The sequence below is a fragment of the Nocardioides sp. 616 genome, from assembly GCF_002930065.1.
GTDB lineage: Bacteria > Actinomycetota > Actinomycetes > Propionibacteriales > Nocardioidaceae > Nocardioides > Nocardioides houyundeii.
In genome coordinates, this window is record NZ_POAG01000017.1 from 394489 (window position 1) to 438945 (window position 44457).

47 protein-coding genes are annotated in these 44457 nt (G+C 70.4%); 17 read left to right on the forward strand and 30 right to left on the reverse strand.

Annotation, left to right across the window (positions count from 1 at the left end; genetic code table 11):
- Positions 1–146 precede the first annotated feature (146 nt).
- From fabI to C5H89_RS08300, 3 genes are read right to left on the reverse strand one after another with little or no spacing between them, the layout of a single operon-like run.
- Complete coding sequence (gene fabI, locus C5H89_RS08290) at positions 147–917, reverse strand: enoyl-ACP reductase FabI (RefSeq protein ID WP_104106533.1); 771 nt, start codon at positions 915–917, stop codon at positions 147–149.
- A gap of 11 nt (positions 918–928) precedes the next feature.
- On the reverse strand, positions 929–1669 hold the full coding sequence (fabG, locus tag C5H89_RS08295) for a 3-oxoacyl-ACP reductase FabG (RefSeq protein WP_104106534.1): 741 nt from the start codon (positions 1667–1669) through the stop codon (positions 929–931).
- A 50-nt stretch (positions 1670–1719) separates the two neighbouring features.
- A complete protein-coding gene (locus C5H89_RS08300; protein ID WP_101524531.1) occupies positions 1720–1932 on the reverse strand; it encodes a dodecin in 213 nt (70 codons plus the stop codon).
- A gap of 43 nt (positions 1933–1975) precedes the next feature.
- Between C5H89_RS08300 and C5H89_RS08305 the strand changes: the two genes are divergently transcribed.
- On the forward strand, positions 1976–2302 hold the full coding sequence (locus tag C5H89_RS08305) for a DUF3099 domain-containing protein (RefSeq protein WP_101524532.1): 327 nt from the start codon (positions 1976–1978) through the stop codon (positions 2300–2302).
- The gene (locus C5H89_RS08310) at positions 2299–2529 is read left to right on the forward strand and encodes an acetone carboxylase (protein WP_104106535.1); all 231 of its coding nucleotides are present in this window, start codon (positions 2299–2301) and stop codon (positions 2527–2529) included. The genes C5H89_RS08305 and C5H89_RS08310 overlap by 4 nt, the downstream gene beginning before the upstream one ends.
- On the opposite strand, the gene moaA is transcribed toward C5H89_RS08310, so the two are convergent.
- Complete coding sequence (moaA, locus tag C5H89_RS08315) at positions 2512–3504, reverse strand: GTP 3',8-cyclase MoaA (RefSeq protein WP_104106536.1); 993 nt, start codon at positions 3502–3504, stop codon at positions 2512–2514. The two genes, C5H89_RS08310 and moaA, sit on opposite strands and share 18 nt — an antisense overlap.
- A gap of 57 nt (positions 3505–3561) precedes the next feature.
- Here moaA and C5H89_RS08320 point away from each other — a divergent pair, with 57 nt between their 5' ends.
- Positions 3562–4401 carry an SURF1 family protein gene (locus tag C5H89_RS08320; protein WP_104106537.1) on the forward strand — a complete coding sequence of 280 codons (840 nt, stop codon included), beginning with the start codon at positions 3562–3564 and terminating at the stop codon, positions 4399–4401.
- A gap of 44 nt (positions 4402–4445) precedes the next feature.
- Here the strand turns inward: C5H89_RS08320 and C5H89_RS08325 are convergent, their stop codons facing one another.
- From C5H89_RS08325 to C5H89_RS08335, 3 genes are read right to left on the reverse strand one after another with little or no spacing between them, the layout of a single operon-like run.
- On the reverse strand, positions 4446–6332 hold the full coding sequence (locus C5H89_RS08325) for an ABC transporter ATP-binding protein (RefSeq protein WP_104106538.1): 1887 nt from the start codon (positions 6330–6332) through the stop codon (positions 4446–4448).
- 34 nt (positions 6333–6366) lie between these two features.
- Positions 6367–7161, reverse strand: a complete 795-nt coding sequence (locus C5H89_RS08330) for an enoyl-CoA hydratase/isomerase family protein (protein ID WP_104106539.1) — start codon at positions 7159–7161, stop codon at positions 6367–6369.
- A gap of 41 nt (positions 7162–7202) precedes the next feature.
- Positions 7203–8801 carry an ABC-F family ATP-binding cassette domain-containing protein gene (locus C5H89_RS08335; RefSeq protein ID WP_104106540.1) on the reverse strand — a complete coding sequence of 533 codons (1599 nt, stop codon included), beginning with the start codon at positions 8799–8801 and terminating at the stop codon, positions 7203–7205.
- 70 nt (positions 8802–8871) lie between these two features.
- Between C5H89_RS08335 and C5H89_RS08340 the strand changes: the two genes are divergently transcribed.
- Positions 8872–9816 (forward strand): neutral zinc metallopeptidase, encoded by a 945-nt coding sequence (locus tag C5H89_RS08340; protein WP_104106541.1) that lies wholly within the window; start codon positions 8872–8874, stop codon positions 9814–9816.
- Here the strand turns inward: C5H89_RS08340 and C5H89_RS08345 are convergent, their stop codons facing one another.
- From C5H89_RS08345 to C5H89_RS08395, 11 genes are read right to left on the reverse strand one after another with little or no spacing between them, the layout of a single operon-like run.
- A complete protein-coding gene (locus C5H89_RS08345; RefSeq protein WP_104106542.1) occupies positions 9817–10719 on the reverse strand; it encodes a phosphotransferase in 903 nt (300 codons plus the stop codon).
- A gap of 29 nt (positions 10720–10748) precedes the next feature.
- Positions 10749–11351 carry an acVLRF1 family peptidyl-tRNA hydrolase gene (locus C5H89_RS08350; RefSeq protein WP_104106543.1) on the reverse strand — a complete coding sequence of 201 codons (603 nt, stop codon included), beginning with the start codon at positions 11349–11351 and terminating at the stop codon, positions 10749–10751.
- Between the two features lie 11 nt (positions 11352–11362).
- Entirely contained in the window at positions 11363–11749 is a 387-nt protein-coding gene (locus C5H89_RS08355) for a hypothetical protein (RefSeq protein WP_104106544.1), read from the reverse strand.
- A 7-nt stretch (positions 11750–11756) separates the two neighbouring features.
- A complete protein-coding gene (locus C5H89_RS08360) occupies positions 11757–12134 on the reverse strand; it encodes a metal-sulfur cluster assembly factor (RefSeq protein WP_101524542.1) in 378 nt (125 codons plus the stop codon).
- Positions 12131–12595, reverse strand: a complete 465-nt coding sequence (gene sufU, locus C5H89_RS08365) for a Fe-S cluster assembly sulfur transfer protein SufU (protein ID WP_104106545.1) — start codon at positions 12593–12595, stop codon at positions 12131–12133. Before sufU ends, C5H89_RS08360 begins: the two co-directional genes overlap by 4 nt.
- 5 nt (positions 12596–12600) lie before the next feature.
- The gene (locus C5H89_RS08370; protein WP_104106546.1) at positions 12601–13863 is read right to left on the reverse strand and encodes a cysteine desulfurase; all 1263 of its coding nucleotides are present in this window, start codon (positions 13861–13863) and stop codon (positions 12601–12603) included.
- 1 nt (position 13864) lies between these two features.
- Complete coding sequence (sufC, locus tag C5H89_RS08375; protein ID WP_104106547.1) at positions 13865–14623, reverse strand: Fe-S cluster assembly ATPase SufC; 759 nt, start codon at positions 14621–14623, stop codon at positions 13865–13867.
- A gap of 43 nt (positions 14624–14666) precedes the next feature.
- On the reverse strand, positions 14667–15002 hold the full coding sequence (locus C5H89_RS08380) for a non-heme iron oxygenase ferredoxin subunit (protein WP_104106548.1): 336 nt from the start codon (positions 15000–15002) through the stop codon (positions 14667–14669).
- Positions 15002–16195 carry a Fe-S cluster assembly protein SufD gene (gene sufD, locus C5H89_RS08385; RefSeq protein ID WP_240181769.1) on the reverse strand — a complete coding sequence of 398 codons (1194 nt, stop codon included), beginning with the start codon at positions 16193–16195 and terminating at the stop codon, positions 15002–15004. Before sufD ends, C5H89_RS08380 begins: the two co-directional genes overlap by 1 nt.
- Positions 16196–16241: 46 nt before the next feature.
- Positions 16242–17660: a Fe-S cluster assembly protein SufB gene (gene sufB, locus C5H89_RS08390; protein WP_104106549.1), complete on the reverse strand. Its 1419-nt coding sequence runs from the start codon at positions 17658–17660 to the stop codon at positions 16242–16244.
- 2 nt (positions 17661–17662) lie between these two features.
- A complete protein-coding gene (locus C5H89_RS08395; RefSeq protein ID WP_240181770.1) occupies positions 17663–18283 on the reverse strand; it encodes a winged helix-turn-helix transcriptional regulator in 621 nt (206 codons plus the stop codon).
- A 361-nt stretch (positions 18284–18644) separates the two neighbouring features.
- Between C5H89_RS08395 and C5H89_RS08400 the strand changes: the two genes are divergently transcribed.
- From C5H89_RS08400 to C5H89_RS08420, 5 genes are read left to right on the forward strand one after another with little or no spacing between them, the layout of a single operon-like run.
- Positions 18645–19346, forward strand: a complete 702-nt coding sequence (locus C5H89_RS08400; protein WP_240181771.1) for a phosphatase PAP2 family protein — start codon at positions 18645–18647, stop codon at positions 19344–19346.
- Positions 19343–20023 carry a glycerophosphodiester phosphodiesterase gene (locus C5H89_RS08405; protein ID WP_104106552.1) on the forward strand — a complete coding sequence of 227 codons (681 nt, stop codon included), beginning with the start codon at positions 19343–19345 and terminating at the stop codon, positions 20021–20023. Before C5H89_RS08400 ends, C5H89_RS08405 begins: the two co-directional genes overlap by 4 nt.
- Positions 20024–20033: 10 nt before the next feature.
- Positions 20034–20972: an ABC transporter ATP-binding protein gene (locus tag C5H89_RS08410; protein ID WP_240181772.1), complete on the forward strand. Its 939-nt coding sequence runs from the start codon at positions 20034–20036 to the stop codon at positions 20970–20972.
- Complete coding sequence (locus C5H89_RS08415) at positions 20969–21742, forward strand: ABC transporter permease (RefSeq protein WP_104106553.1); 774 nt, start codon at positions 20969–20971, stop codon at positions 21740–21742. The genes C5H89_RS08410 and C5H89_RS08415 overlap by 4 nt, the downstream gene beginning before the upstream one ends.
- A 5-nt stretch (positions 21743–21747) precedes the next feature.
- The gene (locus C5H89_RS08420; RefSeq protein WP_104106554.1) at positions 21748–22680 is read left to right on the forward strand and encodes a COX15/CtaA family protein; all 933 of its coding nucleotides are present in this window, start codon (positions 21748–21750) and stop codon (positions 22678–22680) included.
- Here C5H89_RS08420 and C5H89_RS08425 read toward each other — a convergent pair.
- On the reverse strand, positions 22629–23600 hold the full coding sequence (locus C5H89_RS08425) for a heme o synthase (RefSeq protein WP_104106555.1): 972 nt from the start codon (positions 23598–23600) through the stop codon (positions 22629–22631). The two genes, C5H89_RS08420 and C5H89_RS08425, sit on opposite strands and share 52 nt — an antisense overlap.
- 166 nt (positions 23601–23766) lie before the next feature.
- Between C5H89_RS08425 and tkt the strand changes: the two genes are divergently transcribed.
- From tkt to C5H89_RS08465, 7 genes are all read left to right on the forward strand, one after another.
- Positions 23767–25842 carry a transketolase gene (gene tkt / locus C5H89_RS08430; protein WP_275887111.1) on the forward strand — a complete coding sequence of 692 codons (2076 nt, stop codon included), beginning with the start codon at positions 23767–23769 and terminating at the stop codon, positions 25840–25842.
- Between the two features lie 68 nt (positions 25843–25910).
- Positions 25911–27017: a transaldolase gene (gene tal, locus C5H89_RS08435; RefSeq protein WP_104106557.1), complete on the forward strand. Its 1107-nt coding sequence runs from the start codon at positions 25911–25913 to the stop codon at positions 27015–27017.
- Positions 27014–28648, forward strand: coding sequence for a glucose-6-phosphate isomerase (locus C5H89_RS08440; protein ID WP_104106558.1), 1635 nt, complete (start codon positions 27014–27016; stop codon positions 28646–28648). The genes tal and C5H89_RS08440 overlap by 4 nt, the downstream gene beginning before the upstream one ends.
- On the forward strand, positions 28645–30174 hold the full coding sequence (zwf, locus tag C5H89_RS08445) for a glucose-6-phosphate dehydrogenase (protein ID WP_104106559.1): 1530 nt from the start codon (positions 28645–28647) through the stop codon (positions 30172–30174). Before C5H89_RS08440 ends, zwf begins: the two co-directional genes overlap by 4 nt.
- Positions 30171–31100 carry a glucose-6-phosphate dehydrogenase assembly protein OpcA gene (locus tag C5H89_RS08450; RefSeq protein ID WP_104106560.1) on the forward strand — a complete coding sequence of 310 codons (930 nt, stop codon included), beginning with the start codon at positions 30171–30173 and terminating at the stop codon, positions 31098–31100. The genes zwf and C5H89_RS08450 overlap by 4 nt, the downstream gene beginning before the upstream one ends.
- On the forward strand, positions 31097–31840 hold the full coding sequence (gene pgl / locus C5H89_RS08455; protein ID WP_104106561.1) for a 6-phosphogluconolactonase: 744 nt from the start codon (positions 31097–31099) through the stop codon (positions 31838–31840). The genes C5H89_RS08450 and pgl overlap by 4 nt, the downstream gene beginning before the upstream one ends.
- 252 nt (positions 31841–32092) lie before the next feature.
- The gene (locus C5H89_RS08465; RefSeq protein ID WP_162799286.1) at positions 32093–32887 is read left to right on the forward strand and encodes a hypothetical protein; all 795 of its coding nucleotides are present in this window, start codon (positions 32093–32095) and stop codon (positions 32885–32887) included.
- Positions 32888–33044: 157 nt separating this feature from the next.
- Here C5H89_RS08465 and C5H89_RS08470 read toward each other — a convergent pair whose 3' ends face one another.
- Complete coding sequence (locus tag C5H89_RS08470; RefSeq protein ID WP_162799287.1) at positions 33045–33395, reverse strand: hypothetical protein; 351 nt, start codon at positions 33393–33395, stop codon at positions 33045–33047.
- A 192-nt stretch (positions 33396–33587) separates the two neighbouring features.
- Here C5H89_RS08470 and C5H89_RS08475 point away from each other — a divergent pair, with 192 nt between their 5' ends.
- The gene (locus C5H89_RS08475; protein ID WP_104106564.1) at positions 33588–34874 is read left to right on the forward strand and encodes an HNH endonuclease signature motif containing protein; all 1287 of its coding nucleotides are present in this window, start codon (positions 33588–33590) and stop codon (positions 34872–34874) included.
- 50 nt (positions 34875–34924) lie between these two features.
- Here C5H89_RS08475 and C5H89_RS08480 read toward each other — a convergent pair whose 3' ends face one another.
- From C5H89_RS08480 to uvrC, 10 genes are all read right to left on the reverse strand, one after another.
- Positions 34925–35671 carry an oxygenase MpaB family protein gene (locus tag C5H89_RS08480; protein ID WP_240181773.1) on the reverse strand — a complete coding sequence of 249 codons (747 nt, stop codon included), beginning with the start codon at positions 35669–35671 and terminating at the stop codon, positions 34925–34927.
- Between the two features lie 172 nt (positions 35672–35843).
- Positions 35844–36203 (reverse strand): RNA polymerase-binding protein RbpA, encoded by a 360-nt coding sequence (locus tag C5H89_RS08485; protein WP_104106566.1) that lies wholly within the window; start codon positions 36201–36203, stop codon positions 35844–35846.
- 41 nt (positions 36204–36244) lie between these two features.
- Positions 36245–36475 carry a preprotein translocase subunit SecG gene (gene secG / locus C5H89_RS08490; RefSeq protein WP_104106567.1) on the reverse strand — a complete coding sequence of 77 codons (231 nt, stop codon included), beginning with the start codon at positions 36473–36475 and terminating at the stop codon, positions 36245–36247.
- A 28-nt stretch (positions 36476–36503) separates the two neighbouring features.
- Positions 36504–37298, reverse strand: a complete 795-nt coding sequence (tpiA, locus tag C5H89_RS08495; RefSeq protein WP_104106568.1) for a triose-phosphate isomerase — start codon at positions 37296–37298, stop codon at positions 36504–36506.
- A 24-nt stretch (positions 37299–37322) separates the two neighbouring features.
- A complete protein-coding gene (locus C5H89_RS08500; protein ID WP_104106569.1) occupies positions 37323–38522 on the reverse strand; it encodes a phosphoglycerate kinase in 1200 nt (399 codons plus the stop codon).
- A 1-nt stretch (position 38523) separates the two neighbouring features.
- On the reverse strand, positions 38524–39519 hold the full coding sequence (gap, locus tag C5H89_RS08505; RefSeq protein WP_104106570.1) for a type I glyceraldehyde-3-phosphate dehydrogenase: 996 nt from the start codon (positions 39517–39519) through the stop codon (positions 38524–38526).
- Between the two features lie 100 nt (positions 39520–39619).
- Positions 39620–40606: a DNA-binding protein WhiA gene (whiA, locus tag C5H89_RS08510; RefSeq protein WP_101524566.1), complete on the reverse strand. Its 987-nt coding sequence runs from the start codon at positions 40604–40606 to the stop codon at positions 39620–39622.
- Between the two features lie 21 nt (positions 40607–40627).
- Complete coding sequence (yvcK, locus tag C5H89_RS08515; protein WP_205304929.1) at positions 40628–41581, reverse strand: uridine diphosphate-N-acetylglucosamine-binding protein YvcK; 954 nt, start codon at positions 41579–41581, stop codon at positions 40628–40630.
- 1 nt (position 41582) lies between these two features.
- Positions 41583–42446: an RNase adapter RapZ gene (gene rapZ, locus C5H89_RS08520; protein ID WP_104106571.1), complete on the reverse strand. Its 864-nt coding sequence runs from the start codon at positions 42444–42446 to the stop codon at positions 41583–41585.
- A complete protein-coding gene (gene uvrC, locus C5H89_RS08525; RefSeq protein WP_104106572.1) occupies positions 42446–44413 on the reverse strand; it encodes an excinuclease ABC subunit UvrC in 1968 nt (655 codons plus the stop codon). The genes rapZ and uvrC overlap by 1 nt, the downstream gene beginning before the upstream one ends.
- Between the last annotated feature and the right edge of the window lie 44 nt (positions 44414–44457).

Here is a 44457-nt window from a genome sequence, read left to right on the forward strand (position 1 = left end):
GTCCGAGATGGCACCGACGTCCAGGGTGAGCTTGATCGCGGCACGGGGGAAGTACAGATTGGGTCCTTCCAGGACCCTCAGCTCGACCAGTGAACTCATGGAGCGAACCGTAACCAAGGGCTACGGCGCCGCTCGCGCCGCCCGGGTCAGAGGCCCATCGCGTGGAAGCCGCCGTCCACGTGCACGATCTCCCCCGTGGTCGCGGGAAAGAAGTCCGAGAGCAGCGCCACCACCGCGCGAGCCGTCGGCGTGTGGTCGGTCTCGTCCCAGCCGAGGGGGGCGCGTTCCTTCCAGGCCGACTCCAGGTCCTCGAACCCGGGGATCGCCTTGGCGGCCAAAGTCTTGAGCGGACCGGCCGAGACGAGGTTGCAGCGGATGCCGTCCGGGCCCAGGTCTCGCGCGAGGTAGCGCGAGGTTGACTCCAGGCCGGCCTTCGCCACCCCCATCCAGTCGTACGCCGGCCAGGCGGTCGTGGCGTCGAAGGTGAGCCCGACCAGGGAGCCACCGGCTCCCATCAGCGGGCGCGCCGCCACCGCCAGCGACTTGAGCGAGTAGGCGGAGACCTGGACCGCCTGGGCGACGTCCTCCCAGGGCCCGGAGAGGAACTTGCCGCCGAGCAGGGTCGCCGGGTTGCCGTAGGCGATGGAGTGGACCACGCCGTCGAGGCCGTCGACGTGCTCACGCACCTGCTCGGCGAGCGAGTCCAGGTGAGACTGGTCGGTCACGTCGAGCTCGAGCACCGGCGGCTCGGTGGGCAACCGCTTGGCGATGCGTCGGGTGATGCCCAACGCCCGGCCGAAGTTGGAGATGAGCACCTCGGCGCCCTGCTCCTGGGCCACTCGCGCCGTGGCGAACCCGATCGAGCTCTCCATCGTGACGCCCGCGACGAGGATCCGCTTGCCGTCCAGAATTCCCATGTCCCGCTCCCTCAATGTCCCATGCCGAGGCCGCCGTCGACCGGGATGACTGCCCCGGTGACGTAGGCCGCTCCGTCTGAGGCGAGCCAGGTGACCGCCGAGGCGACCTCGTCCGGCGTCGCGTATCGGCCCAGCGGTACCTGGGCCCTGATCGTCTCCCGCTGCTCGTCCCCGAGCACTGCGGTCATGTCGGTCTCCACGAAGCCCGGGGCGACCACGTTGGTGGTGATCCCCCGGCTGCCGAGCTCCCGGGCCAGGGAGCGCGCCATACCGACGAGGCCCGCCTTGGAAGCGGCGTAGTTGACCTGGCCCGCTGATCCGAGCATCCCGACCACGGAGGAGATCAGGATGATGCGCCCGCGACGCATCCGGAGCATTCCTCTGGCGGCTCTCTTGGCCAGTCGGAACGATCCCGTCAGGTTGGTTTCGATCACCGAGGACCAGTCCTCCTCCGACATCCGCAGCAGCAGGGTGTCGGAGGTGATCCCGGCGTTCGCCACGAGCACCTCCACGGGCCCGTGCTGCTCCTCGATGATCGCGAAGGCGGCATCCACCGCGGCGGGATCGGTGACGTCGCAGCGCAGGTGCAGCGCACCTTCCGGTCCGCCCCCGGAGCGACTGGTGACCGCGACGCGGTCTCCCGCGGCCAGGAAGGCCAGGGCCACTGCGCGGCCTATCCCGCGGTTGCCCCCGGTGACGAGGACGGACCGAGGAGCTCGGACTTCAGGCTGGGCGGATGTCGGCTGGGTCACGCCACCAGACGCTAGTGATTACCCAGGGGTACGCGAAAAAGGCTGCACCGCTACTCGTCCTCGAGCCGGAAGCCGACCTTCATCGACACCTGGAAGTGCTCCACCTGCCCGTCCTTGGCCTGGCCCCGCACCTGTGTCACCTCGAACCAGTCGATGTGGCGCAGCGTCTTCCCGGCTCGCTCGATCCCGTTGCGGATGGCCTGGTCGACCCCCAACGGGGAGGTGCCGACGATCTCGGTGACTCGATAGGTTCGATCTGACATGGCGCCGACTCTAGCGATTCCGGGGCCGACGTAGACTCCACTCATGTCAAGCAGGCGCCCCTCCCCGGACGGCGACCCCGTCCGGATCACCACGGCGGCGACCAACCGCCAGGAGGAGATCTCGCACCGGCAGCGCCGATACGTCATCTCCATGACGATCCGCACCGTGTGCTTCCTGGCCGCCGTCGCCGTCGGGCCGGGCTGGCTGCGCTGGGTGCTGATCGCCGGGGCCGTGCTGCTGCCCTACGTCGCGGTGGTCCTGGCCAACGGCACCGACAACCGGTCCGACGCGTTCGCGCTGCGCGGTGCGCCCGCGGGTCATGAGCTCCCGGGACGCTCCCCGGGCTCGCTGCCGGGGGGTCCGGAGTGAGCGCCTCCGTGTCGCCGGTGGAGCCTGACACCTGCTCGGCGAAGGGCTGCACCTCGCCCGCCGTGTGGGCGCTGCTGTGGAACAACCCCAAGCTGCACACCCCGGAGCGTCGCAAGACCTGGCTGGCCTGCGAGACTCACCGGTCCTCGCTGGCGGACTTCCTGGGCGCGCGAGCCTTCCTCAAGGACGTGGTCGCGCACCCCTCGGAGTCAGCCGCCGATCGCTGACATCGGTCGGTCCGGCTGGAGGAACGACGGATCGTCGATGCCGTGGCCGGCGAGCTTGCCGCGCATGGCCACGATCCACCGGTCAGCGAGCTCCTGGTCGCTCGCTCCGGCGCGCATCGCGGTCCTCAGGTCGGACTCCTGGCGGGCGAACAGGCAGTTGCGCACCTGACCGTCGGCGGTGAGGCGCACCCGGTCGCAGTCGCCGCAGAACGGCCGGGTCACCGACGCGATGACTCCCACAGTCCCGGGACCACCATCGACCAGGAAGAGCTCCGCGGGGTCGCTGCCGCGCGGCTCCACGGCCGGCGTCAGGGTGAACTCGCGGTCCAGGGCGGCGAAGATCTCCTCTGCCGTCACCATCGCCGTACGGTTCCAGGCGTGCTGGGCGTCCAGCGGCATCTGCTCGATGAAGCGGAGCTCGTAGCCACGCTCCAGGCACCAGCGCAGCAGCTCGGGCGCCTGGTCGTCGTTCACGCCCCGGAGCAGCACCGCGTTGACCTTCACCGGTCCCAGGCCGGCAGCCTTGGCCGCAGCGAGGCCGGCGACCACGTCGTGGAACCGGTCCCGGCGGGTGATCTGGGCGAACGTGTCGGGACGAACCGTGTCCAGGCTGACGTTGACCCGGTGCAGACCTGCCTCGCGCAGGGCGACCGCGGTGCGCTGCAGTCCCAGCGCGTTCGTGGTGATCGACGTCTCCACACCGCCCAGGTCATGGGTTCGGCGGACGATCTCGACGAGTCCGCGGCGTACCAGGGGCTCGCCCCCCGTGAACCGCACCTCCCGCACCCCGAGCATCCGGACGCCGATGGTCACCAGACGGACGACTTCGTCGTCGCTGAGCGTTGCCTCGTCCGGCAGCCACTCCAGCCCCTCCGCCGGCATGCAGTAGGAGCACCGGAGGTTGCACCGGTCGGTCAGCGACACGCGCAAGTCGGTCGCGACCCGACCGTAGAGGTCCTCCAGCGGCTGCACCATCTCTCGAGCATAGGTGCTGGCGCCTCATCGCTACAGGGGCAGAGATAACCTCGGGGTGTGCATCGTCTGGGGTTTCTGGTCAGCAAGCGGTGGGCCCTCTTCTTCGTGGCGGTGGTGGTCCTCTCGTATGCCGCCGTGCTGCTCGGACAGTGGCAGTTCCACCGGCTCGAGGACCGGCGCGAACGCAACGAGCTGGTTCAACGCAATGAGAACCTGCCGCCCGCCCCGGTGACCGAGGTCCTCGGCGTGGGACGAACCGTGCAGGCCGGTGACGAGTGGCGTCTGGTGGAGGCCACCGGGACCTACGCCACCGAGGACACCGTGGTGGTCCGCTACCGCACCCGCGACAGCAAGTCCGGCGTCCAGTCCGTGGTTCCACTGGAGCTGGCGAACGGGACCTCCCTGCTGGTGGACCGCGGCTGGTGGCCGACCGCCAACCGTGGCGAGGTGCCTGACGATCTTCCCGCTCCCCCCTCCGGGACCGTCACCGTGACCGGCTGGGTGCGGGCCGACGCGGAGGGCGACAGCACCCAGGTGGTGGACCAGAGCACGCGCGCCATCTCAAGCGAGCGCATCGGCGAGGCGCTGGACCGCGAGGTGCTCGGCGGGTTCGTCGCCGCGCGGAGCGAGTCCCCGGAGCCGGCCACTCCCCTGTCCCCCACGGACTTGCCGGAGCTCGACGAGGGACCGCACTTCTTCTACGGCCTGCAGTGGTGGTTCTTCGGTGCGCTGGCCGTCTTCGGCTTCTTCTACCTGCTCTACGACGAGCTGCGTGACCGGCGCACGCCGACCCAGCAAGGGCACCGCCGCTCGGCCCGGCGAGGCGACGGGAAGAGCTCGGGCGAGCCGGACGACGTCCCGTCCCGCGACGGAGCGCAGGACACCGCTCGAATCTGACCCGCCCAGACCGCGCACCTGCACCCCTACGGCGGCCCGCGCGGTCAGGTCAGCTGAGGCGCGGAGGGCTCGGCGAAGAACTGCTGCCGGTAGAGGTCGGCGTACAGCCCGCCGGAGGCGAGCAGCTGCTCGTGCGTGCCGGACTGCACGACGCGACCGTCCTCGACCACCAGGATCTGGTCGGCCTTGCGAACGGTGGAGAGCCGGTGCGCGATGACCAGCGAGGTCCGGCCCTCCAGAGCGGTCTCGAGCGCTCGTTGCACCGCGGCCTCGGACTCGCTGTCCAGATGCGCGGTGGCCTCGTCGAGGACGACGATCGAGGGCGCCTTGAGCAGCAGTCTGGCGATGGCCAGCCGCTGGCGCTCGCCGCCGGAGAGCCGGTAGCCCCGGTCCCCCACGACCGTGTCCAGGCCGTCGGGCAGGGTGCGGACCAGCCGAGCGATCTGGGCCGCCTCGAGGGCCTGCCAAATCTCCTGGTCGCTGGCGCCAGGGCGGGCGTAGACCAGGTTGGCGCGGATCGTGTCGTGGAACATGTGGGAGTCCTGGGTGACGTAGCCGACCACTGCCTCCAACGACTTCAGGGTGACGTCGCGCACGTCCTGGCCGCCCACCCGCACCGCGCCCGCGCCGACCTCGTAGAGGCGCGCCACCAGGTGGGTGATGGTGGTCTTCCCGGCACCCGAGGGCCCCACCAGCGCCACCATCTGGCCAGGTTCCGCGGTGAAGGTGATGTCGTGCAGGACCTGGCCGGACTCCCGGGAGTCGGTCCGCGCGACCCCCTCAAGAGAGGCCAGCGAGACCTCTTCCGCGCGCGGGTAGCGGAAGGCCACGTGGTCGAACTCCAGCCGGGCTGCTGTGGGCGGCAGGTCGACGGCGTCCGGCTTCTCCTGGATCGTCGAAGGCAGGTCGAGGACCTCGAAGACCCGGTCGAAGGAGACCAGGGCGGTCATCACGTCGATCCGGACGTTGGACAGGTTCTGCAGCGGTCCCAGGAGGCGGAGCAGCAGGATGCCCAGGGCCAGCACGGTGCCGAGCGACAGCGAGCCGGAGATCACCATGCGGCCACCGACCCCGTAGACCAGCGCGGTCGCCAGGGCCGGGACCAGCAGCATCGTTGCCATGAAGACCCTGGTGATCAGCGAGATCTGCACACCCAGGTCCCGGACCCGCCCTGCCTTGGACGCGAAGACCCGGTCCTCGACGTCGCTGCGCCCGAAGAGCTTGAGGAGCAGCGCGCCACCGACGTTGAAGCGCTCTGTCATGGCGTTTCCCATGTCGGCGTTGCCGTCCATCTGCTCGCGGGTGAGTCCCGCCAGCCGGCGGCTGACCCAGCGGGAGGCAGCGAACAGGATCGGGAACAGCAACAGGCACAGCAGCGTCACCTGCCAGCTGAGGAACAGCATCGTGACACCGACCACTACCGCCGAGACGAGGCTGGACACGGTGGTGGACAAGGTGGAGGTGAAGGCGCGCTGGGCGCCGATCACGTCGTTGTTCAACCGGGAGACCAGGGCGCCGGTCTGGGTGCGGGTGAAGAACGCGAGCGACTGCCGCTGCACGTGCGCGAAGACCTTGGTGCGGAGGTCGAAGATCAGTCCTTCGCCGATGCGTGAGGAGAGGTAGCCGGCGCCCACCGTGAGCAGGGCCCCCACCACCGCCACCAGGGCCATCCCCAGCGCGAGGAGGGTGACGAGCCGGGAGTCACCCTGGCGGATGCCGTCGTCGATGAGCCGCTGCACCAGCAGCGGCGAGGCCACCACTAGCGCGGAGTCCAGGACGGTCAACCCCAAGAACGCGGTGATGACCTTTCGGTGCGGTCGAGCGAACTCCAGGACCCGGCGCAGGGTGTCACGGGTCAGGTGCGACCCGTCCACCCCGCGGTCGGTCCGCATGTGCCGGAAGGCCGGCCCCATCCCCATCTGCAAGGACATCGTCGTCCCTCCTCCGCGGCCTGCGCCGCTCTGCTCAGCTCCCGCTGGAGATCCTGGCGATCTCCCGGAACCTACGTACCTGGGCTTCCCGCTCGAGCCGCCGCTGCTCGTCCAGGTCGCGCCCTGCTGCGCCCTGCAGGAGCTTCTTGGTCTCCCGTACGGCGTCCGGCAGGGGTGCTGTCAGGGCCCCGGCGAGCTGGGCGACCGCACCGTCCAGGTCCCCGGCCGGAACCGACGCCTGGGCGAGCCCGATACGCACTGCCTCCTCGGCACCGACCATGCGCGCCGTGGCGCAGATCTCCAGCGCCCTGGCGTATCCAACGGCCTCGACCAGCGGTTTTGTTCCCGTGAGGTCCGGGACCAGGCCCAGTGCCGACTCCTTCATGCAGAACTGGGCATCGTCGGCGACCACCCGCAGGTCGCAGGAGAGCGCGAGCTGGAAGCCGGCGCCGACGGCGTAGCCGCGCACTGCCGCGATGGAGACGAAGCGCGGGTCCCGCAGGAACGTGAACCCCTGCTGGTACACCTCGATGGTGGCCGAGATCTCCTCGTCGGTCCCGGCCAGGAGACCTGCCACGGTCTCGGTGTTCCCACCGGCCGCACGCGGGTCGAGCATCGCCTTGTCGAGCCCGGCGGAGAAGGTCTCCCCAGCACCGGTGACGACCACCACCCGCACCGACTCGGGGAGCTGGTCGCCCAGGACTCGCAGTGCCCGCCACATGGCAGGCGTCTGGGCGTTGCGGACCTCGGGGCGGTCCAAGGTGATGGTGGCGACGGGGCCGGCAAGGTCGTAGCGCAGGCCGACGGTGGCGAGTTCCTCGGGAGTCATGGTGAGATCCTAGGTTACTCGCGAGTACGGTACGAAACGGCTCAGGCCAGCGACACCAGGTCGGCGTAGCTCTCGTTCCACAGGTCCTCGTCGCCGTCGGGGAGCAGCAGCACCCGGTCCGGCTCCAGCGCCCTCACGGCCCCCTCGTCGTGGGTCACCAGCACGATCGCCCCTTCGTAGGTGCGGATCGCGGCCAACACCTCCTCGCGCGAGGCGGGGTCGAGGTTGTTGGTCGGCTCGTCGAGCAGCAGGACGTTGGCGCTGGAGACGACCAGGCTGGCCAGCGCCAGACGGGTCTTCTCACCGCCCGAGAGCACCTTGGCGGGCTTGTGGGCGTCGTCGCCGGAGAACAGGAACGAGCCCAGCACCGAGCGCGCCTCGGTGTCGGTGAGCTGGGGCGCGGCACTCTGCATGTTCTGCAGCACCGTCCGCTCGGTGTCGAGCGTCTCGTGCTCCTGGGCGTAGTAGCCGATCTTGAGGCCGTGCCCGGGGATCACCTCACCGGTGTCGGGCTTGTCCACCCCGGCCAGGATCCGCAGCATCGTCGTCTTGCCCGCGCCGTTGAAGCCCAGGATCACCACGCGCGATCCCTTGTCGATGGCGAGGTCGACGTCGGTGAACACCTCCAGCGAGCCGTAGGACTTCGACAGCTCCTGGGCGGTGAGCGGAGTCTTGCCGCAGGGGGCAGGCGCGGGGAACTTGATGTGCGCGACCTTGTCGCTCTGCCGCTCGCCCTCGAGCCCGGACATCATCTTCTCGGCGCGCTTGAGCATGGACTGGGCAGCCGTGGCCTTGCTCGCCTTGGCACGCATCTTGTTGGCCTGGTCGGTCAGCGTCTTGGCCTTGGACTCGGCATTGGCGCGCTCGCGCTTGCGGCGCCGCTCGTCGGTCTCACGCTGGGTGAGGTAGGCCTTCCAGCCCATGTTGTAGACGTCGATGGTCTCGCGGTTGGCGTCCAGGTGGAGGACCTTGTTGACGGTCGTCTCCAGCAGGTCGTTGTCGTGGCTGATCACGATCAGCCCGCCACGGTGGGCCTTGAGGAACTCGCGCAGCCAGATGATGGAGTCGGCGTCGAGGTGGTTGGTCGGCTCGTCCAGCAGCAGCGTCTCGGCGCCGGAGAACAAGATCCGGGCCAGCTCGACCCGGCGTCGCTGACCACCGCTGAGCGTCTTGAGCGGCTGGGTGAGCAGCCGGTCCGCGATGCCCAGGCTGCTGGCGATCTGTGCGGCCTCGGACTCCGCGGCGTAGCCGCCTCCGGCGTGCAGCTCGTTGTCGGCACGCGAGTAGCGCTTCATGCCCCGTTCCGCGACCTGGGGGTCGTCGCTGCCCATGTCCTGCTCCGCCTCGCGCAGCCGCCGTACGACGTCGTCGAGCCCGCGCGCCGACAGGATCCGGTCCCGGGCCAGGGTCTCTGGGTCGCCGATGCGTGGGTCCTGTGGCAGGTAGCCCACCTCTCCGGTGGCCAGCACCGTGCCCGAGGCGGGCTGTGCCTCCCCGGCGAGGATCTTGGTGAGGGTGGTCTTGCCGGCGCCGTTGCGGCCGACCAGTCCGACCTTGTCCCCTGCTGCGACTCGAAAGCTGACGTCCTGCATGAGGAGTCGCGCTCCGGCGCGAACCTCGAGGTTCTGAGCTGTGATCATGAGGGTAGTTAGTCTACGTATCCGCAGCGCGCCTCCCTCATCGGCGACGCCACCCTCGGAAGGACTCTCCATGCGCTTCAACCCCAAGGCCGACATCAGCCGCGGTCGCGTCGGCGACGCCGGTCGGGGCAGCAGAGGAACGGGGGGCGGTGGGATGCGCCTCCCGATGCCCGGCGGCGCCAAGGCCGGAGGCGGTGTCGGAGGCCTGGTCATCATCGTGCTGTTCGTCGTGCTCACCCAGTGCCTGGGCGACGGGGGAACCACGGGTGCGGGAGGCGGCACCGGGCTGGACGTCGGCCAGCAGGGCACCGCTGCGGGGCTGCAGGCCGACGGCGAGCGCTACGCCCACTGCCAGAGCGGCGCCGACGCGGCCGAGGACGTCGACTGCGCCCGCAAGGCGGTGGCCGTCTCGCTCGAGGACTACTGGACCGCCACCCTGCCCGAGCAGGGTGGCACCGACCTGGCGCCGGCGCAGATCATCACCTTCACCGGCTCCGTCGACACCGGCTGTGGCCAGGCGTCATCCCAGGTCGGCCCGTTCTACTGCCCCGCCGACCAGCAGATCTTCCTCGACACCACCTTCTTCACCGACGTCCTCGAGGGCCAGCTCGGCGGCGAGGGCGGCGACTTCGTGGAGCCCTACGTCCTGGGCCACGAGTACGGCCACCACATCCAGAACCTGCTCGGCACGATGGGACGCGTGCGCACCCAGCAGGGCCCCGAGTCCGACGCGGTGCGGCTGGAGCTGCAGGCAGACTGCTTCGCCGGCATGTGGACCCGCGACGCCAGCGACGGCGACGGCATCTTCCTCGACCTCGACGAGGGTGACATCAACGAGGCGCTGGACTCGGCCAAGACCGTCGGCGACGACCGCATGCAGCAGCAGTCGGGCGGTCGGGTGGACCCCGAGGGCTGGACCCACGGTTCCTCGGAGCAGCGGATGCGCTGGTTCATGACCGGCTACGACAAGGGCACGCTGAGGGCGTGCGACACCTTCTCCGCCAAGCAGCTCTGATCAGGTCAGCAGCGCTTCGATCTGGGTGAACTGGCGCTGCATCGCCAGCAGGTACGGCGCCACGCTGGGATGCCGGAACTTGCCCGCCAGGGCGCCCTCTCCCCCGGCGACACGCGCGAGCGCCCAGTCGGCCCGGGTCAGGACCGTGTAGACGGCGGTGACCCGAGCCGCCAGCAGCACCTGTTCGGGCGAGGCGAGACCGTCGGGGAGCCCGGTGAAGTAGGCGATGAACAACGGCTCGAAGGCTTCCCGGGTCGACAGGGACAGGTAGCCGAGGTCTCCCCCCACGGGCCCGCGGCCGAGGGTGGACCAGTCGACGGCGACCACGTCGTCGCCCTGGTGGCCCAGCAGGTTGGCCGGGACGGGGTCGCCGTGCTGGGGGACCTGGGGCAACGCGGCGACCTGGCCGAGCAGTGCCTCACGACGCAGCCACAGATGATGGGCCACGTCCGCGACCGGGGTGCGGTCCAGGGTCGCCCAGCCGCCACGCCGCTCCACCTGGGACAGGCGCGCGCCGAGCTGGTCACGCGCCAGCCACGGCAGGTCCGGCACCTCAGCCTGGGCGAACCGGCCCACGGAGCGCGCCAGGAACAGACCCGAGCTGCCTGCCTCGGGGACCCGGCGATGCACCAGCGTGATGCCCTCGGCGTCCTCGCGGACCCGCACCACCTCGGCCTCGCGCAGTCCCGGGGTCCGGGCCACCACGCCGGACTCGGCCACCTCGGCGGCACGTCGCCAGTACGCCGGGTGCGTCGGCTGGAGGTATTCCGGCGGGTCGTGCGGGGTAGGTGCCAGGAGCCGTTTGACCACCACGTCGCCGTCGTCCTCGTGCGCGACCCACACCCCGAGCGTGGACGGGCCAGCGCCGGGTAACCGCTGCCAGCCCGGCTCGGGTCGCCACATGTCGACATCCTGACAGAGCCGGGAGCCGATCAGGCGTTGTTCACCTCGACGCGCGCGGCCTGGGCGTCCGCGATCGCCTTGTCCAACACCGATCGCCTCGGGTCCGGCACGGGCAGCCACTCCTCCACGACGCGCATGCCGCGCAGCCGTGGGTCCGCGAGCACCTCGGCGATCGCCGTCCGGTCGCCCCCGGTGACCAGCAGCCCGGGGCGCAGGATCCGCACCGCGTGCTCGGTCGCAGCCTCGTACGCCTGTCGCGCCTGGTTGTCCCTGCGGCGGGCGAACCGCTGCTGACTCTGCCCGCCGGCCTTGGTGCGGCCCTGCACGTGGCGCTGTCCGATCTTGTGCTCCACCAGGTCCGCCCCCGAGCAGCGGGCCACCGCGAACCCGCCCTTGCGCACCAGCAGCACTCCCCAGTCCTGCGGTGGCGCCAGGGCGGCCACGAACTCCGCGACGTCGGGGCCCGCGGCGTACTCCCGGGACCAGGGCAGTCGCGCGCGGAAGGTCGAGCCGTCGGCGCCGACCCCTGCCAGCTCGCCCTGGCTCACCTCGAGGGTCACGCTCCCGTGCCGCAATGTGAAGTTCTCCACCCACCGCGGCACCCGGCTCGCGGGCAGGAGCAGCGAGGACACCGGCTCGCGGCTCAGTGCCCGGCCGCGTAGAGCACGGAGAAGTGCTCCACGACGTCTCCCTGCACCACGTCCACCGCAGTGGTGGCCACCAGGGCCCGCGGCTGACCCCGACCGTCCAGGACGATCCCCAGCGCTCCCACCTCCGGCAGCGGCTCCTGGGCGGCGACGTAGTCGGCGTGGGGCGTGCTGGTGGTCGTGCGGGACCCGTCGAGCAGCGCGCCGAGGGTGCGGTCGGCCTCCTCGGTGGTCTCGCCGAAGGACCACACCGGGGGTCGCACCGACTCCAGGGCCGTGGGGCCGAAGTAGCCGGGCATGTGGTTGAGCTTGGCGTGGAACTTGGCCAGGTTCCAGAAGTCGTCGACCTCGGTCGACGACTCCTGGTGCGGCGGCAGGTTCACCGCCGGGTCAGACGTTGAAGCCGAGGGCGCGCAGCTGCTCCCGGCCGTCGGGGGTGATCTTGTCCGGGCCCCACGGCGGCATCCAGACCCAGTTGATCGCCACGTCACCGACCAGTCCCTCGAGCGCCGAGTTCGTCTGGTCCTGGATGACGTCGGTCAGCGGGCAGGCAGCCGAGGTCAGGGTCATGTCGATGACGCAGTTCGAGTCCGCGTCGAGGTGGACTCCGTAGACCAGGCCGAGGTCGACGACGTTGATCCCCAGCTCGGGGTCGACGACGTCCTTCATCGCCTCGGTCACGTCCTCCAGCGAGACTGACGACGATCCGGAGGCCAGAGCCTCCACGTCGACCTCGGGAAGGTCGGAGTGGGTGGTGGTCTCGTTCATGCTTTCTCCTCCGGTGTTGTCGATCCGAGCACCTGCGTGCACGCGTCCTTGAACGCCATCCACGACAGCAGTGCGCACTTGACCCGTGCGGGGAACTTCGCGACGCCGGCGAAGGCGATCCCGTCCTCCAGGATCTCCTCGTCCGGCTCGATCTTGCCCTTGCCCTGCATCAGGGTCAGGAACTCCTGGTGGATCCCCATCGCCTCGTCCACGGGGCGACCGATCACCAGGTCAGCCATCACCGAGGTCGAGGCCTGGGAGATCGAGCAGCCCGCGGCGTCGTAGGACACGTCGCTGACGGTGTCACCCGCCAGCTGCACCCGGAGCGTGATCTCGTCGCCGCACGTCGGGTTGACGTGGTGCACCTCGGCGCCGAACGGGTCGCGCAGACCGGCGTGGTGGGGGTTCTTGTAGTGGTCCAGGATGATCTCCTGGTACAGCGAGTCGAGCTCAGCAGACATCGCCCTCACCCGACCTTGAAGTAGGAGCGGGTGTAGGCCAGGCCCTCGACGAGCGCGTCGATCTCCGCCGGAGTGGTGTACAGGTAGGACGACATCCGGGTCGAGCTCTGCACCCCGAAGCGGGCGTGGGCGGGCTTGGCACAGTGGTGCCCCGCCCGGACCGCGATCCCCCGGGTGTCCAGCACCTGGGCCACGTCGTGGGGATGCACGCCGTCGATCTCGAAGGCGATGGCACCGCCGCGGGCGGCGGCGTCCAACGGTCCCAGGACGCGCAGACCCGGGATCGTCCCCAGGCCCTCCAGGGCGTACGTCGTGATCGCCTGCTCGTGCGCGTGGATCGCCTCCATCCCCACGGCTGCGAGGTAGTCGACGGCGGCGCCGAGGCCCACGGCCTCCACGATCGGCGGCGTCCCGGCCTCGAACTTGTGCGGGATGTCGGCGTAGGTCGAGCGCTCCATGCTGACGGTCTGGATCATCTCGCCCCCGCCGAGGAACGGCGGGAGCTGCTCCAGCACCTCGCGGCGGCCCCACAGCACACCGATGCCGGTCGGTCCGACGACCTTGTGCCCGGTGAAGGCCACGAAGTCGGCACCGGAGGCGACCACGTCGACCGGGAGCTGGGGCGCTGCCTGGGAGGCGTCGACCACCACCAGCGCGCCGACCTGGTGAGCCAGGGCGGCGATCTCGGCCACCGGGTTGATGGTGCCCAGCATGTTGGACACCCAGGTGAAGGAGACGACCTTGGTGCGCTCGTTGATCAGCTCGCCCAGGTTCGACCGCTCCAGCTGGCCGTCGTCGGTCAGGCCGATCCAGCGCAGCGTGGCACCGGTCCGCTGCGCGAGCAGCTGCCACGGCACGATGTTGGAGTGGTGCTCCATCTCGGTGATGAGGATCTCGTCGCCCTCACCGACCTGGAGTGGACCACGTGCCCACGCCAGGGTGTTGGACACCAGGTTCAGCGCCTCGGAGGCGTTCTTGGTGAAGATCACCTCGTCGCGTGAGGGCGCTCCGATGAAGTCGGCCACCTTGTCGCGGGCCGCCTCGAAGGCCTCCGTGGCCTCGGCGCCGAGCGCGTGCATCGCGCGGGAGATGTTGGCGTTGTGGTGCTCGAGGTGGTCGACCATCGCGTCGATGACGCACTGCGGCTTCTGGGAGGTGTTGGCGCTGTCGAGGTAGACCAGCGGCTGCCCGCCCGCCACCGTGCGCTCGAGGATCGGGAAGTCCTTCCTGATGACCTCGAGCTCGGGGAGCAGACCTGCGAGGGTCATGTCAGGACGCTGCCTTGGTGTACTTGTCGTAGCCCTCGGCCTCCAGCTGGTCGGCAAGCTCGGGGCCGCCCTGCTCGGCGATCCGGCCGTCGACGAAGACGTGCACGAAGTCCGGCTTGATGTAGCGCAGGATGCGCGTGTAGTGGGTGATCAGCAGGACACCCTTGTCCTTGCCGGCAGCAAAGCGGTTCACGCCGTCGGAGACCACCTTGAGGGCGTCGATGTCGAGGCCGGAGTCGGTCTCGTCGAGCACGGCGACCTTCGGGGCCAGCAGCTCCAGCTGAGCGATCTCGTGGCGCTTCTTCTCGCCGCCCGAGAACCCCTCGTTGACCGAGCGGGTGGCGAAGCTGGGGTCGAGGTCCAGCGCCTTGAGGGAGGCGTTGACGTCCTTGACCCAGGTGCGGAGCTTGGGAGCCTCGCCGTCGATGGCGGTCTTTGCGGTGCGCAGGAAGTTCGACACGGAGACCCCGGGAACCTCCACGGGGTACTGCATGGCCAGGAACAGTCCGGCGCGGGCGCGGCCGTCGACCGACATTGCCAGCACGTCCTCGCCGTCCAGCGTCACGGTGCCCCCGGTCACGGTGTACTTGGGGTGACCGGCGATCGAGTAGGCGAGGGTGGACTTGCCCGAGCCGTTGGGCCCCATGATCGCGTGGGTCTCGCCGTCGCGGATGGTGAGGGTGACGCCCTTCAGGATCTCCTTGGGACCGTCCTCGGTGTCGACCGAGACGTGCAGGTCGTTGATCTCCAGGGTGCTCATGTGTGTGTCTCTCTACTCTCTGGTGCTCGTCGAAAAGTTGTCGTCAGGACGGCTGGACGCCGTTGAGGGGGGTGGCCACGTCGACGTAGACCTCATCGCCGCGCAGCTCCACGCCGAAGGTCGAGATCGGCTCGGTCGCCGGCAGCACGGTCGGCTTGCCGGTACGCAGGTCGAAGGTGGAGCCGTGCAGCCAGCACTCGATCGCACAGTCCGCCACCCCGCCCTCGGAGAGCGCCACGTGGGCGTGGGAGCAGAGGTCCTGGACGGCGAAGATCTCCTCGCCGTCCCGGGCCACCGCGATGTCGACGCCGTCGACGTTCGCCGCGAACGCCTCGTCGGCGGGGACCTCCGCGACCGTGCAGACACGTTCGAACGCCATCAGAAGTGCTTCCCGGTGACGTTCTTGGCCAGCTCGGCCTCGACCGTGACCACGAGGCGCTCCTCGATGGCGGGGACGTCGACCTTGCGGATGAGGTCGTTGAAGAAGCCGTGCACGACCAAGCGCCGCGCCTCCGCCTCCTCGATCCCCCGGGAGCGCAGGTAGAAGAGCTGGTTGTCGTCGAAGCGACCGGTGGCCGAGGCGTGCCCGGCTCCCTCGATCTCCCCGGTCTCGATCTCCAGGTTGGGCACCGAGTCGGCCTGGCAGCCGTCGGTCAGGACGAGGTTGCGGTTCTCCTCGTAGGTCTCGATGCCGACCGCGACCTTGCGGATCAGCACGTTGCCCACCCACACGGTGTGCGCCCTGTGGCCCTGGAGCGCGCCCTTGTAGACCACGTGGCTCTTGGTGTTGGGAGCGGTGTGGTCGGCGAACAGCCGGTGCTCGATGTGCTGCCCGGCGTCGGCGAAGTAGAGGCCGAGCATCTCCGCGGAGCCACCGGGCCCGTCGTAGGTGACGTTGGCGTCCATCCGGACCAGGTCGCCGCCGAAGCTGATCGCCGCGTGCTTGTAGGACGCGTCGCGGCCCACCCGAGCCTGCGTGTGGGTCAGGTGCACGGCGTCGTCGGCCCAGTCCTGCACCGAGACCACGGTCACCTCGGCGCCGTCGCCCACCTCGATCTCCACGACCTGGGCGAGGGCGGCGCTGCCGGTGTGGTTGAGCACCACCGTGGCCCGCGAGTGCCTGCCGAACCTGAGGGCGACGTGGCCACCCTCGGTCTCGGCCGCGTCGGTCCCGGTCAGCTGGACCACCACGGGCTCGGAGACCTCGGTCTCGGCCGGGACGTCGACCAGCAGCGAGGTCTCGACCTCGGCCAGCACCCGGGCCGCGAAGCGACTGATCGGCACCAGCCCGGAGATGCCGCGCAGCGCACGAGCCTCGTCGCCGGCGACGTCGGCCACCCGGACCCCGTCGGGGGTGTTCCACTCGTAGCGGGTCGCCCCGGCGCCGAGGACGGCGTCGGCATGCAGCCCTCGCAGACGCTTGAGGGGCGTGAAGCGCCAGATCTCCTCCCGGCCCTGGGGCACCGGGTGGTCGGCCACGTCGAACGACCCCTGCGGGTGGAGGTGGCTCTCCACCTTCTCCATCTCGAGGGCGGACGCGACGCTCTCGCGCGCGGCTTCGGTCACAGTCACTAAGAATTCCTTCTGGGGCGGGGAACGGGTGTCGGAGAGGGAGCGGTCAGCCGACCGCGCCCTCCATCTGCAGCTCGATCAGGCGGTTGAGCTCGAGGGCGTACTCCATGGGCAGCTCCTTGGCGATCGGCTCGACGAAGCCGCGCACGATCATCGCCATCGCCTCGTCCTGCTCCATGCCTCGCGACATGAGGTAGAAGAGCTGGTCGTCGGAGACCTTGGAGACGCTGGCCTCGTGACCCATCGAGACGTCGTCCTCACGGATGTCGACGTAGGGATAGGTGTCGGAGCGGCTGATCTGGTCGACCAGGAGCGCGTCGCAGAGCACGTTGGACTTCGAGCCGTGCGCGCCCTCGTTGACCTGGATCAGGCCCCGGTACGACGTGCGGCCACCGCCACGGGCCACCGACTTGCTGAGGATGGAGCTGGAGGTGTTGGGAGCGGCGTGCACCATCTTGGCGCCGGCGTCCTGGTGCTGACCCTCGCCCGCGAACGCGATCGAGAGCGTCTCGCCCTTGGCGTGCTCGCCCATCAGGTAGATGGCCGGGTACTTCATGGTCACCTTGGAGCCGATGTTGCCGTCGACCCACTCCATGGTCGCGCCGGCGTCGCAGGTCGCACGCTTGGTCACCAGGTTGTATACGTTGTTGGACCAGTTCTGGATCGTCGTGTAGCGGCACCGGCCGCCCTTCTTCACGATGATCTCCACGACCGCGGAGTGCAGCGAGTCCGAGCTGTAGATCGGCGCCGTGCAGCCCTCGACGTAGTGCACGTAGGCGTCCTCGTCGACGATGATCAGGGTGCGCTCGAACTGCCCCATGTTCTCGGTGTTGATCCGGAAGTAGGCCTGCAGCGGGATGTCGACGTGCACACCCTTCGGCACGTAGATGAACGAGCCGCCCGACCAGACGCTGGTGTTCAGCGCGGCGAACTTGTTGTCGCCGACCGGGATGACGGTGCCGAAGTACTCCCGGAAGAGCTCCTCGTGCTCGCGGAGCGCGGTGTCGGTGTCGACGAAGATGACGCCCTGCTCCTCGAGGTCCTCGCGGATCGAGTGGTAGACGACCTCGGACTCGTACTGGGCCGCGACACCGGAGACCAGGCGCTGCTTCTCCGCCTCGGGGATGCCGAGCTTGTCGTAGGTGTTCTTGATGTCCTCGGGCAGCTCGTCCCAGCTGGTGGCCTGCTTCTCGCTGGACCGGACGAAGTACTTGATGTTGTCGAAGTCGATCGTCGACAGGTCCGAGCCCCACGTGGGCATGGGCTTGCGGTGGAAGAGCTTGAGGCCCTTCAGGCGCAGGTCGAGCATCCACTGCGGTTCGGACTTCAGTCCGGAGATGTTGCGGACGACATCTTCGTTGAGTCCACGCTTGGCGATCGAGCCGGCAGCGTCGCTGTCGGCCCAGCCGAACTCGTAGCGCCCGATGCCCTTCAGCTCCGGGTTGAGCTCTTCGATGGAGGTCATGGTCAGCCTTCCTTGCTCTTCGGGATGCAGGTGGTGCAGACACCGTCGCCGTGGGCGATGGTGGCCAGCCGCTGCACGTGCGTGCCGAGGACCTTGCCGATTGCCTCGGTCTCGGCCTCGCACAACTGGGGAAACTCGTGGGCCACGTGGGACACGGGGCAGTGTTGCTGGCACAGCTGGTCAGCGGCACCGGCGAGGGGAAGCTCGCGGACGCTGGCGGCGTAACCCTGAGCGGAGAAGACCCGGGCCAGCGCCTCGGCCGGGCTCAGCTGCGGCTCGGCAGCCATGATCCGCTCGTAGTCGGGGGCCACGTAGGCCACCCGACGCCGGGCGAACTCCATCACCGCGTCGTCGCCGCCGGTCTCGGCCAGGAAGCGCAGGGCCTGGGCGGCCAGGTCGTCGTACTGCTGGTCGAACTGGTCGCGGCCGGCACCGGTGAGCGCGAACACCTTGGCGGGACGCCCGCGTCCGCGGCTGCCGTAGACCTTCTGCTCGCGGCCCTCGACGACGCCCTCGGCGACCATGTGGTCCAGGTGGCGGCGCACGGCTGCGGGAGTGAGCGCGAGGCGCTCGGCGAGCTCGGCCGCGGTGGAGGCGCCGTTCTCCAGGATCGACCGGGCCACGCGATCGCGTGTCGACGCGTCGCCCACAGGCGGCGTCACGGTGCTCCGGTCGAATTCCACAACACGATTGTTACGTTATTAAAGGGTCGGTTTCAACGAAGGGCACCCTAAGTGCCGAGCGCCTGGTGACCAGCACCACATCGCGGTCCGGGCGCGGCCCGGACGCACCCACCACCAGCGCTGTCGCTGGGGCACACGGCACGGCTAACCACTCGCGCTCCTCCTGCTCTTCGGTCAAGATGGACAGGCGCTACGAAGGGTATGCATGCACCTGCAACCGCACCGGCCCCTGCCGCTCCTCATCCCGCGCACTCGCTCACCGTCGCGGGTCCGCTGGGGGCGCCCCCCTGCATGGTGGCTGGTGCGACAGGCTGCCGCTGTCGCGTTCGGCGTCTTCGGGTACTTCCTGGTCCGTGGCCACACCGAGGGCGCACGCGACGTGGCACTGGCTCACGCCGCGCAGGTGGAAGGTCTGGAGGAACGGCTGGGCATCGCGCTCGAGCCGCAGCTGCAGGCCTGGGTGGCTCCCTCCGAGTCGCTGCGCACCATGGCGAACTGGGTCTACATCTGGGGTCACTGGCCGGTCATCACGGTGACCATGATCTGGCTCGCCTGGCACCACCGCGAGCTCTTCCTCCGGCTGCGGGACGCGATGCTGGTCTCCGGAGCCCTGGGCTTGGTGGTCTTCGTGACCTACCCCCTGGCGCCGCCACGCCTGGCGAACCTGGGCATGGTGGACACCATCACCGACCACTCCCAGTCCTACCGGGTCCTGCAGCCTCCTGCCTTCACCAACCAGTACGCCGCCATGCCGAGCCTGCACTCGGGCTGGGACCTGCTGGTCGGCATGGCCATCTTCAGCGCCGCGTCCACGCTCACCCTCAGGGTGATCGGCTTCGTGCTGCCGGTGCTGATGGGCCTGGCCGTGGTCGCCACCGCCAACCACTACGTCCTCGACGTCGCCGCCGGGGTCATCCTTGCCCTGCTCGGCGACGCGGTCGCCCGGCGCGCCGAGCAGCACCGACATCGACGGCGTCGCCTCACGCAGCAGGCCGAGCCATGACGCTGCTCGCCATCGCCCACCGGGCCGGGAACTCCCTGGCCGGGCTGGAGGCCGCCAACCGGCTCGGGGTCGACGTCGTGGAGTGCGACATCCACCAGTACCGGGGCAACCTCGAGGTCCGGCACCTCAAGACCGCCGGGCCACTGCCCTTCCTGTGGGACCGGTGGCAGCTTGCCTCGGTGTCGGCCCCCCGCCTGGGCCTGGCCGCACTGCTGGCTGCGGATCGCCACGGGACCACCTTCATGCTGGATCTCAAGGGCAGGCGCACCGCCGCCGCGCGCGCGGTCGCACGGCTGCTGCGCGACCTCGGTCACGACGCCCCGATCCTGGTCTGCGGCCGGCACTGGCCCTCGGTGGAGGTGCTGGCCGAGGAGCCGCAGGTCCTTCCGGTGCTCTCGGCGCGGAACCGCGGCGAGCTTCGCCGGCTGCTCTCACGCCTGGAGCACGGCTCCCGGGTGCACGGGGTCTCGGTGCACCGCGACCTGCTGGACGCCGGCACCGTGGCGCGGCTCGCGGACCTGGTCGAGGTGGTGATGACGTGGTCGGTCAACGACCTGGAGTCCCTGGACAGGATGCTCGACCTGGGAGTCACGGGGATCATCAGCGACGAGCCGACGGTGCTGGCACACCTGCTCGCCGAGCGCCCCGACCCCGGCGCGCGAGGGTCGGGTTCCTAGACTTCGCCTCGTGCCCCCCTCCTCCCCTGCCGTCGAGATCGAGGGACTGGTGATGCGGTACGGCGACAAGGTGGCGGTCGACGGTCTCTCGCTCACGGTCGAGCGCGGCACCATCACCGCGGTGCTCGGCCCCAACGGCGCCGGGAAGACCACGACCCTGGAGACCTGCGAGGGCTACCGACGCCCTCAGCAGGGCAGGGTGCGGGTGCTGGGCCTCGACCCGCACACGGACCGCCGGGCGCTGCTCCCCCGGATCGGCGTCATGCTCCAGTCCGGAGGTGCGTGGTCCGGGGTCCGGGCGATGGAGATGCTGCGACACGTCGCCGCTCTGCACGCCCACCCGATTGACCCCGATCTGCTCGCCGAGCGGGTCGGACTCTCCGACTGCGGGCGGACGCCGTACCGGAGGCTCTCCGGAGGGCAGCAGCAACGTCTCGGACTCGCGATGGCCCTGGTGGGGCGGCCCGAGCTGGTGTTCGTCGACGAGCCCACAGCCGGGATGGACCCGGCCGCGCGCCGGAGCACCTGGGAGCTGCTGCAGGAGCTGAGGACGAGTGGCGTGACCGTGGTGCTGACCACCCACTACATGGAGGAGGCCGAGCGCCTCTCCGACGTGATCCACATCGTCGACCACGGCCGACTGGTCACCTCCGGCACACCGCTGGAGCTGACCCGCGGCGGCGGGCACACCACCATCCGGCTCGTGGTCACCCGTCCGTTCCCCGACGGTGCTCCGGAGTCTCTCCAGGCCGGCCTGGGCTCCGGCACCGAGGTGCGCCAGCTCGACGCGCTCAGCATGGTCATCTCCGGGCAGGCCGACTCCTCCACGCTGGCGGTGGTCTCGCACTGGTGCGAGACCAACGGCGTGCTGCCGGAGTCGCTGAGCCTGGGCCAGCGCACTCTCGAGGACGTCTTCCTCGACCTCACCGGACGAGGACTCGCCGAATGACCGACACCCTCGACCTGGCTCCGGCCCCCGGGGCGGCCCCGCTGCACCGACAGGTCCTGGCGCAGGCGAGCATGGAGACCAGGCTCATCCTGCGCAACGGCGAGCAGATCCTGCTCGCCCTGGTGATCCCGGTGATCGTGCTGCTCGGCGGGGTGGCAGCCGCGGATCGGGTGGGCCTGAAGTTCGACCACCCGGTGGTCGACGTGCTGGCGCCGGGAATCCTGGCTCTGGCGGTGATGTCCACCTCCTTCACCTCCGTCGCGATCGCCACCGGCTTCGAGCGCCGCTACGGACTCATCAAGAGGCTCGGCACCTCCCCCCTGCCGCGCTACGGCCTGCTGCTGGGCAAGGTCGGGGCCGTCGTGGCCGTCCAGGTCCTCCAGGTCGCGGTGCTCGCGTGCGTGGCGCTCGGCATCGGATGGCGACCTGAGGCCACCGGGTGGCCGGCCGCGGTGCTGATCCTGCTCCTGGGGACCGCGGCCTTCACCTCCCTGGGCCTGCTCATCGCGGGCACCTTGCGCGCCGAGGCCACCCTGGCCGCGGCCAACCTGGTCTACCTGCTGCTGATGGCCGGCGGAGCCGTGGTCATCCCGGCCGACTCCTACGGCGCCCTCGGCACGCTCGCCACCTGGCTGCCCTCGGGGGCGCTGGGCGAGGGGATGCGCGCCGCACTGCTCGACGGCCGACTGGACCTGTCGGCCGTGCTCGTCCTGGTCGTGTGGGCGGCGACAGCCGCTGCCGCGACCGCCCGTACCTTCAAGTGGGAGTGACTTCGATGAACCTGAGCCGTCTCGCGCCGTGGCTCTGGCCCCTGGCGATCGCGAACCTGCTGGCCAACATCGGCATCGTGGTGACCGGAGCAGCCGTCCGGCTGACCGGATCCGGCCTCGGCTGCCCCACCTGGCCCCGGTGCACCGAGGACTCGTACGCCGCGCACGGCGAGCTCGGCCTGCACGGCGCCATCGAGTTCGGCAACCGGCTGCTCACCTTCGTGCTGGCAGCGGTGGCCATCCTCACCTTCCTGGCCGCCCTGGGCTCCGGTCGCCGCCGCGCCATCTGGCTCGCCTTCGTCGTAGGCCTCTCCATCCCGCTCCAGGCGGTGGTGGGCGGCATCACGGTGCTGACCGACCTGAACCCGTGGATCGTCTCGGGGCACTTCCTGGTCTCGATGTTGATCATCATGTTCTGCGTGGCGCTGCTCGACGAACTGCGCAGCCCTGCTCGGGGCCTGGCACCGGCCCCCGTGCGCGCCCTGGCATGGGCCAACCTGGGCGTGGGCTGGATCGTGCTCTACCTCGGCACCGTGGTGACCGGGGCGGGACCGCACGCCGGTGACGAGGGCGCGGCCCGCAACGGCCTGGACCCCGCCGCGATCTCCCAGGTGCACGCCGTCTCGGTCTACGTCCTGGTGGTGCTGACCGTCGCGCTGCTGGCCGTCTCGCTGCGCAGCGGGCTCCGCTGGCTGTCCATGGTGACCGGCCTCGTGCTTGCCATCGAGGTCGCCCAAGGAGTGCTGGGCTGGACCCAGTACTGGCTCGACCTGCCGATCGTCCTGGTCGCGCTGCACATGCTCGGCGCCGGCCTGCTCGCCGCCGGACTGGCGCGACTGGCACTGGCGGTGCTGCCGCACCGGGACCTGACGCCGGCGGACCTGGCTCAGGAGAGCAGCGGGTCCAGGGCGACGGCGACGAAGAGCAGCGAGAGGTAGAGGTTCGAGCTGTGGAACAACCTCATCGGTGAGATCTCGGTGAGGCTGTCCGAGCGCTTGGCCCGCCCCCACATCCGGTGCGCCTCGAGCAGGAACACTCCTCCGAGCACGGCGGCGACCAGCGGGTAGACGATCCCAGTGTCGGCCACCGGCCACAGCAGCAGCGAGGTCGCCACCATCACCCAGCTGTAGATGACGATCTGGCGTCCGACCTCGGCGGCCGGCTTGACCACCGGCAGCATCGGGACGTCGACGTTCGCGTAGTCCTCGCGGTAGCGCAGGGCCAGGGCCCAGGTGTGCGGCGGCGTCCAGAAGAAGACGACCATGAACAGCACGATCGGCGTCCAGGCCAGCTCGCCGGTGACCGCCGTCCAGCCGATCAGGGTCGGGAAGCAGCCCGCGAGCCCGCCCCAGACGATGTTCTGGGTGGTACGCCGCTTGAGCAGCATCGTGTAGACCAGCACGTAGAACGCGTTGGCCAGCAGGGACAGCCCCGCGGAGAGCCAGTTGACCCACAGCGCGAGCACCACCGTCGACAGCAGCGCCAGCACCGTGGCGAACACCAGGGCGGACCGGGCCGTGACGATGTGCCGGGGCAGGGCCCGTCGCCGGGTGCGCCGCATCTGCTCGTCGATGTCCCGGTCGTAGACGCAGTTGAAGGCGCTGGCCGAGCCCGCGCTCAACGCTCCTCCGATCACGGTGGCGACCACCAGCCCGAGAGCGGGGACGCCGCGGGCGGCGTAGAACATCACCGGCACCGTGGTCAGCAGCAGCAGCTCGATCACTCGCGGCTTGGTGAGACCGACGTACGCCCCCACCACGTCCCGGACCGTGGCACGCCCTCCACCGGGGGAGCCGGTGCCGTCGCTGGAGGAGCGGGACTGCTCAGCAGCCGAGGCCGAGGGGCCGACGTGCGTCACGGAGATGAACCTCGAAGAAGTGGGGTACAGGCGAGGTCGAGTCTAGCCCGCACCGTGGGTAGGCTCGTCCCTGCCTCCTGCTGCCGCTCGAATCGAAGGGAAACCTGTGACCAAGCCGACCAAAGGTTCATCCACGCTTGACTGGACGGAGCTCGACCAGAAGGCCGTGGACACCGTCCGAGTGCTGGCGATGGACGCCGTGCAGAAGGTCGGCAACGGTCACCCCGGTACCGCCATGAGCCTGGCTCCCGTGGCCTACCTGCTCTTCCAGAAGGTCATGCGGCACGACCCCGCCGATCCGGACTGGATCGCTCGCGACCGGTTCATCCTCTCCTGCGGCCACACCAGCCTCACCCTCTACATCCAGCTCTACCTCGCCGGCTTCGGTCTCGAGCTCGAGGACATCAAGGCGCTGCGCACCTGGGGCTCCAAGACCCCGGGCCACCCGGAGTTCGGTCACACCGCGGGCGTGGAGACCACCACGGGCCCGCTGGGCCAGGGCGTGGCGAACGCCGTCGGCATGGCCATGGCGGCTCGTCGCCAGCGCGGCCTCCTGGACCCCGACGCGCCGTCCGGGGAGTCGCTCTTCGACCACCACGTCTACTGCCTGGCCTCCGACGGCGACCTCCAGGAGGGCGTCTCCGCCGAGGCCTCCTCCATCGCGGGCCACCAGCAGCTGGGCAACCTGACCCTGATCTGGGACGACAACCAGGTCTCCATCGAGGACGACACCGACGTCGCCTTCACCGAGGACGTGGCCGCTCGCTACGAGGCCTACGGCTGGCACGTGCAGGTCGTGGACTGGGCGGGCGACCGCAGCAACCCGGACGCCTACGACGAGAACGTGCCCGCCCTGTACGACGCCCTGGCCGCGGCCCGCGCCGTGACCGACCGGCCGTCGTTCATCAAGCTGCGCACGATCATCGCCTGGCCTGCCCCCAACGCTCGGGGCACCGGCGCCTCGCACGGCTCCGCCCTGGGGGCCGAGGAGGTCGCTGCCGCCAAGGAGCTCATGGGCTTCGACCCGGAGAAGACCTTCGAGGTGCCCGACGACGTCATCGCCCACACCCGACTCGCCCTGGAGCGTGGCAAGGCCGCCGGCAAGCAGTGGGACGCTCAGTACGCGGAGTGGGCCGAGCGCAACCCCGAGGCGGCGGCACTGCTGCACCGGGTCAAGGGCCGGAACCTGCCCGACGGCTGGGACTCCAGCCTGCCCTCCTGGGAGGCCGACCCCAAGGGAGTCGCCACCCGCAAGGCGTCCGGCGAGGTGATCAACGCCGTCGCCGGCGTGCTGCCCGAGCTGTGGGGCGGCTCCGCGGACCTGGCCGAGTCCAACAACACCACGATCAAGGGCGCCGAGTCCTTCATCCCGACCGAGCACTCGACGCGGCAGTGGAAGGGCAACCCCTACGGCCGCGTGCTGCACTTCGGCATCCGCGAGCACGCCATGGGCGCGATCATGAACGGGATCACCCTGCACGGGGGGACCCGCGTCTTCGGCGGCACCTTCCTCCAGTTCTCCGACTACATGCGTCCCGCGGTGCGGCTCGCGGCGCTGATGCAGGCCCCCACCATCTACGTCTGGACCCACGACTCGATCGGTCTCGGCGAGGACGGCCCGACCCACCAGCCCATCGAGCACGTCGCGGCGCTGCGGGCGATCCCCGGGCTCGACGTCGTACGCCCCGCGGACGCCAACGAGACCGCGGCGGCCTGGAAGGCGGTCCTGCAGCACACCGACCGGCCGGCCGGCCTGTGCCTGACCCGGCAGAACGTCCCGGTCTTCCCCCGCGGCGAGGACCCCGAGACGGGTCAGCGCTGGGCGGACACCACCGACGTGGAGAAGGGCGGGTACGTCCTGCTCGAGGCCGAGGGCGGTCAGCCGGACGTGGTGCTCATCGGCACCGGCTCGGAGGTGCAGCTCGCGGTCCGGGCGCGCGAGCTGCTGGCCGAGCAGGGGGTGCGTGCCCGCGTCGTGTCGATGCCCTGCGTGGAGTGGTTCAACGCCCAGACCCAGGCCTACCGCGACCAGATCATCCCGCCGATCGTCAAGGCGCGGGTCAGCGTCGAGGCAGGCATCGCCCTGGGGTGGCGCGAGCTGGTCGGGGACGCGGGACGGATCGTCTCCATCGAGCAGTACGGCGCCAGCGCCGACTTCACCCGTATCTACACCGAGTACGGCATGACCGCCGACGCGGTCGTCACCGCGGCACTGGACAGCATCGCGACGGCCACCGCCTGAGACGAAGCCCCGCTGCGGACCACGGCACGGACCAGCACCACCGACCAGCACCACTGGAGGCACACACCATGTCCGATCGTCTGAAGTCACTGTCCGCAGCGGGGGTGTCCATCTGGCTCGACGACCTCTCCCGCGAGCGCATCGAGACCGGGAACCTCGCCGACCTGGTCAAGAACGACTCGGTGGTCGGGGTCACGACCAACCCCTCCATCTTCGCCGCCGCCCTGGCCGACGGGGAGCGGTACGACGCCGCGGTGCGCTCGCTGGCGGCCTCGGGCGCCGACGTGGACGCGACGGTCTTCGCGCTCACCACGTCCGACGTACGGGACGCCTGCGACATCCTGCGCCCGGTCTGGGAGGCCACCGAGGGCGTGGACGGGCGGGTCTCGATCGAGGTCTCCCCCGCCCTGGCGGCCGACACCGAGGCCACCACGACCTCGGCGCGGGAGCTGTGGACCGAGATCGACCGGGAGAACCTGCTGATCAAGATCCCCGCGACCACCGAGGGAGCCCCCGCGATCACCACGGTGCTGGCCGAGGGGATCAGCGTCAACGTCACGCTGATCTTCGGTCTCGAGCGCTACCGCGGAGTCATGGAGGCCTACCTCTCGGGTCTGGAGCAGGCTCTGGAGAACGGGCACGACCTCAGCAAGATCCACTCCGTGGCGTCGTTCTTCGTCTCCCGGGTCGACACCGAGATCGACAAGCGGCTCGAGGCCTCCGGGGCGGACGCGTCCCTGCGCGGGCGCGCGGGCGTGGCGAACGCCCGCCTGGCCTACCAGGCATTCGAGGAGGTCTTCTCCGGCCAGCGGTGGGAGAGGCTGGCCGCCGCGGGCGCGCGGCCCCAGCGACCGCTGTGGGCCTCCACCGGGGTGAAGAACCCCGACTACCGCGACACGATGTACGTCACCGACCTGGTGGTGCCGGGCTCGGTCAACACCATGCCGGAGAAGACCCTGCAGGCCTTCGCCGACCACGGCGAGGTCAACGGTGACCAGGTCACGACGCAGTACGCCGACGCGCGGGAGACGATGGACGCCCTCGCGGCCGCCGGCATCGACTACGACGACGTCATCGAGGTCCTCGAGCGTGAGGGGGTCGAGAAGTTCGTCACCGCCTGGGAGGAGCTCCTGGACACGGTGCGGGGTCAGCTCGACAAGGCCCGCCAGGCATGACCACGTGGGAGGGGGCGTGGGGCGCCGGGTGGTCCCTGGCGCTCGACGTGGCCGACGGGGATTCCTACGACGCGGTCCTGGGTGATCTCGTCCGCGGCGGGGTCGCCGGGCGACTGGCGGACCGCGACCCCACCCTGTGGGGTCCCGAGGCCGAGCAGGAGGCCGCCAAGCGGCTGGCCTGGGTGGACCTGCCGACGGCCTCCCGGCCGCTGGTGGACGAGGTCCGCGCCCTGCGCCAGGACCTGCAGGGCCGGGGCCTGGACCGCGTCGTGCTGTGCGGCATGGGCGGCTCCTCGCTGGCCCCGGAGGTGATCTGCCAGGCCGCCGGCGTGCCGCTGGTGGTCCTGGACTCCACCGACCCCGACTTCGTACGGGCCGCCCTCGAGGACGAGCTCGCCCGCACCGTGGTGGTGGTGTCGTCGAAGTCCGGCGGCACCGTGGAGACCGACAGCCAGAGACGGGCGTTCGAGAAGGCGTTCCACGACGCCGGGATCGACCCTGCGGAGCGGATCGTCGTGGTCACCGACCCGGGATCCCCGCTGGACGAGCATGCCTCCGAGGCCGGTTACCGGGTCTTTCGTGCCGACCCCGAGGTCGGTGGCAGGTTCTCCGCCCTGACCGCCTTCGGGCTGGTCCCCTCGGGACTGGCCGGCGTCGACATCTCCGGGCTGCTCGACGACGCCGAACGGGCGCAGGCCGACCTCACCGTCGACTCCCCCGACAACCCCGGCCTCCGGCTCGGTGCCCTGCTGGGGCTGGCCGCGAGCCGGAAGATCGACAAGCTGGTCCTCGCGGACGCCGGGTCACCGTTCCCGGGGTTCGGTGACTGGGCCGAGCAGCTCGTCGCGGAGTCGACGGGCAAGCAGGGCAAGGGCGTCCTCCCCGTCGTCGTCGAGGGCACGCAGGCCCCGAACTTCCACCCCGCCACCGCCGACTCGGTGCTCGTCACGTACGGCCCCGGCAAGGAGCCGGTCTCGGCGCCCTCGGGCTGGTCGCTGACCGTCGACGCCCCCCTGGGGGCCATGATGCTGCTCTGGGAGCACGCCACCGCAGTCGCCGGCGGGGTGCTGGCGATCAACCCCTTCGACCAGCCGGACGTGGAGAGCGCCAAGGCGGCGGCCCGAGAGATGCTCGACGGCTCCGGGGACGCACCCGCGCCGCTGTTCGCCGACGGACCGTTGACCGTCTTCGCCTCCCCCGGGTGGCTGCCCGAGGGCACCGGCACCGTCAAGGCGGCGGTGTCCGCCCTGCTGGACCAGCTCGACGACGACCACGGCTACCTCGCCGTGCAGGCCTACCTGGACCGGCACCGTGACGCACAGCTCGCCGGCGTCCGCTCTCGGCTGGCGGAGGTGACGGGCCGCCCGGTGACCTTCGGCTGGGGACCCCGGTTCCTGCACTCCACGGGGCAGTACCACAAGGGAGGACCGGCGAACGGGGTCTACCTGCAGCTCACCGGCCAGCCGTCCGCGGACCTGGCTGTCCCGGACCGGCCGTTCACCTTCCACGAGTTCCTCACCGCCCAGGCTGTCGGGGACGCCGCGGTGCTGGCGGACAAGGGCCGGCCGGTGCTCCGCGTCCATCTGTCCTCGCCTGCCGACCTGCAAGCGCTGATCCAGGCCCTGTCATGAGCCCCACCGGGCGCCCCAATCCGCTGCGCGACCCGCGGGACCGTCGGCTGCCACGCATTGCCGGCCCGTGCAGCATGGTGATCTTCGGAGTCACCGGCGACCTGTCCCGCAAGAAGGTCATGCCCGCGATCTACGACCTGGCCAACCGCGGGCTGCTGCCTCCGGGCTTCAGCCTCGTCGGCTTCGCGCGCCGGGACTGGGAGGACCAGGACTTCGCCCAGATCGTGCACGACGCGGTGAAGCAGCACGCCCGTACCGAGTTCCGGCAGGAGGTGTGGGACCAGCTCGCCGAAGGGTTCCGGTTCGTGGCCGGCGCCTTCGACGACGACGAGGCCTTCGACACGCTGCGGCGAACCCTGCTCGAGCTGGACGAGGCCCGCGGCACCGGCGGCAACCACGCCTTCTACCTCGCCATCCCCCCGGGGCTGTTCGGCACCGTGGCGAGCCAGCTGCAGGAGCACGGACTGGCAGAGGACCCGAACGCCTGGCGGCGTGTGGTGGTGGAGAAGCCCTTCGGCCACGACCTGGCCTCCGCGCGCGAGCTCAACGAGGTGCTCGGGGAGGTGTTCCCCTCCGGCTCGATCTTCCGGATCGATCACTACCTGGGCAAGGAGACGGTCCAGAACATCCTGGCGATGCGCTTCGCGAACGAGATGTTCGAGCCCCTGTGGAACAGCAACTACGTCGACCACGTCCAGATCAGCATGGCCGAGGACGTCGGGATCGGCGGCCGCGCGGGGTACTACGACGGCATCGGAGCGGCCCGGGACGTCATCCAGAACCACCTCCTCCAGCTGCTGGCCCTGGTGGCCATGGAGGAGCCCACCTCCTTCGACGCCGACTCGCTGAGGGTGGAGAAGGAGAAGGTGCTGGCCGCCGTGGTGCTGGCCAAGCCGCTGAACCGGAGCACCGCCCGCGGCCAGTACGTCGAGGGCTGGGCCGGCGGCGAGAAGGTGCCGGGCTTCCTCCAGGAGGAGGGGATCGCCAAGGACTCCAGGACCGAGACCTTCGCCGCGATCACCGTGGAGGTGGAGAACCGGCGCTGGGCGGGGGTCCCGTTCTACCTGCGCACCGGCAAACGACTGGCGCGCCGCGTCACCGAGGTCGCCGTGGTGTTCAAGCGGGCGCCGCACCTGCCGTTCAGCGAGCACTCCACCGAGGAGCTGACGCAGAACGCGCTGGTGGTGCGCGTGCAGCCGGACGAGGGGATGACCCTGCGTTTCGGCTCGAAGGTGCCTGGGACCGCCCTGGAGATCCGGGACGTGTCCATGGACTTCGCCTACGGCGGCTCGTTCACCGAGAGCTCCCCGGAGGCCTACGAGCGGCTCATCCTCGACGTCCTGCTGGGCGACCCGCCGCTCTTCCCGCGGCACGAGGAGGTCGAGCTGTCCTGGAAGATCCTGGATCCGGTGCTCGAGCACTGGGCCAGGACGGGCAGCCCCGAGCCCTACGCCTCCGGCGCCTGGGGTCCCTCGTCATCGTTCGCGATGCTCTCCCGCCACGGGCGCACCTGGAGAAGGCCATGATCGAGCTCGTCGACACCAACGCCTCGGCCATCGCGGCCGAGTTCGTCCGCAACCGCACCCAGTCCGGCAGCCCCGTGATGGGCATGGTCCTGACGATGATCGTGGTGGTCCCCGAGGAGCACGCCGTTCGGGCGATGAAGGCGGCCCAGGAGGCCTCCCACGAGCACCCGGCGCGGGTCCTCGGCGTCATCCTGGGCGATGGCCGTGGCGCCGCCCAGGTGGACGCCCAGGTGGGGATCGGGTCCGGCTGGAGCGGGGAGACCGCGCTGATCAGGCTCAAGGGCGAAGTGGTCAAGCACGCGGAGTCGGTGGTCCTGCCCCTGCTGCTGCCGGACTCGCCGGTGGCGATCTGGTGGCCCATCGACCCCCCGGAGGACCCGGCGGCCGACCCGCTGGGGTCCCTGGCCCAGCGTCGGATCACCGACAGCGCCCTGGTCACCCACGGACACACCACGGCGCTGACGCGTCAGTGTGCGGCCTACACCAAGGGCAACACCGACCTCGCCTGGACCCGCACGACGCTGTGGCGTGCGCTCCTGGCCGCGGCCCTGGACCAGCACCCCACCAAGGTGAGCCAGGTCGTGGTGGAGGCCGAGAAGGTTAGTCCATCGGCCGATCTGCTCTCCGCCTGGCTGGGTCACCGGCTGCGCGCCGACGTAGAGCGTCGTACCTCCGACGGCCCGGGAATCACCGAGGTGGTGCTCACCGGCAAGGACGGGGAGATCAGCATCCGGCGCGGCGACGGCAAGCTGGCCACGGTCTCCTCCCCCGGCGCACCCGACCGGCCCATGGCCCTGGCCCGCCGTGCGGTGCCCGTGCTGCTCGCCGAGGAGCTGCGACGTCTCGACGAGGACGACATCTACGCCGAGACCGCCGCCCACCTGCTCAAGGCGAAGCCCTCGAAGAGCGGCGCGAAGGCCCGATGACCGCCTCGGTGAAGACCCACGAGGACGCCGCCGAGCTGGCCAGCGAGGTGGCCAGCCGGTTGCTAGCCCGGCTGGAGGAGCTGCAGGCGCAGGGGCGGGTGCCCCAGGTGGTGCTCACCGGCGGAAGTGTGGCGGACGTGGTGCACCGCGAGGTGGCCCGTCGCGCACAGGACTGCTCGGTGGACTGGTCGCGGGTCGCCCTCTGGTGGGGGGACGAGCGCTTCGTCGAGGCCGGCTCCGGGGACCGCAACTGCCGCCAGGCGGCCGAGGCCTGGCTGGACCAGGTCGGGGTCGATCCCGCGCTGGTGCACGAGGTCCCGGCGCAGGGCGAGGCGGAGAGCGCGGAGGCGGCCGCGGACGCCTACGACGCGCTGTTGGCCCGCACAGTCCTCGGCCCCGGCTCGACCGGGTTCGACCTCGTCATGCTCGGACTGGGGCCGGACGGCCACGTGGCCTCGCTCTTCCCGGGGCGACCCGAGGTCGAGGTCGACACCAGGCACGCCGTCGCCGTGCACGACTCCCCCAAACCACCACCGGATCGCGTCTCCCTGACGCTCCCAGCCCTGTGCCGCACCAGCGAGGTGTGGTTCCTGGTCTCCGGGCACGAGAAGGCCGACGCCGTGGCCAGCGCGGTCGCCGGTCTCTCCCCCGGCTCGGCTGGGAGCCCCGCGGCGCGGGTGCACGGACGCGAGGCGACCATCTGGTTCCTTGACAGCTCTGCCGCCTCACGACTCGAGTAGGACCTCGGTCGGGGTCGCCCAGCGTGGAAGTACGCCCTGCTGCACCTCACCGGCGGCCGGCTCACCTCGGCGCAGTCGGTCAACCGGGGCGCCGACTTCCTGGCGGTCCGCCGGGCGCTGACAGACGGCCGGACGACGGTCGACCTGGCCGTGGCCGCGGACGTCGGACGGCCGCTCAAGGACGCGCTGAGCTGACGGAGCATGACTATGGTGGCGCGCAACGACCGTGCCACCGAGGGAATGAGCAACACCATGACTCGCACGCTGCTCCTGCTCCTCGCCGCACTGGGGGTGATCGCCGCGATCGGGATCCCGCTGGCGGTGCAGGCGTGGGACGAGGAGGACGCCGACCCCACCTCGGTCGGTCGCACGCGGGACACGCGGCCCGTGAGTGAGCCCACGCCGCCCGTCGCTGAGCCCACGCCGGTCGAGGAGCCGCCCTCGACGGAGCCGTCCGGGGCCGGTGACGCGATCCCGTTCGGGCGGTTCCCGCTCGACCTGGGGTGGGCGGAGATCCATGGCCAGGACATCATCGACGGCCCCTCTTTCGAGAAAGGCGGGTCGCGCGTCTTCATGCCGGAGGGCCACTGCCGTGAGGGGGTGCTGTACCGGTCCGGATTCCAGGACCAGCTGGCCACCCACGTCTGGGGCACCGACGAGGTCAGTCGCACCCGTCAGATCCTGGGCTTCGAGAGCGCCGATGCCGCGCGGGCGACCATCCGGGCACTGCGTGACGCGGTCGCGAGCTGCGCCGTCTTCCACGACGCGTACACCGACAAGTTCACCTACACCGCGGAGGTCTTCGAGTCGATCGACGAGTCGAACGCCCGCGCCGGGACCGGGACGTTCACCTTCGCCTACACCGCGAGCGGGTCGGACGTGGACCACCCGTTCGGCGTGCTGTACCAGTTCGCGGTCGTCGACGACATCTTCTACGGCAGCAATCAGTACGGCCCCTGGACGGCGGACATGGCCGGCGACGCCGTCACCATCTTGGACCGGGAGAACGCCGCACTCATCCCGCTCCTGTCCCGCCTCCAGCGGTAGGACGCCGCGCTCCGAGCCGCCCCCGGCGCCGAGCAGGCCCGGTGACCCGTCACCCTACCTTTGAGGAGATCCTCAAGGCACTCGAACAGGTGCCCACCATCGCAGTTAGGACGAGATGCTGGCCTCGTCGACACAGTCTGCCTACGAGGGTCGTCGGCTACGGCTGGAAGATGCCGGTCTCGTGCTCTGGATCGAACGCACGCACTCCGAGCCTGTCCAGCAGCCGACGAACCCATGCGTCAGCGGCCCCCTTGTCGGCCGCTCGCACGTGCAGGGCGAACGACATCAACGGCGACTCGTCCTTCGCATTCACTTCGACATCGACGCCCGGCAGTGCCACCAGCATCCACTCGGGGTCGGTGGTATCGGCCCCCGGGGCGAGCTCGCGCACAGCAGCAACCACCTCCGCGTGGTCGAGCGGAAGCGGCTGGGCCCGCCAGTCGTCCGCGATTTCATCGACGCGCGAGATGCCTTCGGGGATGTCCTGAACGAAGATGTCGCGGCTCACGCGACGGATTCTCCCATCGGCGTGCCACGAAATGGCCCTCATGCGCTGGGCCGGTACTTGAAAGCTGCGCCGACCGGCCATCGGGACCCGCTTCGACTCGAAGTCGAGCGTGACGTATCCACGCTGGGCGATGTAGGACATGTGTTCGAATAGAAGCTCAGAAGTGTCGGGGGTCGCCTCTAGATTTACCGTATGACCTGGTCCCCGACCCCCACCGCACACCCGGTGCTGGGCTGCGCTGCCACGATCATCACCGCCGTGCATTCCGTCAGCGGGGTGGACCCGGGTTACATGAGCGCCGGGGACAAGGAACAAGCCCTGCTCGATCTCGCCCGCGCCCGGGACCTCGTCGAAGTCCTCTGGCTCCGGGTCATCGACTCCGCCGCCGATGTTGCCGAGGACACCGGCGCCAAGGACGTGGCCGCATGGCTGGCCGCCAACACCAACCTCGACCGCGGTGTCGCCGCCGGGGCGCAACACCTCGCCCGATCCCTGGAACGGGACTGGTTGAGCACCGGGACCGCAGTCCACGCCGGCGCCGTGACGATCGCCCAAGCCGAAGTGATCACCCGCTGCCTGGACGACCTCACCGCCGTGGGCCGCGACCACCCCGACTGCGCAGTCACCCCCGAGATCCTGGCCCAGGCCGAGACCAGGCTGATCGACCTAGCGGCCAACCACACCCCGGGCGAGCTCCGCCGCCTCGGGGAGAAGATCCTTACCGTCATCGCCCCCGACCTCGCCGAAGAAGCCGAACGCCGCCAGCTCGAAGCCGCCGAACGACGCGCCTCGGCCGCGACCCGGCTGACCATGCGACGCCGCGGCGACGGGTCCACCGACCTCTCCGCCCGAATCCCCGACGCCCTCGCCGGCCGACTCAAGACCTACCTCGACGCCTTCACCTCACCCCGCACCGGGCAAGGCCCCCGCGCCGGCATCATCGACGCCGCGACCGGCACCAAGACCCCCTTCGACCGCCTCCAAGGCCAAGCGTTTTGCGCCCTCATCGAATGCCTACCCACCGACCTGATGCCCCTGCACGGCGGATCCGCGACGTCGGTGGTCATCACCATCGACTTCGACAAGCTTCGCGCCGGCCTCGGCGAAGGCACCACCCTCGACGGCACGCGGATCACCGCCGAAAACGTCCGCCGACTGGCGTGCACCGCCAACCTGATCCCCGCGATCCTCGGCACCAAGTCCGAGATCCTGGACCTAGGCCGGTCCAGCCGGCTGTTCAGCAGAGCCCAACGCCTCAAAGAGGCCCTGAACCACCCCACCTGCCGCGCCCACGGCTGCTCCGTCCCCGCCACCTTCTGCGAAGCCCACCACTGGCGCACCCCCTGGTCCCAAGGCGGCACCACCAACGCCGACGAGCTCAAGCTCCTCTGCCCCTGGCACCACCACCGCACCCACGACACCACCTACCTCACCAAACACCACCCCGACGGGTCCGTGAGGTTCCACAAGAGGCGGTAGGTCGACAAGACCCCCGGTGTCGCGTCACCCAGCCAGGACGGGTCCGCTCACTAGGCGGCTGCCCTGTCGCGCGTAAGCTCCCGGGCCTTGGCGTGCCCCGACGTCAGCGCCCAGCGAACAACCCCCGTCGAGGCGTGCCCAAGTCCTCGGGCCACGGTCCGGTCGAGCCAGGGCCTGTTCGCCAGGCCCAGGGGCTCGCGGCTCCACTCGGGAAGCAGACCCACGGCCGCGGTGCGCAGCATGGCGTAGCCAGGGCGGGCGGCAGCGGGCAGAGCCGGGTTCCACAGCACGTCGTGTACCGCCTCGCGCGCGGCGGGGGTGCTGCGCAGCTCCGGGCGGTAGGCCTCGAGCACACCCCTGAGGGAGGCGACGTCGCCCGGCGGCTCCACCACTCCCAGACGGGCCGCCACCAGCCCCGCCTGGGCGACGTACTCGTCCTGCTCGTCCGGGTCCAGCGGACGGTCGCCGTAGGCCTGGTGGGCTGCCAGGAAGCTGTCGATCTCGGCGGCGTGCACCCAGGCGAGCAGGTGCGGGTCGCTCGCGACGTACGGCGTGCCGTCCGGAGTGGTCCCGCGGACGTGCTCGTGGATGCGTCGCACCAGGGCGACCGCGCTCTCCGCCTGGTCCACCGGACCGAAGGTGGTGACCGCCAGGAACTCCGAGGTGCGGGCCAGCCGCCCCCACAGGTCACCACGGAAGCCGGAGTGCTCCGAGACAGCCTGCATCGCGACCGGGTGCATCGTCTGCAGGACGACGGCGCGGATGCCGCCCACGAACATCGAGGCGTCCCCGTGCACCCGGGCGACGGGGCTCCCCGGAGGGAACCAGCGGGGCCCGGGCGTGCCATGGATACGCTCGCGCTGCGAAGGTCCATCTGGACCGGCGACACGAGCGAAGACGAAGTCGCCGAACTGGTCACGTATGTGTCGCATCACCCGAACCTAGCCGAGTCGCGCAACGCAGCGGCGCCTAGAAGACGATGTCGCCGGCCTTGCGCCGGCTCCTCAGCAGCTGGATGGCCTCGTCGAGGATGCTGGCGGCCTCCGCGTCGGAACGGCGTTCCTTCACGTAGGCCAGATGGGTCTTGTAGGGCTCGATCTTCGGCGCCGGGGGCGGGTTCTCCGAGTCCAGGTTGGCGGGCAGCCCGCACTTGGGGCAGTCCCAGGTCTCGGGGACCACCGCCTCGATCGCGAAGGTCACCACCGACCGGTGTGCGTGCGAGCAGTAGTAGGTCACCGCCTGACGCGGCGCCGCCTCTCCCCGCTCGGCCTCTCCCATTGGTCCAGCTCCGACCCGACTCCCTCGGATCGCATTCCCTCCACCAGCCACTTCTATCCCTCCCAGAAAAGAAATGCAGCAAACAATGAGCCCTAGTAGGCCAGCAGCAATCCCAGAGCCACGACGCACGAGAACCAGATGACCCCGACGCCCACGGTGAAGCGGTCGAGGTTGCGCTCGGCGACCGAGGAGCCGCCCAGCGAGCTGGACACCCCTCCGCCGAACATGTCAGAGAGCCCGCCCCCGCGCCCCTTGTGGAGCAGCACGAGCAGGATCATGATCAGACTGGAGATCATGAGCAGGGTCTGAAAGAGCAGAATCACGGCTGCAGCCTACGTCACTTCTGCCGACTCATAGCACTGGCATGTCGTGGAAACGGCAAATTCCGCCGAATTCCTCGGCCTTCAGGCTCGCCCCGCCCACCAGTGCGCCGTCCACGTCCGCCTTCTCCATGATCCCGGCCACGTTGGACGGCTTCACCGATCCGCCGTACAGCACCCGGCAGCCGTCCGCGGCCGCGTCGCCGTGGATCTGGCGGACCCGCTCGCGGATGGCGGCGCAGACCTCCTGGGCGTCCTCGGGGGTGGCGACCTCCCCCGTGCCGATGGCCCACACCGGCTCGTAGGCCACGACCAGTCCGGCCACCTGCTCGGCGGTGAACCCGGCCAACGAGCCGTCCAGCTGGGCCAGCGTGTGGGCCACGTGCTGGCCCGACTGCCGCACCTCGAGGCCCTCCCCCACGCACACGATGGGCGTCATGCCGGCGGCCAGGCCCTTGTGTGCCTTGGCGTTGACCACGGCGTCGGTCTCCGCGTGGTACTCCCGCCGCTCGGAGTGCCCCACCACCACGTAGGAGCAGCCCAGCTTGGCGAGCATCTGAGCGGAGATCTCACCGGTGTAGGCGCCGCTGTCGTGGACCGACACGTCCTGCGCGCCGTACCTCACCGAGAGCCTGTCGCCGTCGACCAGCGTCTGCACCGAGCGCAGGTCGGTGAACGGCGGCACCACCACGACCTCGACCCGGCTGAAGTCGTGGCGCTTGTCGGCCAGCGTCCAGGCGAGCTTCTGCACCAGGACCACCGCCTCCTGGTGGTTCAGATTCATCTTCCAGTTGCCCGCCATCAGCGGCGTGCGGGTGGCACCCATCAGAGGTTCCTCTTCCTGAAGTGGTCAGCGTTCGAGAACGGCGATGCCGGGCAGTTCCTTGCCCTCGAGGTACTCCAGGCTGGCGCCGCCCCCGGTGGAGATGTGACCGAAGGCCGCCTCCTCGAAGCCCAGTGCGCGCACCGCGGCGGCGGAGTCGCCACCGCCGACCACCGAGAGGCCGTCGATCCCGGTCAGGGCCTCGGCCACCGCCCGGGTGCCCGCCGCGAAGGCCGGGACCTCGAAGACGCCCATGGGTCCGTTCCAGAAGACCGTGCGGGCTCCGGCCAGGGCGGCGGCGAAGGCCGCCGCGGAGTCGGGACCGATGTCGAGGCCGAGACAGTCCGCGGGGATCTCCGAGGCTGGCACCACCCTCGGGGCGGGCTCGCGCTCACCGGAGGGGAAGGCGGTGTCCACCACGATGTCGGTCGGCAGCACGATCTGCACCCCGCGTTGGGCGGCCTCGTCGAGGTAGCGGCGGCACGTGTCGAGCTGGTCCTCCTCGAGCAGGCTCTTGCCGACCTCGTGGCCCTGAGCGGCGAGGAAGGTGAAGACCATCCCCCCGCCGATGAGCAGCTTGTCGGCCTTGTCCAGCAGGTTCGCGATCACGCCCAGCTTGTCCGAGACCTTGGACCCACCGAGCACCACCACGTAGGGGCGATCCGGCTCGACCGTCAGCCGGCGCAGCACGTCGATCTCCGCGGCGACCAGGTCTCCCATCGCGCTCGGCAGGCGCAGCGCCACGTCGTAGACCGAGGCCTGCTTGCGGTGCACGACGCCGAAGCCGTCGGAGACGAAGGCATCGCCGAGCTGGGCGAGCTGGCCGGCGAAGGACGCCCGCACCTCGTCGTCCTTGCTCGTCTCGCCCTCGTTGAACCGGACGTTCTCCAGCACCGCGACGTCGCCGTCGGCCAGCGCAGAGACCACCGACGAGGCGCTCTCGCCCACGGTGTCGTGGGCGAAGGTGACCTCGCGCCCCAGCAGCTCGCCGAGGCGGTGCGCCACCGGAGCCAGCGAGTACGCCGGGTCCGGGGTGCCCTTGGGGCGCCCCAGGTGGGCCATCACGACGACCTTCGCGCCTGCCTCCGAGAGGCGGCGGATCGTGGGCACGCTGGCCCGGATCCGGCCGTCGTCGGCGATGCGGTCGCCGTCCAGCGGGACGTTCAGGTCCGACCGGACGAGGACCCGCTTGCCGCGGAGGCCACCCAGTGAGTCGATGCCCGACACGTCAGAGCGTGGTGCCGACGTGGCTGATCAGGTCGACGAGACGGTTGGAGTAGCCCCACTCGTTGTCGTACCAGCCGATGACCTTGACCATGTTGCCGTTGACCTTGGTCAGCGGCGCGTCGAAGATGCACGACGCGGGGTCGGTGACGATGTCGGTGGACACGATCGGGTCGGTGGAGTAGCGCAGGTAGCGACCGTCGGCGGCCTTCTCGATGGCGGCGTTGACCTCTTCGACGCTGGTCTCGCGGCCGGCCTCGAAGGTGAGGTCGGTGGCCGAGCCCGTGGGCACGGGCACGCGCAGGGCGAAGCCGTCGAGCTTGCCCTTGAGCTCGGGGAGCACCAGGCCGATGGCCTTCGCAGCACCGGTGGAGGTGGGGACGATGTTCAGCGCGGCGGCGCGGGCCCGACGCAGGTCCTTGTGGATGTTGTCCTGCAGGTTCTGGTCCGCGGTGTAGGCGTGGATCGTGGTCATCAGGCCCTTGACGATGGTGAACTCGTCGTGCAGCGCCTTGGCCATGGGAGCCAGGCAGTTCGTGGTGCACGAGGCGTTGGAGATCACGTTGTGCTTGGCGGGGTCGTACAGCTCGTGGTTGACGCCCATCACCACGGTGATGTCCTCGTTCTTGGCGGGCGCCGAGATGATGACCTTGCGGGCACCGCCGTCGAGGTGCGCGCGGGCCTGGGTGGCGTCGGTGAAGAAGCCGGTGGACTCGACGACGACGTCGACGCCCAGGTCACCCCACCGCAGGTCGGCCGGGTTGCGCTCGGCGAAGGCGGCGATCTCCTGGTCCCCGACGTGGATGGCGCTGTCGGTCGAGGACACCTCGGCGTCCAGCCGGCCGAGGATCGAGTCGAACTTGAGCAGGTGGGCCAACGAGGCGTTGTCGGTCAGGTCGTTGACTCCGACGATCTCGATGTCAGCGCCCGAGGCACGGACGGCTCGGAAGAAGTTGCGGCCGATGCGGCCGAAGCCATTGATTCCAACACGAACAGTCACGATCACTCCTGGCTAGCGGTGGGCTGACAGCGGTGCCGAGCCTACCGCGCCCCGTCACCGTGCCCGCAGGCGCAGTAGTGATTCGGGCGACACTGCCCGCTCAGGCCTCGTCGGCCAGCATCTCCGGGGTGAGCGAGGACTCGGTGTCCGGGATCCCGCGGTCCTCGGCCATCTTGTCGGCCATGGCCAGCAGCCGCCGGATCCGGCCGGCGATGGCGTCCTTGGTCAGGACCGGCTCGTGCAGCTGGCCCAGCTCCTCCAGCGATGCCTGCTTGTGCTCCAGCCGCAGGTGACCGGCCAGCTTGAGGTGGTCGGGCACCTCGTCCCCGAGGATCTCCAGGGCGCGCTCCACCCGGGCGCCCGCCGCCACGGCGGCGCGCGCCGAGCGGCGCAGGTTGGCGTCGTCGAAGTTGGCCAGTCGGTTCGCAGTCGCGCGGACCTCCCGCCGCATCCGCCGCTCCTCCCACGCCATCAGGGTCTCGTGAGCGCCCAGGCGGGTGAGCAGGGCGCCGATGGCGTCCCCGTCGCGGATGACGACGCGGTCCACGCCGCGCACCTCCCGCGCCTTGGCGGAGATGCCGAGGCGCCGGGCCACGCCGACCAGGGCCAGGGCCGCCTCCGGTCCGGGACAGGTGACCTCCAGGGAGGAGGACCGACCGGGCTCGGTGAGCGAGCCGTGCGCCAGGAACGCGCCACGCCAGGCGGCGACGGCGTCGCAGCCGCCGCCGGAGACCACGCCCGGGGGCAGACCGCGCACCGGACGACCGCGGGCGTCCAGCAGCCCGGTCTGGCGGGCCAAGGCCTCGCCGTCCTTGACCACCCGCACCAGGTAGCGGCTGCCCTTGCGGATCCCGTGTCCCTGCACCATGACGACGTCCGACTGGTGGCCGTAGACCTCGGCGACGTCCTTGCGCAGCCGACGTGCAGCCGCGCCGGTGTCCAGCTCAGCCTCCACCACGATCCGCCCACTGACGATGTGCAGGCCGCCGGCGAACCGGAGCATCGAGGCCACCTCCGCCTTGCGGCAGCAGGTCTTGGTGATCTGGGTGTTGGCAAGCTCCGCCTTCACCTGAGCCGTCATCGCCATGCGCGAATCCTGCCACGGACGTCAATCACCCGTGACCACTCCCGACTGACTGCCCATCACGCTGTGCAGTACCTCACCCAGCTTGTCCGGATCATGGGCGCTGCTCCCGTCCCCGCGGGCCACGTCGGCGACCACCAGGCTGCCGCCGAGCTCAGCCACGGCCCGGTCCAGTGCGGGCCGGTCGCTCACCGACGTCGGGTCGGCCACGACGGCGTGCACCTTCAGCCCGGGCGCCGTCGCGGCCAGGGCCGACAGGTGGTCCGACGGGGTGAAGCCCCCGGTCTCGCCGGCAGCCTCGAGGTTGAGCACCACGACCAGGCGACCGCCCCGGGAGACCAGGGCCTCGCGAAGCTCGGGGACCAGCAGGTGCGGGATGACGGAGGTGAACCACGAGCCGGGTCCCAGCACCACCCAGTCGGCCTCCTGGACCGCGACCACCGCCTCCTTGCACGCCGGAGGGTCGGCCGGGTCGAGGGCGACCGAGCGGATCCGCCCCTGGGCGGTGGCCACGCTGACCTGGCCGCGCAGCACCGTGGTCCCCTGGGAGCCCTCCACCTCGGCGGTGATGTCGAGGGGGACGGTGGACATCGGGAGCACCCGCCCCCTGGCGCCGAGGAGCCTCCCGACCATGTCGAGCCCGGCCACCGGGTCGTCGAGCAGCTCCCACAGCCCGACGATCAGCAGGTTGCCCAGGGCATGCCCCTTCAGCTCGCCGTCCCCGTCGAACCGGTGCTGGAGCACCCGCATCCACGTCTGGCCCCACTCCTCGTCCTCGCAGAGCGCCGAGAGCGCCATCCGCAGGTCACCCGGCGGCAGCACCTCGAACTCCCGGCGCAACCGCCCCGAGGACCCCCCGTCGTCGGCGACCGTCACCACCGCGGTGATGTCGGTGACCACCCGCCGCAGGGCAGAGAGGCTCGCATGGAGTCCGTGTCCGCCGCCGAGCGCCACCACCGAGGCCTGGTGAGGCGTCATCTCACTCCCGTCCGAGGTCGCGGTGGGTGGCGCGCACGTCGTAGCCCTGGGTGAGCAGGCGGGCGGTGATCTCCTCGGTCATCGCGACGCTGCGGTGCTTGCCCCCGGTGCAGCCGACCGCGACGGTCATGAACCGCTTGCCCTCCTTGAGGTAGCCCTTCGCGGCGATCTCCAGCAGCGGCAGGTAGCCGTCGAGGAACTCCTCGGCCCCGGCCTGGCTCTTGACGTAGTCGGCGACCGAGGGGTCGCGGCCGTTGCGCGGGCGCAGTTCGGGGATCCAGTGCGGGTTCGGCAGGAAGCGCATGTCCGCGACGAAGTCGGCGTCGACCGGGATGCCGTACTTGAACCCGAAGCTGATCACGGTCACCTTGAGCCGACGCGCCTCCGGCGACCCGAAGTGCTCGGCGATGCGGTCGGTCAGCTGGTGCACGTTCATCGCGCTGGTGTCGATCACCAGGTCGGCACCGCCGCGGATCTCCTCCAGCGCCACCCGTTCGCGTCGCAGCCCGTCGATCAGGCGCCCGCTGCCCTGCAGCGGGTGCGGCCTCCGTACCGCCTCCTGACGCCGCACCAGGACGTCGTCGACCGCCTCGAGGTAGAGCAGCGTGGTGGGCCGTCCGGTCGCCTGCTGGTGCCGGTTGGCCGCCAGGCTGGTGAAGAACGAGCCCGACCGTACGTCGACCACGACGGCGATCGGCTGGGTCACGCCCCGGCTGTCGTCGACCAGGCGCACGACGTCACGCACCAGGGTGGGCGGGAGGTTGTCGACGACGAAGTAGCCCAGGTCCTCCAGCTCCTTGGCCGCCGTGCTGCGACCCGCGCCGGTCATGCCGGTGATGATCACCAGCTCTGCTGGCTGCTCCATCAGTCCTCCTCGATCTCGCCGGTGGCGGTGTTGATCCGGGGCCCAGTCTTCCCGCTGCCCTCCTGGACCGCGACCGCCCCCTTGATGGCGGCAGCCGTGGCCGGTCCGATCCCGGGGACCAGAGCGATCTCGTCGACCTCGGCCAGCCGCAGCTTCTTCAGCGAGCCGAAGTGCCGCAGCAGCGCCTTGCGCCGCACCTCCCCCAGCCCTGGCACGTCGTCCAGCACGCTCTCCACCATGGTCCGGGAGCGCCGGCCGCGGTGGTGGGTGATGGCGAAGCGGTGTGCCTCGTCGCGGATCCGCTGCAGCAGGTAGAGGCCCTCGCTGGTCCGCGGCAGGATCACCGGGTCCTCGTCGTCGGGGACCCAGACCTCCTCGAGCCGCTTGGCGAGACCGCACACCGGGATGTCGTCGATCCCGAGCTCGGCCAGCGCCTGCCTGGCCGCCGAGACCTGCGGCGGGCCGCCGTCGACGACGACCAGGCCCGGGGCGTAGGCGAACTTGCGGGGACGGCCGGTGTCGGGGTCCACGAGCATCGGGCCGGACTCGGTGGACACCTCGGTGGAGCGGGCCTGCTCGTCCAGCAGCCTGCGGAAGCGCCGGGTGATGACCTCGTGCATGGAGGCGACGTCGTTCTGCCCGTCCACCCCGCGGATCACGAAGCGGCGGTACTCACCCTTGCGCGGGAGGCCGTCCTCGAAGACGACCATCGAGGCCACCACCTCGGTGCCCTGGAGGTTGGAGACGTCATAGCACTCGATGCGCAGCGGGACCTCGTCGAGGCCGAGGGCCAGCTGGATCTCCTCCAGCGCCTTGTTGCGGGTGGTGAGGTCGCTGGCGCGCTTGGTCTTGTGCAGCATCAGGGCCTGGGCGGCGTTCTTGGCCACCGTCTCCTGCAGGGACTTCTTGTCCCCCCGCTGGGGCACCCGGATGGCGACTTTCGCGCCCCGCATCCCCGACAGCAGCTGCTCCATCGTGCCGGGGTCGGGCGGCAGGGCCGGCACCAGCACCTCGCGCGGGATCGAGTCCGGCTCGCCGGCGTAGAGCTGGAGCAGGAAGTCCTCCACCAGCTGGGAGGTGTCCCCCTCGTCGGTGCGGTCGGCCACCCATCCCCGCTGGCCCCGGATCCGGCCGCCGCGCACGTAGAAGATCTGGACCGCCACCTCCAGCGGGTCCTCGGCCAGGGCGATGACGTCGGCGTCGGTGGCGTCGTTGAAGACCACGGCCTGCTTCTCCAGGGACCGGTTCAGGGCGCCGAGGTCGTCGCGCAGCCGGGCCGCCTTCTCGAAGTCCATCGCCTCGGAGGCGGCGTACATCTCGCGCTCGACGCGCTTGAGGAAAGCTGCGGTGTTGCCGGCCATGAAGTCGCAGAAGTCGTCCACGATGCGCCGGTGCTCCTCGGCGCTCACCGCACCCACGCAGGGGGCCGAGCACTTGTCGATGTAGCCCAGCAGGCAGGGGCGGCCCACCTGCTGCGCGCGCTTGAAGACGCCGTTGCTGCACGAGCGCATCGGGAACACCCGGAGCAGCTGGTCGACCGTCTCCCGGATCGCCCAGGCATGGCTGTAGGGCCCGAAGTAGCGGACCCCCTTCTTCTTGGCTCCCCGGCCCACCATCACCCGCGGGAACTCCTCGCCGGTGGTCACCGCCAGCCACGGGTAGGACTTGTCGTCGCGGTACTTGACGTTGAAGCGTGGGTCGAACTCCTTGATCCAGGAGTACTCCAGCTGGAGCGCCTCGACCTCCGTGCGGACCACGGTCCACTCCACGCTGGCCCCGGTGGTCACCATCGAGGCGGTCCGCGGGTGCAGCCCGCGGACGTCGGCGAAGTACGACGACAGGCGTGAGCGCAGGTTCTTGGCCTTGCCGACGTAGATGACCCGACCCCGGGAGTCGCGGAACCGGTACACCCCCGGCTGCGTCGGGATCGTCCCCGGCGCAGGACGGTACGACGCCGGTGCAGCCATGTCACAACCCTACGTTCGGGCGCCGACCGCGGTCGGCGCGTCCC

Coding starts and splice junctions, on each gene's coding strand:
- sufB (WP_104106549.1), bottom strand. CDS start 17,660: ATGACCTCCATCGAAGAGCTCAACCCGGAGCTGAAGGGCATCGGGCGC.
- yvcK (WP_205304929.1), bottom strand. CDS start 41,581: ATGACGCCTCACCAGGCCTCGGTGGTGGCGCTCGGCGGCGGACACGGA.
- tpiA (WP_104106568.1), bottom strand. CDS start 37,298: ATGGGTGCCACCCGCACGCCGCTGATGGCGGGCAACTGGAAGATGAAT.
- moaA (WP_104106536.1), bottom strand. CDS start 3,504: ATGGTGCAGCCGCTGGAGGACCTCTACGGTCGGGTCGCGACCGACTTG.
- sufC (WP_104106547.1), bottom strand. CDS start 14,623: ATGAGCACCCTGGAGATCAACGACCTGCACGTCTCGGTCGACACCGAG.
- C5H89_RS08345 (WP_104106542.1), bottom strand. CDS start 10,719: ATGTGGCGACCCGAGCCGGGCTGGCAGCGGTTACCCGGCGCTGGCCCG.
- C5H89_RS08340 (WP_104106541.1), top strand. CDS start 8,872: ATGCGCTTCAACCCCAAGGCCGACATCAGCCGCGGTCGCGTCGGCGAC.
- C5H89_RS08360 (WP_101524542.1), bottom strand. CDS start 12,134: ATGAACGAGACCACCACCCACTCCGACCTTCCCGAGGTCGACGTGGAG.
- tal (WP_104106557.1), top strand. CDS start 25,911: ATGTCCGATCGTCTGAAGTCACTGTCCGCAGCGGGGGTGTCCATCTGG.
- sufU (WP_104106545.1), bottom strand. CDS start 12,595: ATGTCTGCTGAGCTCGACTCGCTGTACCAGGAGATCATCCTGGACCAC.
- C5H89_RS08465 (WP_162799286.1), top strand. CDS start 32,093: ATGACTCGCACGCTGCTCCTGCTCCTCGCCGCACTGGGGGTGATCGCC.
- pgl (WP_104106561.1), top strand. CDS start 31,097: ATGACCGCCTCGGTGAAGACCCACGAGGACGCCGCCGAGCTGGCCAGC.
- C5H89_RS08380 (WP_104106548.1), bottom strand. CDS start 15,002: ATGGCGTTCGAACGTGTCTGCACGGTCGCGGAGGTCCCCGCCGACGAG.
- whiA (WP_101524566.1), bottom strand. CDS start 40,606: ATGGCGATGACGGCTCAGGTGAAGGCGGAGCTTGCCAACACCCAGATC.
- uvrC (WP_104106572.1), bottom strand. CDS start 44,413: ATGGCTGCACCGGCGTCGTACCGTCCTGCGCCGGGGACGATCCCGACG.
- C5H89_RS08475 (WP_104106564.1), top strand. CDS start 33,588: ATGACCTGGTCCCCGACCCCCACCGCACACCCGGTGCTGGGCTGCGCT.
- C5H89_RS08440 (WP_104106558.1), top strand. CDS start 27,014: ATGACCACGTGGGAGGGGGCGTGGGGCGCCGGGTGGTCCCTGGCGCTC.
- zwf (WP_104106559.1), top strand. CDS start 28,645: ATGAGCCCCACCGGGCGCCCCAATCCGCTGCGCGACCCGCGGGACCGT.
- C5H89_RS08305 (WP_101524532.1), top strand. CDS start 1,976: ATGTCAAGCAGGCGCCCCTCCCCGGACGGCGACCCCGTCCGGATCACC.
- fabI (WP_104106533.1), bottom strand. CDS start 917: ATGGGAATTCTGGACGGCAAGCGGATCCTCGTCGCGGGCGTCACGATG.
- C5H89_RS08415 (WP_104106553.1), top strand. CDS start 20,969: ATGACCGACACCCTCGACCTGGCTCCGGCCCCCGGGGCGGCCCCGCTG.
- C5H89_RS08330 (WP_104106539.1), bottom strand. CDS start 7,161: ATGACTCCCGAGGAACTCGCCACCGTCGGCCTGCGCTACGACCTTGCC.
- C5H89_RS08420 (WP_104106554.1), top strand. CDS start 21,748: ATGAACCTGAGCCGTCTCGCGCCGTGGCTCTGGCCCCTGGCGATCGCG.
- C5H89_RS08370 (WP_104106546.1), bottom strand. CDS start 13,863: ATGACCCTCGCAGGTCTGCTCCCCGAGCTCGAGGTCATCAGGAAGGAC.
- C5H89_RS08300 (WP_101524531.1), bottom strand. CDS start 1,932: ATGTCAGATCGAACCTATCGAGTCACCGAGATCGTCGGCACCTCCCCG.
- C5H89_RS08325 (WP_104106538.1), bottom strand. CDS start 6,332: ATGTCCTTGCAGATGGGGATGGGGCCGGCCTTCCGGCACATGCGGACC.
- rapZ (WP_104106571.1), bottom strand. CDS start 42,446: ATGGAGCAGCCAGCAGAGCTGGTGATCATCACCGGCATGACCGGCGCG.
- C5H89_RS08405 (WP_104106552.1), top strand. CDS start 19,343: ATGACGCTGCTCGCCATCGCCCACCGGGCCGGGAACTCCCTGGCCGGG.
- C5H89_RS08335 (WP_104106540.1), bottom strand. CDS start 8,801: ATGATCACAGCTCAGAACCTCGAGGTTCGCGCCGGAGCGCGACTCCTC.
- C5H89_RS08450 (WP_104106560.1), top strand. CDS start 30,171: ATGATCGAGCTCGTCGACACCAACGCCTCGGCCATCGCGGCCGAGTTC.